Here is a 54,128-nt window from a genome sequence, read left to right as displayed (position 1 = left end):
CACCACCATGACCGGCGACGACGTGGCGCTGAACATCTGGGTGCGCCCAGGGGATGAAGGCCGCTGCGCCTATGCGATGGACAGCCTGATCCGCTCGATGCGCTGGGACGAGGAGGTGTATCGCCGGCCCTATGACCTGTCGGTGTTCAACATCGTCGCGGTGGACGATTTCAACATGGGCGCGATGGAGAACAAGGGGCTGAACATCTTCAACTCCAAATACGTGCTGGCCCTGCCGGAAACCGCGACGGACGACGATTTCGCGCGGATCGAGGCGATCATCGCGCACGAGTATTTCCACAACTGGACCGGCAACCGTATCACCTGCCGCGACTGGTTCCAGCTGTGCCTGAAGGAAGGGCTGACCGTCTTCCGCGATCAGCAGTTCAGCGCCGACATGCGAAGTGCTCCCGTGAAGCGGATCGAGGATGTGCTGACCCTGCGCGCCCGCCAGTTCCGCGAGGATGCGGGTCCGCTGGCCCATCCCGTGCGCCCGGCCGCGTATGAGGAGATCAACAACTTCTACACCGCCACGGTGTACGAGAAGGGGGCCGAGGTCATCGGCATGCTGAAGCGTCTGGTGGGGGATGAGGGGTATGCCAAGGCGCTGAACCTTTATTTCGACCGGCATGACGGGCAGGCCTGCACGATCGAGGATTGGCTGACGGTGTTCCAAGACGCCACGGGCCGCGACCTGTCGCAGTTCAAGCGCTGGTACACGGAGGCCGGAACCCCGCATGTGGTGGCCGAGGAGGCGTGGGACGGCCACACCTTCACCCTGACCTTCCGCCAGACGGGCGCCGGGGGGCCGAAGGTGATCCCCCTCGCCACGGGCCTGCTGGGGCAGGACGGAACGGAGGTGCGGGCCACGGAGGTGCTGCAACTGACCCAGCCGGAGCAGAGCTTCCGCTTTGAAGGGCTGACGGAACGCCCCGTTGCGTCGATCCTGCGCGGCTTCTCGGCCCCCGTGGTGCTGGAAAAGGCCACGAGCGCCGAGGAGCGGGCCTTCCTGCTGGCCCATGACACCGACCCCTTCAACCGATGGGAAGCGGGACGGGCGCTCGCCAAGGACGGCCTGACGCGGATGGCGACGGAAGGCGGCGCGCCGCCCGCCCTGTGGCTGGACGCGCTGGGGGCGCTGGCCGCGGACGAAAGCCTCGACCCCGCCTTCCGCGCGCTGGCCCTGCGCCTGCCGGGGGAGGAGGACATCGCCCAGACCCTTGCCCGTTCCGGCGTGACGCCCGACCCGGAGGCGATCCACGCGGCCCGCCGTCGCATGACGCGTGCGCTGGCCGAACGGCTGGAGTCGGATCTTCCCGCGCTGACCGCACCCGTGCCCGGACCATGGTCGCCGGATGCGGGGCAGGCGGGGCGGCGCAGTCTTCGCATGCAGGCGCTGGGCCTTCTGTCCCATCTGGACGGGGGGCAGGCGGCGCAGGGGGTGTTCGACACCGCCACCAACATGACCGAGGAGGTCGGCGCTTTGTCAGCCCTTCTGGACGTGGGCGCTGGCGCAGAGGCGCTGGAGGCGTTCCACGCGCGCTGGCAGGACGACCGTATCGTGATGGACAAGTGGTTCACGCTGCAGGTCCTGTACGCGGCCGACGCGCCGGCCGTGGCCGACCGCCTGACGCGGCACCCGCTGTTCGACCTGAAGAACCCGAATCGTTTCCGGGCCCTGTTCGGCGCGCTGTCGGCCAATCATCGCGGGTTCCACAAGGCGGACGGCTCGGGCTACCGGCTGCTGGCGGACTGGCTGATCCGGCTGGACCCGCTGAACCCGCAGACGGCCGCGCGCATGTCGCAGGCCTTTGACGGGCTGAGCCGGTACGACGTCGACCGTCAAGCCCTCATGCACGCGGAACTGGCGCGCATCCTGTCCGCGCCCGGCCTGTCGCGCGATCTGGCTGAAATGGCGGGCCGGATGGCGGGATAACAGGCGGAAATGAACCGGTGGAGGCGCGGCGCACTTGCCTTTTGGGCTGCGCCGCGCCATGTCATGATAACGCCGCCGTGTAGGTTGAAAGACGATGAGAGACCGTATTGACCCCCTGATTGCCGAGCGTGCGCCTTGGCTTTTCCGTGGGCGCCCGCACCATCGTCTGGCCTATGCGGCCCTGACCCGCATGCTGGGATACGAGCGGACCCTGACTCTGGGCGAGGAATACCGTGATCTTCCCACCCCCGAAATGATGGGGCGCCTTGCGAAGATCATCGCCAAGGACATCCAGATCACCGGGCTTGAAAACATCCCGCGCAACGGACCGGCGATGATCGTCGCAAACCATCCGACGGGGATTGCGGACGGTGTGATCCTGCATCATCTGCTGTCGCCCCTGCGGCCGGACTTGTTCTTCTATGCCAACAGCGACATCCTGCGCGTCATGCCGCAGATGATCGACCTGATCTGCCCGGTCGAATGGCGGATGGAAAAGCGGTCGCTTCAGAAGACGCGCGAAACAATGGACTACACTCGCAAGGCGATGGAGGCCGGTCGTCTGGGCGTCATCTTCCCCTCGGGGCGTCTGGCCAAGCGCACGGGCCTGAAGCTGATGGAACGTCCCTGGATGGCCTCGGCTGCGATGATCGCGCGCAAGTTCGACGTCCCGGTGATCCCGCTGAACATCCGGGCCCGCAACTCCACCCTGTTCTATCTGTTCGACCTGATCCACCCGACGCTGCGCGACATCACCCTGTTCCACGAGGTGCTGAACAAGCACCGCCAGCCCTACCGCGTGACCGTGGGTCATCCCATCGCGCCCGAGCGCATTCCGGCGAAGTCCGAGGAGGGGATCGAGATGCTGCGGGCCGAGACGCTGGCGCTGGGCGGGGAGTACGCGCCGGCGGTCAGTCTGGTTCAGATGACGAAGCTGCCCAGCTTTCGGACCGTTCCGCCCCTGACCACGCCTTGAAGGCGGTCGCCGAATAAAGAAAAGGCCTGACCGGATCGGTCAGGCCTTTTGCATTTCACAGGGCGCAGTAGGCCTGCGAACGGGTCCAGTTCGCCATTTCCACCCGCTTGGCCGAAGATCGGAAGGGTGCCCAGTCGCGGCCCATGCCGCTGCGGCCCTGCGGTCCGGCAACCATGTTGTCGCGCGCGACCTGGGTGGAGGCGATGTTGACGGCGCAAGCGAGGTTCTTGGCGCCGTTCTTCAACTCCGACGCAGTGGTGGCCTCGCAGTCATAGGCGCGGGCCGTGCGCGGGTCGATCTGCACAAGGCCGATCCATTTGCCGCCACCACCAGCGGCCGCCGGGTTCCACGTGCTTTCATGCTTGGCGAGCGCCGACAGCATGGCCGTCCAGAAGGCGCGGCGCTCGTCGACCGAGGCGGTGCGGTAGCCGGGGCACCAGGTGTCGATGTCAGCGGGGATAAGACGGCTCAGATCCGTGTCGTTGCGGCTGACGGCCGCAAGGGTCTGCTGGGTCCAGGTCTTGCCTTCGGGGCGGAAGTCCCAACGCATGGCGGGCAGGGCGGTGGCCTGCGTGGCCGAGGTCTGGGTGGTTGCACAGCCAGCGATGGGCAGCGCAAGCAACGCGCCGAAAACAAGTGTCCTGATCTTCATCGGTTCCGACATGGGTGGCACCGCACTCCGTGGGCGGCTCGGTGCTTTTGAACGAAGAGGTTCCTTCCGGCAACCGGAACGCGCATTGGTCGGCGCGATCTCGCCGAATGTGCGTGTGCGCACAGGGTTGCCGGGGGGGGAAGGAGGGCTTAAAACGACGCTCGTGCAAGAGGATGACCCATGCTTGATCTGACTTATGAGACCCCGAAACCCAAGGTGATCGCCGGTGCGCGCGACGATTGGGAGCTGGTGATCGGCATGGAGATCCACGCGCAGGTGTCGTCCAATGCGAAGCTGTTTTCGGGCGCGTCCACCGGATTCGGGGCGGAACCGAACAGCCACGTGTCCTTCGTGGACAGCGCGATGCCGGGGATGCTGCCCGTCATCAACGAATTCTGCGTGGAACAGGCGGTGCGCACCGGTCTGGGCCTGAAGGCAGGGATCAACCTGCGTTCGGCCTTCGACCGCAAGAACTACTTCTATCCGGACCTGCCGCAGGGCTACCAGATCAGCCAGCTGTATCACCCCATCGTGGGCGAGGGCGAGGTTCTGGTGGAAATGGGGCCCGGCGTCGCGCGTCTGGTGCGGATTGAGCGGATCCATCTGGAGCAGGACGCGGGCAAGTCGATCCACGACATGGACCCGGCCAACAGCTTCGTCGACTTCAACCGCACGGGCGTCGCGCTGATGGAGATCGTGAGCCGTCCCGACATCCGCGGGCCGGAAGAGGCGGCGGCCTATGTCACGAAGCTGCGCCAGATCCTGCGCTATCTGGGCACCTGCGACGGCAACATGCAGAACGGCAACCTGCGCGCCGACGTGAACGTCTCGGTCTGCCGTCCGGGCCAGTACGAGAAGTATCAGGCGACGCAGGATTTCAGCCATCTTGGCACGCGGTGCGAGATCAAGAACATGAACTCCATGCGGTTCATCCAGGCGGCCATCGACTACGAGGCACGCCGCCAGATCGCCATTCTGGAGGATGGCGGCACCGTCGTGCAGGAAACCCGCTTGTACGATCCCGACCGGAACGAGACGCGATCGATGCGGTCGAAAGAGGAGGCGCACGACTACCGCTATTTCCCCGATCCCGACCTTCTGCCGCTGGAGATCGAGCAGGCTTGGGTGGACGACGTCGCGGCGTCGATGCCGGAACTACCGGACGCGAAGAAGGCCCGCTTCATGGGCGACTTCGGGCTGACCGACTATGACGCCAACGTGCTGACCGCCGAACTGGACGCCGCGGGCTTCTTCGAGGAGGTCGCGAAGGGCCGGGATGGCAAGCAGGCCGCGAACTGGGTCATCAACGAGCTGTTCGGCCGCCTGAACAAGGAGGGGCTGGCGATCGACGCGTCCCCCGTATCCGCGGCGCAGTTGGGTGGCGTGCTGGACCTGATGGCCTCGGGCGACATCTCGGGCAAGATGGCCAAGGACCTGTTCGAGATCGTCTGGACGGAAGGCGGCGACCCAGCCGAGATCGCGGCCGCGCGCGGCATGAAGCAGGTGACCGACACCGGCGCGATCGAGCGGGCGGTGGACGACATCATCGCGGCGAACCCCGCGCAGGTGGAAAAGGCCAAGGCCAATCCGAAGCTGGCGGGCTGGTTCGTGGGGCAGGTCATCAAGGCCAGCGGCGGCAAGGCTGCGCCCGCAATGGTGAACGAGATCGTGCTGAAGAAGCTTGGCCTTTGATGCAGCCCGACCCGCTCGCCAGCTATAACGAGCGGGTCAAGCTGGTCGCGGCGTTCTACAACGCCATCGGTCTGGGGATGATCGCGGTTGGGGTTTTGCGGCCGTTGTCGGAGGGTACCGCGATCAGCGGGCTTGCAATTTCGATCTGGATCGCGGGCGGGCTGGCTTTTCATGCACTGGCGCTCTATATTCTCCGCTATATGAAGAAGGGAGTGACGCCATGACGTTCTTCGATTACGGCCTTCCGCTGATTGCGCTTGCCATGGGCGGCTGCGGTCTTCTGGTTGTCCGAGAGATGTCGCGCCGGTTCGACCGCAAGATGGCCGAAGTGGCGCAGCGGAAACATCACCCCGCCGAGTGATCCGTCTGATCCAAAGGAAAAGCCGCCCCGAAGGGCGGCTTTGGTGTTTCTTGTCTGTGGAAGAAGCCGCCCCCAAGGGCGGCTTTTCCATTCTCAATCGGTGGAGGTGCGGATGTTTTCCTGCAGGCCGGCCGGGATGTCGCGCGGCGGCGTCATCGAGGCGACGGGCTGCGGTTCGCCGTTCAGGGCGGCGTGCAGCTTGTCCATGTCCAGCTCGCCCTCCCACTTCGCGACGACCAGAGTGGCCACGGCGTTGCCGACGAAGTTGGTCAGGGCGCGGCATTCGGACATGAAGCGGTCCACGCCAAGGATCAGCGCCATGCCCGCCAGCGGAACCGTGGGAACCACGGACAGCGTGGCGGCCAGCGTGATGAAGCCCGCGCCGGTGATGCCCGCGGCGCCCTTGGACGACAGCATGGCGACCAGCAGCAGCAGGATTTCCTGACCAAGCGTCAGGTCGGTGTTCGTGGCCTGCGCGATGAACAGCGCGGCCATCGTCATGTAGATGTTCGTGCCGTCGAGGTTGAATGAATACCCGGTCGGCACGACCAGACCCACGACCGAGCGCGAGGCGCCGGCGCGTTCCATCTTCTGCAGCAGCGAGGGCAAGGCCGCTTCGGAGGACGAGGTGCCCAGAACCAGCAGCAGCTCCTCCTTGATGTACTTGATCAGCTTGAAGATCGAGAAGCCGTTGTAGCGGGCCACGGCACCCAGGATGACGATCACGAACAGCAGGGCCGTGATGTAGAAGCAGATCACCAGCGCCGCGAGGTTGATGACCGAACCGATGCCGTAGCGGCCGATGGTGAAGGCCATCGCGCCGAAGGCGCCGATCGGGGCGGCCTTCATCAGGATGCCGACCAGCTTGAAGATCGGATAGGTGAGCGAGGTCAGGAACTCGGTCACCGGGCGGCCACGTTCGCCCACCATGGCGAGCGCGACGCCGAACAGGACGGAGATGAACAGCACCTGCAGGATGTCGCCCGCCGCGAAGGCACCGACCAGCGTGGTCGGGATGATGTTCATCAGGAAGCCGGTGATCGTCGTTTCATGCGCCTTGGCGGCGTAGTCGTTCACCGCGCTTGCATCCAGCGTCGCCGGATCGATGTTCATGCCGGAGCCCGGCTGGATGATGTTCGCCACCACCAGGCCGACGATCAGCGCCAGGGTGGAGAAGGTCAGGAAGTAGATCATGGCCTTGCCGGCGACACGACCGACCTTCTTCATGTCGGTCATGCCGGCGATGCCGGTCGACACGGTCAGGAAGATCACGGGCGCGATGATCATCTTCACCAGCTTGATGAAGGCGTCGCCCAGGGGTTTCAGGCTGGCCGCGAATTGCGGATAGAAATGTCCCAGCAGAATCCCGAGGATGATCGCCACGATCACCTGGAAATACAGATGGGTGTAGAATGGTCCAGCTTTCTTGGGCGGTTCACCCGCTGTCGGTTCGTAATGCAATGGATGTCCTCCTCAAGTCCCCATTCGCGCCCTGCCGCGTACGGTCAGAGTGGTCGTAAGCGATTATACGCTTTAAGGCACTTGTGCAATTTTTCTGTGGCGCGGCGGATGCCCGCACCGGCTTCCGCCAGTGGATGTTGCGACGCTGCATCGGACCCCTTCCAAAATCGGCGGTTTTGCCGCAAAGGAGGATCATGACAGGTTTCAGCTTCGACATTCACGCCACCGACGGAAAGGCCCGCACGGGCACGATCCACACCCCGCGTGGAGAGATTCGCACGCCCGCCTTCATGCCGGTTGGCACCGCCGCCACGGTGAAGGCGATGCTGCCCGAAAACGTGCGGGCCACGGGCGCGGACATCCTTCTGGGCAACACCTATCACCTGATGCTGCGGCCCACGGCCGAACGGATCGACCGCCTTGGCGGGCTCCACCGCTTCATGAACTGGGAGCGTCCGATCCTGACCGACAGTGGCGGGTTCCAGGTGATGAGCCTGACCGCCCTGCGCAAGCTGACGGAGGAGGGGGTGCGCTTCAAGAGCCACATCGACGGCTCTTCCCACCACCTGACGCCGGAGCGGAGCATGGAGATCCAGCGCCTGCTGGGATCCGACATCGTGATGGCCTTCGACGAATGCACACCATTTCCGGCTGATGAAAAAACGGCGCGCCGGTCGATGGAATTGTCCATGCGGTGGGCGCAACGGTCGCGCGACGCCTTTGGCGATCAGCCGGGCCACGCGCTGTTCGGGATCCAGCAGGGCAGCGTCTTCCCCGACCAGCGCGCCGAAAGCGCGGAAAAGCTGCAATCCATCGGCTTTGATGGTTACGCCGTCGGCGGTCTGGCGGTAGGCGAGGGGCAGGAGATGATGTTCGACGTCCTGAACTACGCCCCAGGCATGCTGCCGGCGGACAAGCCGCGTTATCTGATGGGCGTGGGCAAGCCCGACGACATCGTGGGCGCCGTGGAACGCGGCATCGACATGATGGACTGCGTGCTGCCGTCGCGTTCCGGGCGCACGGGGCAGGCCTTCACGCGGCGCGGCGTCATCAACATCAAGAACGCCCGCCACATGGACGATCCCCGCCCGTTGGATGAGGAGTGCACCTGTCCCGCCTGCCGCAACTATTCCCGTGGCTACCTGCATCACGTGATGCGCGCGGGGGAGATCATCAGCTCCATGCTCATGACCTGGCACAACCTGCACTACTATCAGGAACTGATGCAGGGCCTGCGCGACGCGATCGCCGAACAGCGCCTTCCGGCCTTTGTGGCCGACTTCCACGCCCGCCGTGCCGAAGGCGACATCGATCCCCTTTGACGGCTGCGTGAACCGCGTGCCATGTTCCGTCTTGGTTCCAGCGGAATGGTTGACTTGGATGGGTCGCACCACCAGATAGGGAACTCAGCCGGGGAAGGCCGAGCGTTGCCGATGCACGGGACCAGAGCCTTCCTGCGAAAGGACCGAAGATGAACGAGACACTTGCTCCAAGTTACCCCGTGTTGCCGCTGCGTGACATCGTGGTCTTCCCGCACATGATCGTTCCGTTGTTCGTGGGCCGCGAGAAGTCGGTGCGCGCATTGGAAGAGGTCATGTCCGAGGATCGCCAGATCCTGCTGTCGTCGCAGATGGACCCGTCGGTGGACGATCCGGGCACCGACGGCATCTACCGCACGGGCGTTCTGGCCAATGTGCTGCAACTTCTGAAACTGCCGGACGGCACCGTGAAGGTGCTGGTCGAAGGCAAGTCGCGCGTGCGCATCACGGATTTCGTCTCGAATGACCGCTTCTTCGAGGCACATGCCGAGACGCAGGACGAGGTCGCGGGCAACGAGGAAACGGTCGACGCCATGCTGCGCGCCGTGGCCGACGAATTCGAACGCTACGCCAAGATCAAGAAGAACATCCCCGAAGAGGCGCTGTCGGCCGTGTCGGAATCGACCGATCCCGCCCGTCTGGCCGACCTTGTGGCCGGGCACCTTGGCGTGGACGTGGCGCAGAAGCAGAAGCTCTTGGAAACGCTGGACGTGGGTCAGCGCCTTGAAGGCGTCTACGGCCACATGCAGGGCGAGATGAGCGTTCTTCAGGTCGAGAAGCGCATCAAAAGCCGCGTCAAGAACCAGATGGAGAAGACGCAGCGCGAATATTATCTGAATGAGCAGATGAAGGCCATTCAGAAGGAGCTGGGCGACGGCGAGGACGGCCAGAACGAGGTGTCCGAACTGGAAGCCCGGATCGCGGCCACCAAGCTGTCGAAGGAAGCCCGCGAGAAGGCCGACGCCGAGATCAAGAAGCTGAAGTCGATGTCCCCGATGAGCGCCGAGGCGACCGTCGTGCGCAACTACCTCGACTGGCTCTTGGGCGTGCCGTGGGGCGTGAAGTCCAAGGTGAAGAAGGATCTGGGCAAGGCGCAGGCCATCCTGGACGCCGATCACCACGGGCTGGAAAAGGTCAAGGAACGCATCACCGAGTATCTGGCGGTACAGGCGCGTGCGACGAAGCTGAAGGGGCCGATCCTGTGCCTCGTCGGCCCTCCGGGCGTGGGCAAGACCTCGCTCGGCAAGTCGGTCGCGAAGGCGACGGGGCGCGAGTTCATCCGCATCAGCCTTGGCGGCGTGCGCGATGAATCCGAGATACGGGGCCACCGCCGGACCTATATCGGCTCCATGCCCGGCAAGATCATCCAGGCGCTGAAGAAGGCCAAGACCACCAACCCGCTCATCCTGCTGGATGAGATCGACAAGATGGGGCAGGACTTCCGCGGCGATCCCGCTTCGGCCATGCTGGAGGTGCTGGATCCGGAACAGAACGGCACGTTCACCGACCACTATCTTGAGGTGGAATACGACCTGTCGAACGTGATGTTCCTGACCACGGCGAACTCCTACAACATGCCGGGGCCGCTTCTGGACCGGATGGAGATCATCCCGCTGTCGGGCTATACCGAGGACGAGAAGCGCGAGATCGCGAAGACCCACCTCGTGCCGAAGCAGATCGAGAACCACGCCCTGAAGGCGGGCGAATTCGCGGTCACGGATGGCGCGCTGACCGAGGTGATCCAGTCCTACACCCGCGAGGCGGGGGTGCGGAACCTGGAGCGTGAACTCGCGAAGCTGGCCCGCAAGGCGGTGACGGAAATCGTGAAGGGCAAGGCCACGTCCGTCGAGGTGACGGAAGCCAACGTGGCCGAGTTCCTGGGCGTCCCGCGTTATCGCCACGGTCTGGCCGAGAAGGAGGATCAGGTCGGTGTCGTGACCGGTCTGGCCTACACCTCGGTCGGGGGGGAACTGCTGCAGATCGAGGCGCTGCGCCTGCCGGGCAAGGGCCGGATGAAGACGACCGGCAAGCTGGGCGACGTGATGAAGGAGTCCATCGACGCGGCGTCCAGCTACGTCCGGTCCATCGCGCCGGAACTGGGCGTGAAGCCCCCGCGGTTCGAGACGATGGACATCCACGTCCACGTTCCCGAAGGGGCCACCCCGAAGGACGGGCCGAGCGCCGGTCTGGCGATGGTGACGTCGATCGTGTCGGTGCTGACGGGAATCCCCGTGAAGAAGGACATCGCCATGACCGGCGAGGTCACGCTTCGCGGCAACGCGCTCCCCATCGGCGGGTTGAAGGAGAAGCTTCTTGCGGCGCTGCGGGGCGGCATCAAGACGGTGCTGATCCCGGTCGAGAACGAGAAGGACCTGGCCGAGATCCCGGACAACGTGAAGCAGGGGCTGAAGATCATCCCCGTGACCCATGTCCGTGAGGTTCTGCGCGAGGCGCTGGTGCGGATGCCGGAGCCGGTGGAATGGGACGAAGCGGCCGAGGAGGCCGCTGCGGCCCGCCGGATGGCCGAGCAGCCGGTGCATCAGCAAACGGCCCACTGATCCCAGAGACGCGCCTTCGGGCGCGTCTTTTTCTTTCCAAGGCCTGAAAAAGCGGTATCGTTCGGACTGATTGTCACGTTTGGGATGAACAGCATGGCCACCAAGACGACCGCACGCGCGACCCGCGCCCCGAAGGCGAAAGCGCCCGAGGCCGAAGCCAAGCCGGAAGCCGAACTGAAGGAAGCCGCCGAGGTCACGAAGCTGCCCGACCTCGTGGACATGGTCGTGGAGGCCACGGGAAAGAACCGCAAGGAAGCGCGCCCGATCATCGACGCCTTCCTGGCGGCGATGACGGCCAAGATCACCGCCGGCGACGATCTGGTCCTGCCGCCGCTGGGGCGCCTGAAGGTGATCAAGCGCAACGAGGAAAACGGCGTCGTCACGCTGAAACTGCGCCCGCAGAACACGGATGCAAAAAGCGCAAAAAAGGCTCTTGCAGAGGACGACGAGTAGGGCTAAACCCCCGGCATCGGGCGATTAGCTCAGTGGTAGAGCGCTTCGTTCACATCGAAGATGTCGGGGGTTCAAATCCCTCATCGCCCACCATCCCGATACATTGCGGGCCGTTAGCTCAGTTGGTAGAGCGTTTCGTTTACACCGAAAATGTCGGCGGTTCGAGCCCGTCACGGCCCACCATGACGGCGACGTCAGGGAACCAAATCCTTCCGCAGGCGCTGTGATGCGCAATGTCCAGGGAAGGTCACAGCATGAAACAGAATGACGAGACGGGCAAGAAGGGCGTACGCGGGCCGATGCGCATCGTCTTTGCCATCATCATCGTGGGCATCATCGCGATCGTCGCGACCTCCTTCTTCGCGGACCGTGGTCCCCAAGCGGATGACACCACGGGTCCGGCCACCCAGACCAACTGATCCAAACCTTTACGGCATCTGAAGGCCCCGACCGGGGCCTTCCGCTTTCGGTCATCTTCCTGCGCGAAGTTGGACGCCCGGCGAAAGCCAGTGTCAGCAAGAAGGATGGAAGATGGCCAACAGATTTGCAGGGGCCGAAAAGGGCGTCACCGCAGCGGCGTTCGGCGCGGTGGCGGTCACGCCGTCGGACAGCGCCGACTTGGCGGAGGATGTCCGCGCCCTGACGATCGGCACGGCAGGGACAGTCCGGTATGTCAGCTCCGACGGCGTCACCTATGCCACCGCCGAACTGCCGATCGGAACCTATCCGATGTTCGCCCGCCGCATCCTTGCGACGGGCACCACGGCCGGCAAGATCACCGGCTGGATCTAGGCCTCAGACGCGGATCGGATCCGCCTTGGCCAGCTTGTCGAACGCCATCAGTCGTTCGACAAGCGCCTGCATCTCGTCCAGCCGGATCATGTTCGGGCCGTCTGACGGGGCGCTGTCCGGGTCTTCGTGCGTTTCGATGAAGACGCCCGCGATGCCGAGGCTGACGGCCGCCCGCGCCATGACCGGCGCGAATTCACGCTGCCCACCCGACGCGCCGCCAAGACCCCCCGGCTGCTGCACCGAATGCGTCGCGTCCATGATGACCGGGTAGCCGGTCTTCGCCATCGTCGGCAGGCCGCGCATGTCCGCCACCAGCGTGTTGTAGCCGAAGGAGGTGCCGCGCTCCGTCAGAAGAATGCGGTCATTGCCGGTGGAGGACACCTTTTCGGCCACATTGGCCATGTCCCACGGCGCAAGGAACTGGCCCTTCTTGATGTTGACCACGGCGCCCGTTTCGCCCGCCGCGACCAAGAGGTCCGTCTGGCGGCACAGGAAGGCGGGGATCTGGATGACGTCCACCACGGTCGCCGCCTCGCGCGCCTGCGCGATGTCGTGGATGTCGGTCAGCACTGGCAGGCCGCTGGAGCGAATCTTTTCAAGCACGGACAGCCCGGCCTCCAACCCCAGCCCGCGGCGCCCGTTCAGCGAGGTGCGGTTGGCCTTGTCGTAGCTCGCCTTGAAGACGTATTGCGCGCCCGCGGCGGCGCAGATCTCGGCCATGCGGCCGGCGATCATCTCGGCATGGTCCAGGCTCTCCAGCTGGCAGGGGCCCGCGATCAGACACAAAGGAAGATCGTTGCCAACGCGAAGGCCAGCGATATCGACGGTTTTCATCTTGGGTCCTTTTACGAGGAGACCTGTTCGCGCAGGATGGCGACGGTCATCGAGATCATCAGGTAGATTCCGAGGAACACCAGCAGGGAGACCAGCGTGTTCTCGAAAGCGCGGGGATAGACGGGCGCGTCCGGTGCGACCGGGTTCACGTTGCGCGACAGATACCGCGTCTGGCGGGCGGCTTCCACCCGTGCCGTTTCCATCGCGCGCAGCGATTCGCCGAGGATCATCTGCCGCATCTCCACGTCGCCCTGGGCCAGGGCCAGCTGCGCCTGCAGGCGGGCGATGGATTCGTCGCCGCCGCTGGAGGCCGTGAGGCGACCCCGCAGTTCCGTCACCTGATCCTCCAGCCGCTGGATGCGGTCGCGCACCGGCTGCATCCGGGCCTCGTTCGGACGGGCGTTCGACTGCATCTGCTGCAGGGAAAGCTTCTCCTCCAGCAGCTGGGAATTCAGCGTCGACAGCTGCGAGGTGATGAGCGACACCTCCACGTCCGAGGAGATCATGCGGAACTGCTCCTGCAGCTCCACCATCTTCTGCTGCGACTCCAGCATTGCCTTCTCGGCGTTTTCATAACCCTGCTGCGCGCCCTGCATCTGATCTTCCCGCATCCGCTGGGTCAGCTGGTCCACCTGCTCTTCGGCATAGCCGATCAGGGCTTCGGAAAACGCGACGGCGGTCTGCGGGTCCTCGGCGATGACCTCCATCCGCTCGATCCCGTCGGTCGGATCGAACGAGATCTTCACGTTGCGTTTGTAGACGGAATACACATCCTCCATCGTCGCGCTTTCGGGAATGCGCTGGATGGGGTCGATGTCGGAGGAGGCGAAATGCGCCCGGAAGCCTAGATCGTCGTTCAGCCGTTCCATCGCCTCACGCGATTGCAGGTAGCCCTGCACCGCAATGGAATCCTGGATGATCTGCAGCGGAGAGGTCGACAGCATGCTGCTGCTGGCCTGCGTCGGGTTCTGTGATGACTGGATCACGAATTCCGACTTGGTCGAATACATCGGCGTCGCGATCGCGTAGAAGTAGTAGCCCGCGATGAAGGTCGGCAGCAGCACGAAGAAGGCCAGCCGCAGCCCCAGAAGCATCAGCTTGCGCTGGCGACGCCGCGCGATGTCCTGCTGGATCTGCCGCAGCTCGCGCAGATGGCTGTCTTGGGCCCGCTGCTCGGTCGAGGGAAGCTGGATCGGCTGCATCTTTTGCGGCAGGTTCGGCGTAGGGCCTTCCGCCTGCCGGGAGGACACCACCAGATCCATTAGCGACGCGCGCTGGAACGGGTCGATCCCGGAACGGCGCAGCAGGATGACGGCCATGTGGTCCGAAGACGCCTGAATGTTGTGCTTGGCCGCGATCCGGCGGGCCAGGCGCAGCTGGCGGCCCGTCAGGTTCTCACCCTCCACGGCCGCGATCTCGTCCGCGGTGATGCGCTGGTCCGACGGCGGCTGGCTGGGTGTGGCACGGTTGATGCCGGGCCCGAGGCCGTCATCGGGTTCCTCGAACAGATCCTCGGGGCGCAGCTGCGAGGCCGGATGCTGGGTTGCCGCATCCGACGGGCGGGTGCGGTAGCGCTTAGCCGTGAGCTTGGTAGTCATAAAGGCGCTTCGCCTCCTCGAGAGATTCGAACATGTAGAGCTGGCCGTTGCGCAGCACGGCCGCGGTCTTGCAGAACTTCTCCAGCGTCTTGGGCTGGTGGGACACGATGACCATCGTGCCGTTCGCCAGCCGCTGCTGAAGGATCATACCCGCCTTCCGGTTGAATTGCACATCCGTCGTGGTCGGCATCCCTTCGTCGATCAGGTAGATGTCGAATTCCAGCGACAGCATGAGCGAGAAGGTGAACCGCGACCGCATCCCGGCCGAATAGGTGGACACGGGCTGGTCGAAATATTCGTTGATGTCGGTCAGCCAGCGGCAGAAGCTTTCCACGTAATCGGGATCAAGGCCGTAAAGCCTTGCCACGTAGCGGGCGTTCTCGTTCGCGGAATGCTTCGGGTTGATGCCGCCCATGAAGCCCAGGGGAAAGGACACGCGCGAACTGCGCCGCACCTCGCCCTCGTCGGGTTTTTCAAGGCCGGCCATCATGTTGATCAGGGTCGTCTTGCCGGTGCCGTTCGGGGCGAGGATGCCCAGCGAATTCCCGATCTCCACCCGGAAGGAGGCGTTGTCGAGGATCACCTTGCGCTGCTGTCCGGTCCAGAAGGACTTGCTGACATTGTTGAATTCGATCATCCGAGTTTCCTGTCCCGCGGATCGGGGCGCCCCCGTCCAACCTCTACGACAGGCTGGCCCACATGACAATCATCGCGGAACATCGTTAAGAATCCTGCCCGCGCGGGGCTGGCGTTCCGCGTGAAATCGTAGGATGGCTGGTCCAGCCCCGCCGTCCCGGAGAACGCGATGACCCCCCTTGATCATGCCTATGCGAACATGGCCGCCAATGACGCCGACGATGCCGCGCGCCTGACATATTACGAACGTCTGGCCGAGGCCGAACTGGTCTGCCTGACAGAAGGGGAGGCACGGGAAGGCGCCGTCACGCCGAAGCTGTTCCCCCTGGACGATGGCCCCTACGTGCTGGCCTTCGACAGCGACGACAAGCTGTCGGCCTTCACCGGCGTCACCAACACCTACGCGGCGCTGCCGGGGCGGGTGATCGCGCGGCAACTGGCCGGGCAGGGGGTGGGGCTGGCCGTCAACCTGGGTGCCGACAGCGCGATGCTGCTTCCGCCCGAGGCGGTGGACTGGCTGGCCGGCACGCTGGACCACGCCCCTGAGCGGGCCGAAGCGGTGCCGACGGCGTTTCTTCCGCCGCAAGTGCCGCAGCGCCTTCTGGACGCCCTGGGGCAGAAGCTGGCCCATGCGGGCGGTCTGGCCAGCCACGCGCTGCTGGCGGGCGTGTCCTATTCCGACGGCCGGCACGGGCATCTTCTGGCCTTCATCGGCGCGCGGGAAGAGGCGGAGGAGGCGCTGGCCCGTTCCGCGGCCGAGGCACTCACATTCTCGGGCATCGACGCGGGGGAGATGGACGTGGTGTGCCTGCCCGATGGTCCCGCTGCACGCCGCATGGCCGAGATTGGGATGCGGCTGGACATGCCGGCACCGCAGGCGCAGGAACGTCCCGCCGCGCAGGCCCCGGGCACCGATCCGACACGTCCGCCGCGCCTACGGTGATGGGGTAGCAGAATACCGTTTTCGCAAGCCATTGTTTTTATTATATCAAATTAATGGCCTTGTGCTTGACGCTGTGGCGGCAATGATGGATATACCCTCATCAATCCGCGGGGCCCTGCCTCGCCCCACTTCGATTAGGGTTCAGTGATGAAAACCTTTACCGCTACTCCGGCGGACATCGAGAAGAAGTGGATCCTGATCGACGCCGAAGGCATCGTTCTGGGCCGCCTCGCCACGATCGTCGCCAGCATCCTGCGCGGCAAGCATAAGCCGACGTTCACCCCCCACATGGACATGGGTGACAACGTCATCGTCATCAACGCTGACAAGGTGCAGATGACGGGCAACAAGCGCGCCGACAAGCGTTACTACTGGCACACCGGCCACCCGGGCGGGATCAAGTTCCGCACCGCAGCCCAAGTGCTGGACGGCGCCCACCCCGAGCGTGTGGTGACCAAGGCCGTCGAGCGCATGATCACCCGCAACAGCCTCGGCCGTCAGCAGATGACGAACCTGCGCGTCTACGCCAGCGCCGAACATCCGCACGAAGCTCAGCAGCCGACCGTTCTCGACGTTGCGTCGCTGAACCCGAAAAACACGCGGAGCGCCTGATCATGGCTGACATCAAATCCCTCGACGACCTGAAGTCGGCCGTGTCGGAGTCCGCTCCGGAAGCCGTGGCGACCATCACCCGTGAGCCGGTGCGCGACGCACAGGGCCGCGCCTATGCCACCGGCAAGCGCAAGGACGCGGTCGCCCGCGTCTGGATCAAGCCGGGTTCGGGCAAGGTCACGGTCAACGGCAAGGAAATGGCGGCCTACTTCGCCCGTCCCGTGCTGCAGATGATCCTGCGCCAGCCGTTCACGATCGCGAACCGCGAAGGCCAGTTCGACGTGGTGGCCACGGTCGCCGGCGGCGGTCTGTCGGGTCAGGCCGGTGCGGTGAAGCACGGCGTGTCCAAGGCCCTGCAGCTCTACGATCCCTCGCTGCGTGGTGCGCTGAAAGCCGCAGGCTTCCTGACGCGCGACAGCCGCGTCGTGGAACGGAAGAAATACGGCAAGGCCAAAGCCCGCCGCAGCTTCCAGTTCTCCAAGCGCTGATCCGCTTCATTGTCGATCAAAAGGCCCGCCTTATGGCGGGCCTTTTTCTATTGCGCTTCCATCAGGCCCAGATCTTCGCGCAGCACGCGGCCCAAGGCGCGGCGCCCCAGGAAGCTGTCGATCTGGCGCGCCTTGATGGTGGTGGGGCGCAGGCAGGGATGGCCGTGCCGATCCTCTCCGATGATGTATTCCCGTTCGGCGCCATACAGGCGCGCCCGGCTGGCCGTGACGGCGACCACGGTGATCTTCAGCGATTTGTAAGTCAGATCCTCGGCCCATTCGGGATTTTCCGCATGCGCCCGCTGGATCAGCGTCGTGAAGCGGCCGATGTCCTTTTCCTCGCCGCTCGCCAGCGGGCCGAGGTTGGTGGCACCACGGGCGTCCGTCTCGGGGCTTTCGTCGTCGCTGTGGCGTTCGTTGCGTTCGGGGATCACGGCGTGCAGGCGCTGTCCGTCCGTGGTGCGGGCGTCCAGCACGATGTCCAGAAGGAACACCGGCTCCAACCCCAGGTTCGTCACGAAGCAGTGGGAGCTCAGCCCCCGCCCGGCGCCCGAGGTGATGAGGATCGACGGGCAGTGCTGCCGCCGATAGCTCATCAGGAAGACGTTCAGGTAGACGATCCAGATCACCGCCGTTACGCCGGCCAGAAGGGCCGAGATCAGCGGCGCGTATTCAAGAAGCAAGGGTAACAAATCAGTCCCATTCCTTCGTGCCGCGTCCCGGCTCCTTCAGAAGCGGCTCCACCGGGCTGTCCTTGATCTTCTGGCGTTCCTCTTCGGACCGGGCGGCGCGGGCGCGTTCGTCCCGGATCTTCTCGGCTTCATCGTGGGGATCGGCTTCGCGGGTCATCGGAATCTCCTTTGCACGTGGTGAACCGTTCGGGCGCGTAGGGGTTCCCCCGGAACCGGGGCCGCGACCGGCGTGTTTCGGCCGGGAAGGAGAACACCATGACATCCATCGACTGCGACGTGGCCGTGATCGGCGCGGGAACCGCCGGGCTTGCGGCAGAACGCCATGCCCGCAAGAACGGGGCGCGCACCGTGCTGATTGACCCCGCTTTTCGCGGCACGACCTGCGCCGCCGTGGGCTGCATGCCGTCGAAGCTTCTGATCGCGGCGGCCAGCGCGGCCCACGCCGTCCGTCAGGCGCCGGAGTTCGGGGTGAACGCCAAGGCCACGGTGGATGGCAAGGCGGTCATGGCCCGCGTGCGTGCCCTGCGGGACCATTTCGTGGCCGGGGTGAAGGACAGCTATGACGAGGTTCCGCAGAAGCTGAAGGGCCGGGCGCGCTTCACCTCCGCCACCACGCTGAAGCTGGACAGCGGGGAAGAGGTGACGGCCAAGGCGATCGTCATCGCGACGGGGGCCGCCCCCTCGGTGCCGAAGGAATACGAGGTCATCTCCGACCTCGTGCTGACGAACGAGACGGTGTTTGAGCTTGAGGACCTTCCGAAACGTCTGGGTGTGATCGGTGCAGGCTCGCTCGGGGCCGAACTGGCGCAAGCTTTCGCACGCTTGGGCGTCGAGGTGACGCTGCTGGATTCCGGCACCGGTGTTGCGGGCCTGAAGGGAGAGGAGGCCGCCTGCATGGCCGATTTCCTGCGCGAGGACATGGCTGTGCATCTGGAGGCGGAGGTGAAGGTGGCCCGCGACGGCGCCGCCGCGCGGCTGGACTGGGACGGCGGCTCCGTGACGGTGGACCGGATCCTCGTGGCCGCCGGCCGACCGCCCGCGCTGAAAGGGCTGGGGCTGGAGGCGGCGGGGATCGAACTGGACGACCACGGCACGCCCGTCTTCGACAAGGGCACGCTGCGCTGCGGATCCTCCACGATCTTCATCGCGGGCGACGCCAATCACGACCGTCCCGTCCTGCACGAAGCGACGGCCGAGGGCAGCATCGCCGGCCGCAACGCGGCGAACCTGTCGGACATCCGGTCGGCGCAGCGCAAGGTGCCGATGGCCATCGCCTTCACCCATCCCAACGTCGCCACCGTCGGCCATGTGCCGGAGAGGACGGAGACCGTCACCGGCCAGGCCGATTACGCTGACCAAGGCCGCGCCCGGGTGGAGGCGCGCAACCGCGGCTTCGTCCGGCTGGAAGGGGACGCCGAGGGGCGGATCCTGTCGGCCACCCTGTGCATGCCCGACGGCGAACATGTGGCCCACTATTTCGCGCTCGCCATCAGTCAGGGCATGACGGCGGCCGAGATGCTGGACCAGCCCATCTATCACCCGACAGTGGAGGAGGGCCTGCGCAAGGCCCTGTCGCAGATCTGCCAGAACTGCAACCTTCCAGTGCCGTGGGACCGGCGCAGCGGGCCGCAGCCCGGCGATATCTGATCCGGGGCGGTGCCATCTTGGCAACCTGATGCGCTGCCTTTAGGATCGAACCGTCCCGGCGTGTGCTGCGTGCGTCGGATCGGCATCCCTGAACGGAGACTGACACAACCTTTCGTTCAAAGGGACGCAGATCCATGACCAACTCCCGGCCCGGAAAGGGCAATCTTAGCTTCCGCACCTTCCTGCAAAGCGAATCGTCGGGCGGCATCATCCTGATGGTGACGGCCGTTCTGGCGATCCTCGTCGCGAATTCGCCGTTGCACCTCGTCTATTCGACGGTGCTGCATGCACATATCGGGCCGCTGAGCCTGCAGCACTGGATCAACGACGCCCTGATGGCGGTGTTCTTCCTGATGGTCGGGCTGGAGATCAAGCGCGAGATGACGGATGGACAGCTGTCCACCTGGCCGCGCCGCATCCTGCCCGGGGTGGCCGCGCTGTTCGGCATGGCGGTGCCGGCGCTGATCTACATCTTCATCAACCGCGATCATCCGGAGGTCCTGCGCGGCTGGGCCATCCCTTCCGCCACCGACATCGCCTTCGCGCTTGGCGTGCTGTCGCTTCTGGGCCCGCGGGTGCCCGTCTCGCTCAAGATCTTCCTCGCGGCGCTGGCCATCATCGACGATCTGGGGGCGGTGGTGGTCATCGCGGTGTTCTACACCTCGGGCCTGTCGATCCCGGACCTGATCGCGGCGGCCTTTGTCATTGGGGCGCTTCTGGTCCTGAACCGGGGCGGGGTGCGCAGCCTGTGGCCCTATCTGCTCCTGGGCGTCGTCCTGTGGGTTTTCGTGTTCCGTTCAGGCGTGCACGCGACGCTGGCTGGCGTGATCCTGGCGCTGTGCGTCCCGATCCAGCGGACCCCCGGCCTGCCCGAAGCGAAGGGCGACGTGTCGCCCCTGCACCGTCTGGAACAGGCGCTGCACAACCCGGTGGCCTTCTTCATCGTGCCGATCTTCGGCTTCGCGAACGCCGGCGTGTCGCTGATCGGGGTGGATCCCGCCGTCTTCGTCGCGCCGGCCACGCTGGGCGTGGCGGCCGGGCTGTTCGCGGGCAAGATGATCGGCGTCTTCGGGGCGGTGTTCGTTCTGGTGAAGACCAACATCGTGGATCTTCCGGCCGACGCCACATGGCGGCAGGTCTTCGGCGTGTCGATCCTGTGCGGCATCGGGTTCACCATGAGCCTGTTCATCGGACTTCTGGCCTTCGATGATCCCATCGTTCAGGAGGAAGTGAAGATCGGCATCCTGATGGGATCGCTCCTGTCGGGGCTGGTCGGATACGCCATCCTTGCCACCGCGCCGATGCTGCCGCGCCGCAAGGCGGCTTGACGCCGCCCGGTGCAGGGACCACGTTTCAGGCATCCGAAGACGTGCGGCCACGGCGCCGCCCTCCGAAAGAGTGATGCATGACCTATCCTGACACGCAGCTGTTCATCGATGGCACCTGGCGCGCCGCCTGCGACGGTGCCACGATCCCCGTGGTCGATCCCGCAACCGAGGAGGTGATCGGCCACGTCGCCCACGCCCGCACGGCGGATCTGGACGACGCGCTGGCCGCCACGCTGCGCGGGTTCGACGTGTGGCGCAAGACGTCGCCCTTCGACCGGTCGAAGCTGATGCGCCGCGCGGCCGAGATCCTGCGCGAACGCGCCGACACCATCGCCCCCATGATGACGCGCGAACAGGGCAAGCCGCTGGCGCAGGCCCGCATGGAAGTGATGGGCGCCGCCGACACGATCGACTGGTTCGCCGAGGAAGCGCGCCGCACCTACGGCCAGATCATCCCGGCCCGCACGGTGGGTGTCCAGCAACTGGCCGTCCGTCATCCCGTCGGTCCCGTGGCCGCCTTCACGCCGTGGAACTTCCCCATCAACCAGGTGGTGCGCAAGCTGTGCGCCGCGCTGGCCGCCGGATGCTCGTTCATCGTAAAGGCGCCCGAGGAAACGCCGGCCTCGCCCGCCGAGCTGATCCGGGCCTTTGCCGATGCGGGCGTCCCGAACGGGGTGCTCGGCCTCGTCTACGGCGTCCCGGCCGAGATTTCGGAATACCTGATCAAGCACCCGGTGATCCGCAAGATCAGCTTCACAGGCTCTACCCCCGTGGGCAAGCTGCTGGCGGGCATGGCGGGCCAGCACATGAAGCGCGCGACGATGGAACTGGGCGGGCACGCGCCGGTGATCGTGGCGGGCGACGCCGACTGGGAAAAGGCCGCCGCGCAGATGGCCGCCAGCAAGACGCGCAACGCGGGGCAGGTCTGCGTGTCGCCCACGCGGTTCCTGGTGGATCAGAAGATCTCGGACAAGTTCCTCGACGCGTTCTCCTCGGGTCTGCAGAAGATCAAGGTGGGCAACGGCTTTGACGAAGGCGTGGAGATGGGCCCGCTGGCCAACGAACGCCGCATCCCCATGATGGAGGAGCTGATCGGCGACGCGGTGGAGAAGGGGGCGACCCTGGTCACCGGCGGTCACCGCATCGGCAACAAGGGCTGGTTCTTCGAACCTACGGTTCTGGCCGACGTGCCGCTGAACGCCCGCATCATGAACGAGGAGCCCTTCGGCCCCGTCGCCATCGTGAACCGCATGGCCTCGCTGGATGACATGATCGCCGAGGCGAACCGGCTGGAATTCGGGCTTGCCGCCTATGCCTATGCCCGCAGCCACGAAGCGGTGGAGCGGATCGGGCGCGAGGTGGAATCGGGCATGATCTCGATCAACCACGTGGGTCTGGCGCTGCCGGAAACGCCGTTCGGCGGGATCAAGGACAGTGGCTACGGCACCGAGGGCGGGTCCGAGGCCGTGATGGCCTATCTGGACACGCGGTTCGTAACTGCCGCGCATTGAAAGAAAGAAGGCCGGTCTTTCGACCGGCCTTCCTCGTCTTAGCGTGCCTGCACTTCGCGAGACTCTTGGCTGATGGCGGTGCCAGCGGCCGAGAGGTCGTTACCTGCACCTTCGACCGTGTTGCATGCGGCCAAAGCGGCCAGAGCGAGGATCGGCAGAAGCGTCAGTTTACGCATTGGAAAGTCCCTTTCGGATGTTGCCCGTGCAAACGTTGCGTGCTTCGGAAATGTTCCCGCCGTTGGCGGGTTTATGATCGGACGACCCGGTCGCCCTCCCGCAGCAGTCGTCCATCTTCGGCCAGCGCGATCACATGCGCCTCCACGTTCAGGCGGGCAGCCCGGGCAAGGCCGGGCCCCAGCCGGCGGTAAAGCTGCGCGACAAGATCGTCCAGCGTCAGCCCGCCACTGTCCAGCAGCGACAGGATCGACGCTTCGCGCGCCTGCCGGCTGGCCTTCAGCGCCTCCAGCCGCCGGGCCGGCTCCTCGATCGGGTCGCCATGCGCGGAAAGGAAGCGCCGCCATGGCCGCGCGGCCATCTTGTCGAGGGAGTCCATGTAGGCTCTCAGGTTGCCGCGCGGCGGAATGATGGCGGAGGTGGCCCAGCCCATCACGTGATCCCCCGTCAGGCACAGATCGCCGGTGGCGAAGCACAGATGGTCATCGGTGTGCCCCGGTGTGTGGATCACCTCCACCGCCCATGTGTCACCCTCCACGCGGTCCCCGTCTTGCAGCGCCACGTCCGGCACAAGGGCCGAGGTCGGCGCATGAAAGGCCAGCAGCGGCGCGCCCGTTGCTTCCTTCAGCTTCGGCACCAGCGCCGAGTGGTCGTGGTGATCATGGCTCATCAGGATATGGGTGATCGTTTCGCCGCGCGTTGCGTCCAGGATGGCCTGAAGATGGGTGGGATCATCGGGGCCGGGGTCCATAACGGCCACCTCGCCGCGGCCAAGGATGTAGGTGTTCGTGCCACGAAAGGTCATGGGCGAAGGGTTGGGTGCCAGAAGGCATCGGAGGCCGGGTTCCATCATGCGCCGCAACATATCGCATCGCACGGCGGGATAAAGTCTTGCCGTGGCAGCGGGTGGGGATAAGCTTCGGTCATGGCCAAGTTCCGTCCCCCCTTGCCGCGAAGCCTGTCGGGCCGCGCCGCCCTGATCCTGATCGTGCCTATCCTGACGATCCAGCTCGTCTTCTCGCTTCAGTTCATCCAGCGCCATTACGAAGGCGTGACCCAGCAGATGGCCCGGGGGCTGGAGATTGAGCTGAGCTATCTTCTGGACAGCTATGCCGCCGATCCCGAGGAAGCGCAGCGCGTGGCCAAGGCGCTGCATATCCGGCTTCTGGCCCCGGCGGTTTGGGACTTTCACGAGGACCACAGGGACTTCTGGGACGTGTCGGGCCGGGCGCTGATCGCCACGCTGCGGGACGGGTTGCCGCTGACGGCCGTGAACCTTCAGCACGACAATGGCGAGGTTCGGCTGCTGCTCGACACCCCGCGCGGCCCTGTGAATGTGGAGGTGGACCGGCGTCGAATCTCCGCCTCCAACCCGCATCAGCTGCTGGTGCTGATGATCATGACCTCGATCCTGATGACGGTGATCGCCTTTCTGTTCCTGTCGAACCAGCTGCGCCCCATCGCCCGGCTGGCCCAGGTGGCGGAGGCGTTCGGCAAGGGCCGCACCGTGCCCTATCGCCCCCGCGGCGCGCTGGAGGTGCGGGCCGCGGGCAACGCGTTCCTAGAAATGCGCCACCGGATCGAGCGGTTCATCGAGCAGCGCACCCTGATGCTGTCGGGCATCAGCCACGACCTGCGCACGCCACTGACGCGGATGAAGCTGGAACTCGCCATGATGGACGAGGACGAGACCGCCGACCTGCGCCGCGACGTGCAGGAGATGGAGCGGCTGGTGGACGAATTCCTCGCCTTCACGCGCGGCGACGCGACCGAAGAGGTGGTGCATGCCGACGCGGCCGAACTGGCCCGTCAGGTCGTGACCAATGCCGAACGGATGGGCCAGAACGTGCTGCAGGGGCCGATGGACGTGCACGCCACGGTGCCCCTGCGTCCGCAGGCGGTGAAGCGGGCGCTGGAAAACCTCGTGGGCAATGCGGTGCGTTATGGCACCGTGGCGCGGGTCAGCCTGATCGGCAGTCCGCACCACATCCGGCTGGTGGTGGAGGATGACGGCCCCGGCATCCCGAAGGAGATGCGCGATCAGGCGTTGACGCCCTTTGCCCGTCTGGGGGCCGAACGCGACCCCAACCAAGGCGGCGGCGTGGGCCTAGGCCTGTCCATCGCGGCCGACATCGCGCGCAGCCATGGGGGCCAGCTCCGGCTTTTGGAAAGCGCCGATCTGGGCGGGTTGCGGGCCGAGATCGTGCTGGCGCGCTGACCCGCGCGCCCTTGCAGGTGCCGTCCGGCATGACTAAGACTCGGGGGAAGATTGCGGAACAGCGGTTCCGACGCATGCGAAGGGCAGGGCAGATGAAAGATCCGATCGACACTTACATGAACACGCTCGTCCCGATGGTGGTCGAACAGACGAGCCGCGGCGAACGCGCCTACGACATCTTCTCGCGCATGCTGAAGGAGCGGATCATCTTCCTGTCCGGCCCCGTCCATGACGGCATGTCCAGCCTGATCTGCGCGCAGCTCCTGTTCCTCGAGGCGGAAAACCCCTCGAAAGAGATCAGCATGTACATCAACAGCCCCGGCGGCGTGGTGACGTCCGGTCTGTCGATCTATGACACGATGCAGTACATCAAGCCGAAGGTGTCGACGCTGGTGATCGGGCAGGCGGCCTCCATGGGTTCGCTCCTGCTGACGGCGGGCGAGAAGGGGATGCGGTTCTCGCTCCCGAACAGCCGCGTCATGGTGCACCAGCCCTCGGGCGGGTATCAGGGTCAGGCGACCGACATCATGATCCACGCGCGCGAGACCGAGAAGCTGAAGCGCCGCCTGAACGAGATCTATGTCCGCCACACCGGCAACGATTACGAGACGGTGGAAGCCGCGCTGGAGCGCGATAACTTCATGTCGGCCGAGGATGCGAAGGCTTGGGGCCTGATCGACGAGATCGTCGAAAGCCGCGGCAAGGCCGAACCGGCGGCCTGACGCCGCCCGTTTTGCGATTGTGGAGGCCGGGTGACTGGCCTACATTGGACCCTTAATGTTCCGGTCCCGCATGGGGCCGGGGGCTTCCCCAGAGGACGACATGGCGAACACGACCGGCGGCGACAGCAAGAACACCCTCTACTGCTCGTTCTGCGGAAAGAGCCAGCACGAGGTTCGCAAGCTTATTGCAGGGCCGACCGTATTCATCTGCGATGAGTGCGTGGAACTTTGCATGGACATCATCCGCGAGGAGACGAAGACCTCCGGCCTGAAGACGGCGGGGGGCGTTCCGGCGCCCGCGGAAATCTGCAAGGTCCTGGACGATTACGTGATCGGGCAGGTGCACGCCAAGCGCGTGTTGTCGGTCGCGGTGCACAACCACTACAAGCGTCTGAACCATTCGTCGAAGACGGATATCGAGCTTTCGAAGTCAAACATCCTGCTGATCGGACCGACGGGCTGCGGCAAGACGCTGCTGGCCCAGACGCTGGCCCGCATCCTGGACGTGCCTTTCACGATGGCCGACGCGACCACGCTGACCGAGGCCGGCTATGTGGGCGAGGATGTGGAGAACATCATCCTCAAGCTTCTGCAGGCGTCGGAATACAACGTGGAACGCGCACAGCGCGGCATCGTCTATATCGATGAGGTCGACAAGATCACGCGGAAGTCCGACAATCCGTCGATCACTCGTGACGTGTCGGGCGAAGGCGTGCAGCAGGCGCTTCTGAAGATCATGGAAGGCACCGTCGCGTCGGTCCCGCCGCAGGGCGGCCGCAAGCATCCGCAGCAGGAATTCCTGCAGGTGGACACCACGAACATCCTGTTCATCTGCGGTGGGGCCTTTGCCGGGCTGGACCGGATCATCGCGCAGCGCGGCAAGGGGTCGGGCATCGGCTTTGGCGCCGACGTCAAGGATCCGGACGCCCGCGGCGTGGGGGAACTGTTCTCGGAGCTGGAGCCGGAAGATCTGCTGAAGTTCGGCCTGATCCCGGAATTCGTCGGCCGTCTGCCGGTTCTGGCCACGCTGACCGATCTGGACGAGGCGGCGCTGGTCACCATTTTGACCGAGCCGAAGAACGCCCTCGTGAAGCAGTACCAGCGTCTGTTCGACATCGAGGACACGCGCCTGACCTTCACCGACGACGCGCTGACCGCGATCGCCAAGCGCGCGATCAAGCGCAAGACGGGTGCCCGCGGCCTGCGGTCCATCATGGAAGACATCCTGCTGGACACCATGTTCGAACTCCCGGGCCTGGAAGGCGTGGAAGAGGTCGTGGTGAACGAGGATGCGGTGACCAAGGGCACCAAGCCCCTGATCGTGCACAGCGACAAGAAAGAGCCGGCTTCGGCGGGCTGACCGACGCAGGGCGGGGATGGAACTGGATTCCATCCCCGTCTTTTGTCATAGATGCGGCAACAAGGGCGGAGGTTTGGCATGTTGAAGACACTGATGCGGGCATTGACCTGGTGGAACGGCCAGACGCTGAACACGCAGTTCTGGACGTGGCGCAACGGCCAGAAGGTCGGCGAAGACGATCAGGGCAACGTGTTCTACCAGACCCGGGACAGCAAGCGCCGCTGGGTCATCTACAACGGTGAGGCCGAGGCCAGCCGCATCGACACGAACTGGCATGGCTGGCTGCACCACACCTGGAACGACCCGCCGACGACCCGTCCGCTGATTCACAAGACATGGGAAAAGCCGCGCCAGGAAAACCTGACGGGAACCCCGGCGGCCTATGCGCCCGCCGGGTCGCTGCGCCGGGTGGAGCCCGTGCAGCGCAAAGATTACGAAGCTTGGCAACCGGAATAATGGCTCAGAACACAACAGAAGTGGTGGTTGGCGGTGCGGTTCTGGCCGTGGCGGCGGCGTTCGTCCTGTATGCAGGGCAGGTGGCGGGGCTCGGCGGCCATTCGGGCAGTTATACGCTTCATGGCAGCTTCCGCACGGCGGACGGCATCGGCGTGGGCACGGATGTGCGTCTGGCCGGCGTCAAGGTCGGCACCGTCACGGATATCAGCCTGAACCCTCAGACCTTCTTCGCAGACGCGACGATCAGCGTGCCGCAGAACATCCAGGTGCCGGTGGATTCCTCGCTCCTCATCTCCTCCGAAGGGCTTCTGGGCGGGAACTTCGTGGAGATCCAACCCGGTGGCGCGCTTGAGAATGTGGAGCCGGGTGGCGAGATAGAGGACACTCAAGGCTCCGTCAGCCTGATCTCGCTTCTGCTGGCCTTTGTCGGCGGCAAGGGCGGCAATGACGACGCCGCGGCGACGGATCCGGTCACGCCATGAGACGGCTGTGTCTGGTGTTGGCCTTGCTGGCGACCCCGGTCGCCGCGCAGGACGTGGAACGCGCGGTCAGCCAGGCCGGCGGCACCGTGCGCTGGCTGGACAAGGTTACCGGCGCCACGACCGACCTTTCGATGTCGCGCGGGCAGACGGTGACGCAGGGCTTCCTGACCATCCAGATGGACGATTGCCGCGTTCCGGCGGCCGATCCGTCCTCGGACGCTTACGCCCATCTGACGATCATGGACACACGGGTGGCGACGCCTGTATTTTCCGGCTGGATGATCGCGTCCAGCCCTGCCTTGTCGGCGCTGGATCATCCGCGCTACGACGTCTGGGTTCTGGACTGCGACGGCTGAACGATGTCTTGCGCGGTGGGTGCGTAACCCACAGGTAGGAATTCTGCCGGCTGCCGCAGGGCCGCGCGCAGAAGGGTCTGGTACCGGGCGCGCCCGATCTCCTGCCCGCCCAGACTGGCCAGATGCGGCGTCAGGAACTGGGTGTCGAACAGCCGGAAGCCCCCCGCGTTCAGGCGATGCACCAGCCAGGCCAGCGCCACCTTTGATCCGTTCGTGCGGTGGGAGAACATGCTTTCCCCGAAGAACGCCGCGCCTAAGGTGACACCATAGGTGCCGCCGATCAGGCGGCCGTCGCTCCACACCTCCACCGAATGGGCGTGGCCCGCGTTGTGCAGGTCGCGATAAAGCCCCTCGATCCGGTGGCTGATCCACGTCTCGTCCCGCGCGGCGCAGGCCCGGACAGTGGCGGAAAAGTCCCGGTCCACATGCACCTCATACTCCGCCTTCAGCAGGTGCCGGCACAGGGAGGTCGAGATGTGGAAGCCGTCAAGCGGAATCATGCCGCGCCGCTGCGGCTCGATCCAGCGCAGGTCCGGATCGTCCCGACTGTCCGCCATGGGGAAGATCCCCATGGCGTAGGCCCGCAAAAGCAGATCGGGCGTCAGCACCTTACTTGCCGTAGGTGGCCTCCAGCCATCTTTCCAGCCAGTGGATGTTGTAGTCGCCCGCCTGGATGTCGGGGTTTTCCAGAAGTGCGTGGAACAGCGGAACCGTTGTGTCCACCCCGTCCACGATCAGCTCGCCCAACGCGCGGTTCAGGCGGGCCAGCGCCTCGTCCCGGTCGCGGCCATGCACGATCAGCTTGCCGATCAGGCTGTCGTAATAGGGCGGGATCGAATAGCCGCTGTAAAGCGCCGAATCCATGCGCACGCCCAGCCCGCCGGGGGCGTGATAGACGTTCACGCGGCCTGGGCAGGGCGAGAAGTTCGGCAACTTCTCGGCGTTGATCCGCACCTCGATGGCATGGCCGTTGATCACCAGGTCATCCTGCGTGAAGGACAGCGGCAGGCCGGAGGCGACGCGGATCTGCTCGCGCACCAGATCGACGCCATAAATGGCCTCGGTCACGGGATGTTCCACCTGCAGACGGGTGTTCATCTCGATGAAATAGAACTCGCCATCCTCGTACAGGAACTCGATCGTGCCGGCGCCGATGTAGTTGATCTTGGCCACGGCCTCGGCGCAGATCTTGCCGATGCGCGCGCGCAATTCGGCCGAAAGGGCGGGACCGGGGGCTTCCTCGAACACCTTCTGGTGACGCCGCTGAAGCGAGCAATCGCGTTCGCCCAGATGGACAGCGTTGCCCTTGCCGTCCCCGAAGACCTGAATCTCGATATGACGCGGCTTTTGAAGGTATTTCTCGATATACACTTCGTCATTGCCGAAGGCGACCTTCGCTTCGGACCGGGCCGTGCGGAAGGCGATCTCCAACTCGGACGGGTTGCGGGCGACCTTCATGCCGCGCCCGCCACCGCCGGCGGTGGCCTTGATGATGACCGGGAAGCCGATCTTTTCCGCCACACCGATAGCCGTTTCATAGTCCGGCACGCCACCGTCCGATCCCGGCACAACGGGAATGCCCAGCGCCTTGGCGGTTTCCTTGGCGGTGATCTTGTCGCCCATGATGCGGATATGTTCCGCCGTCGGGCCGATGAAGGTGATCCCGTGATCGGCCAGCGCCTGCGCAAAACCTTCATTTTCCGACAGGAAGCCATAGCCCGGATGCACCGCATCCGCGCCCGAAATCTCGCAGGCGGAGATGATGGCCGCCTTCTTCAGGTAGCTTTCCGAAGACGACGCCGGCCCGATGCAGACGGATTCGTCGGCCATGCGGACATGCATCGCGTCGCTGTCGGCCGTGGAGTGCACGGCGACCGAGGTGATGCCCATCTCGCGGCAGGCCCGGATAACGCGCAGCGCGATCTCGCCGCGGTTGGCGATCAGGATCTTGGAAAACATCCGCCCCTCACTCGATGATCAGCAGGGGGGCGCCGAATTCGACAGGGGTGCCATCGGCCACCAGAACGCGCTTCACCGTGCCCGACTTCGTGGCGGGGATATGGTTCATGGTCTTCATCGCCTCGATGATGAGGACGGTCTGGCCTTCGGACACGGTGGCCCCCACGGTCACGAAGGGTGCCGCCCCCGGTTCGGCGGCCAGATAAGCGGTGCCGACCATGGGCGAGGTGACGGCGCCCGGATGCTGGGCAGGATCTTCCACGGCGGCCACGGCCACGGGGGCGGCGGACGGCGCCGCAACGGCCACGGGGGCCGGGGCGGCCGCGGCCACCGACGTCGTGACCACGTTCACCTGCTTGACCACCCGCACCTCAAGGCTGTCGTCATCGCCATATTCGCGCTTCACCGACAGTTCGGTCAGCTCATTGGCGTTCAGCAGTTCAGCCAGCGCCTTGATGAAATCGACGTCCTGTTCGGGGGATTGCTTGCTCATGCCGTCCTCGGGGTGCTTTGGCCGTTCGGCCTTTGTTGGGTGAAGGCGCCCGCCGGGCGCGCGATTGCAGGGGTTATACGCGACACGAACCCCAAGGGAAAGCGCCCAAATCCCGCGCTTGCGGCGGGGGCGGCGGCGTTCTAGTTCAGGGGCATCGCAACCGGAGGCGCGGCGTTTGGACAGCCTGATCGACACCATCATCGCCTTCGTGGAGGCGCATGGCCGCTGGGTCTTCTGGATCGCGCTGTTCTTTGCCTTGGCCGAAACGATGCCGATCGTGTCGATCCTCATCCCCTCCACCGCCATCCTTGTGGGCGTGGGGGCACTGGTCGCGACGGGCGGCGTCGACTTCGGGCCGATCTGGGCGGGCGCGTCGATTGGGGCGCTTCTCGGCTCCAGCTTCAGCTGGTGGCTCGGCCGGCGCTACGGCCACTGGGTGCTGAACCAATGGCCGATGTCGAAGGACCCGCAGATGGCCGAACGGGGCCGTTCGGCCTTCGCCCGCTGGGGCGGCGCCGCGCTGCTGATCGGCCATTTCTTCGGGCCGCTGCGCGCGATCGTCTTCCTGATGGCGGGCCTGTCGCGGATGCCCTTCCGCCGCTTCATCGGGTGGAACATCCTGGGCGCGCTGGCCTGGGCCTTCCTTGTCCCCAAATCCGGAGAGATCGGGGGCAACGTCCTCGGCTGGCTCTGGAACCTGTTCACCGCGTCCCCTTCGGAAGGTGCACGATGACCGACGCGACCCATCACCATCCGCCGATGTCGGGCCGCGCGCTCGTGCTGGGGTCCATCGGCGTGGTCTATGGCGACATCGGCACCAGCCCGATCTACGCGCTGCGGGAATCGCTGCACGCCGCCGGCGGCGCCTCCGCCACGCGGGCCGAGGTTCTGGGCATCATCTCGCTTCTTCTGTGGACGATCATGCTGATCGTGTCGTTGAAATACGTGCTGCTGGTCATGCGCGCCGACAACAAGGGCGAGGGCGGAACGCTGTCGCTGGTCGCGCTGGTCATGCGCGCGCTGGCGCGGCGGCCGAACTGGCTGCTGGCGCTCGGCGTCGTCGGCATCTCGCTCTTCTTCGGGGATGCGATGATCACGCCCGCCATGTCCGTCTTGTCCGCCGTGGAGGGGATGCGCCTGATTTCGCCGGATCTTGCGCGCTATGTGCTGCCCATCACGCTGGCGATCATCGTCGGGCTGTTTCTGGTGCAGAACAAGGGCACGGGAAAGGTGTCCATCTTCTTCGGGCCGATCATGCTGGTGTGGTTCGTCACCATGGCGGTGACGGGGCTGCTGCACATCGGCGACGACCCTGGCATCCTGCACGCCTTCAACCCCCTGCACGCGGTGGGCTATGTGGCGGCCAACGGCACGGGCGCGCTGGCGGTCATGGGCCTTGTGTTCCTCGCCGTCACGGGGGGTGAGGCGCTGTACGCCGACATGGGCCATTTCGGCCGCCGCCCGATCCGCATCGCCTGGACGGCCATCGTGCTGCCCGCGCTGGCGCTGTCCTATCTGGGACAGGGCGCGGCCGTGCTGGCCCATCCTGAAATGGCGGAGAATCCGTTCTTCCTGATGGCGCCGCCCTGGGCCCTGGTGCCGCTGGTGATCCTTGCCACTTTCGCCACCGTGATCGCGAGCCAGGCTGTGATCTCGGGCGCGTTTTCGATGGTGCAGCAGGCGGTGCAGACGGGGCTTCTGCCGCGGCTGGACATCCTGCACACGTCCGAAACGCAGGCGGGGCAGATCTACGTCCCGCGCATCAACTTCATCCTGGCCGTCGGGGTGATCGTGCTGGTGCTGGTGTTCCAAAGCTCCTCGGATCTTGCCAGCGCCTACGGGATCGCCGTGTCGGGGGACATGGTCATCACCTCCCTCCTTGCCATCATCCTGTTCCGCAAGGGCTGGCGCTGGCCGCTTCTGGGCGTGATCGCGCTGATGGTGCCCATCCTGCTGATCGAGGTGCTGTTCCTGATGGCGAACGCCGCGAAGCTCGCCGATGGCGGCTACATCCCCGTCCTGATCTCGGCCGTGCTGTGCGTCCTGATGTGGACATGGGTGCGCTGCACCCGCCATGTCGTGGAAAAGGCGCGGGTGGGGCAGCTGAAGCTGACCTCGCTGATCGAAATGCTGGACAAGTCCCATCCCCTGACGGCGCCGGGGACGGCCGTGTTCCTGACGTCCGAAAGCGAGGCCGCACCCCCGGCGCTTCTCCACAACCTCAAGCACAACCACGTCCTGCACGCGCAGAACTTCATCGTGACGGTCAGTGTGGCCGACGCGCCCTATGTCACCGACGACGCGCGTATTGCGCTGGAACCGATCGACGGGCGCTTTTCGCGCATCCGCATGTCCTTTGGCTACATGGAAACGCCCAACGTGCCCAAGGCCCTGATGCTGGTGCGGCGCGAGGGCAAGAGCTTCGACATCATGAGCACGTCGTTCTTCGTGAACCGCCGCAGTTTCCGCACCGGCACCAGCCACGCACTGCCCTCCTGGCAGAAGCGGCTCTACATCTCCATGACGCGCTCGGCCTCGGACGCGACGGACTTCTACCGGCTGCCGTCGAACCGGACGATCATGCTGGGACAGCAGATGACCCTTTAACCGAACGGACGGTCGCCTATATCGGGCGGGAAAGGGGATTCCCATGCAACACTATTCCATGCTCGACCTGTCGCCCGTGCCCGAGGGGCAGACCCCGGCCGAGGCGCTGGCCCAGACCGTCGATCTGGCGCAGGCCGCCGAGGCTGCGGGCTATCACCGTTTCTGGCTGGCCGAGCATCACAACATGCCGGGCATCGCCTCGGCCGCGACGGCGGTGGTGATCGGGCAGGTGGCGGCGCACACGTCGCGCATCCGCGTGGGCGCGGGCGGGATCATGCTGCCGAACCACGCCCCCCTGGTGATCGCTGAACAGTTCGGCACGCTGGCGACGCTGTTCCCCGGCCGGGTGGATCTGGGACTGGGCCGCGCGCCTGGCACCGACATGGGCACCGCCCGCGCCCTGCGCCGCAACCTGCAGGCGGGCGATACTTTCCCGCAGGACGTGGTCGAACTGATCGAGTATTTCGACGAAGCGCCCCTGAACGCCCAGATCCGCGCCATCCCGGGCGAGGGGACGCAGGTGCCGGTCTGGATCCTCGGCTCCAGCCTGTTCGGGGCGCAGCTGGCGGCGTATCTGGGTCTGCCCTACGCCTTCGCGTCGCATTTCGCCCCTCAGGCGCTGGAGGACGCGATCGCCACGTATCGCGAAACGTTCCGCGCGTCGCGCTTCCTCGACAAGCCGCACTTCATGCTGGCCGCCAACGTCTTCGCCGCCGACACGGACGAGGAGGGGGCGTATCTGCGCACCTCGCAGCAGCAGGCCTTTGCCAATCTGCGTCTGGGGCGCCCCGGCCGCCTGCCGCGCCCGGTGAGGAACATCGAGGAGATCGTGCCCGCGCCCTATCTCGCCTCCTCGAACGAGGCGCTGGCCGTGTCGGCCACCGGATCGCCCGAAACGGTCAGGAAGCAGTTGGGCATCCTCGTGGACCGCTACCGGCCCGACGAGGTGATGGTGACCGGCATGATCCACGACCATGTCGCCCGCAAGCGCAGCTTTGCCATCGCGGCGGACGCGCTGCGCGATCTGGTCGGGATCGCGCAGGCCGCCTGATCAGTGCTTGCGCAGATACTGGATCTGGCGGGGGTGGATCTGCCCCAGCCAAGTTTCGGTCAGCGGCTCCCCGTTCGGGCTGACGAGGTTGGCCCGGATGTCCAGCGTGTCGGCGTCCGACGCTACGTCGAAGGTCAGCCGGAACGTGTCGTTCTTGCCGACCACGGCCACGACCCCCGGCTCGATCGCCTGCACGCCGTTGGAGATTTCCACGTTGAAGTCCACGTCGTCGCGCGTCAGGCCCTTCAGCACGTCGCCCGTGAATTCCACATGCATCTTCACCTGGTTGTCGGGGCGCGGGTTGCCGGGATAGCCGCCTTCGCCGATCCGCGTGGCCGAGGTGCGAGCCACGTTTTCCGGGATCGGCGCGTCCTTGGCCCAGTGCAGACGATAGTTGAAGTCTATCTCCTGTCCCGGCTTCGGCGCTTCGGCCGGGGTCCAGAAGGCGCCGATGTTGTCATAGACCTCGTCATTCGTCGGCAGTTCTACCAGCGTGACGGCGCCCTTGCCCCAGTCCGAGGTCGGCTCCACCCAGACGGAAGGGCGCTTGTCGTAGAAGATGCCGTCGTCCTGATAGTTCTCGAAGTTGCGGTCGCGTTGCAGCAGCCCGAACCCGCGCGGGTTCTCGTCCGAGAAGGTGGAGGTCACGACCCGGTCGGGGTTGTTCAGCGGACGCCAGATCTCCTCGCCGTTGCCGGTCACCATCATCAACCCGTCGGTGTCGTGCACCTCGGGCCGCCAATCCGACGACGCGAAGCGGTTGGTTTCCGAGAACCAGAACATCGAGGTCAGCGGCGCCACGCCCAGACGTTCCACCCCGTTGCGGAAGAAGAGGCGGCTCTGCACCTCGGCCACCTGACCCAGACCGTTGCGGTTCGTCAGGGTGATCCGGTAAGCGCCGGCGACGCTGGGGCTGTCCAGCAGGGCGTTGATGATCAGGTCCTGCGACGGATCGGTGGGCGTTTCCAGATAGAACTCGGTGAAGCGCGGGAATTCCTCGGTCTGGGCGGTCCCGGTGTTCAGGGCAAGGCCACGGGCCGACAGGCCGTACTGGCGCGCAAAGCCGTCCGTGCGGAAATAGGATGCGCCGAGGAACGAGATCCAGTCCGTCTTCAGGTCCGGCCGCATCACGCGGAAGCCCGCAAAGCCCGTATCATCGCCCAGCTGCATCGCGGGGCTGTCCTCGGGCATGGTGAAGTAGTTGCGGTGATACAGGATCTGCCGGGCCTGTCCGTCCGCCACCTCGAAGATCTTCACGGGCTGCTGGAAATACTTGCCCAGGTGGAAGAACTGCACCGGGGCGTCGCCGATCTTCACCGTTTCTTCGTTCTTGAAGCGGATGCGCCAGTGGGCGTTGAAGTCGATCTGGCTCAGGATGTCGGAATGCACAGGCTCCACCGGCTGGAAGGGCCGGGTGGACAGGTCGCGCGCCCGGGCGGCCAGCTGGTCGAAGCTGAAGGGCTGCGCCTCGCCGAACCGGTGCAGGGCCGCATCCTCGACGGGGGCTGTGGGGGCGGTGGTCTGCGCCTGCGCCGCCGGCGCGATCAGCGACAGAGAAAGGGCGGTGGCGGCCAGGATCCGGAACGTCGAGTGCGGCAAGTGAAACCTCGGGGCGGAATTGCGTTGCGGCGGATGTTGCCCCCTTTTCCGTCGCTTGCAAGCGCTGTTGTGCCGCAGCCGCGGGTCTTCGCCGGTGCCTAACGTTTCGTTAGGGAATATCGTGGCATCCTGCGCCGAACCGAAGGAGGGGCCCCGTGACGATCATCCGCCAGAAGCTTTCGCGTCCGGCCCCGCAGGAAGACGGCGCCGTGCGTGCGTGGCGGCAGGCGCTGCCCCGCGCCCTGCTGGAAGCGGTGGGTCTGGACGTCGTGGTGACGGCGGCCACGGTGGAGCCGGTGGGACCGGCGGACCTTCCGGCGCTGGTTCCTGATCACGCGCTGATCCTGTCGTTGCATGACGAAGGGGGCGCGCGCGGGGCGATCCTGTTGTCGGCGGAACTGACGGCCTGCATCGTGGGGATGCAGATGACGGGCCGCATCCCGACGGATACGGCCGCCCGGCGCCCCACGCGCATCGACGCCACGCTGTGCAGCGGCGCGATGGACGCAGCACTTGAGGCGCTTGGGGCCGGGGTGACGGCCGATGCGGATCGTTGGGCCGCGGGCTTTCGCAGCGACACCTTCCTGCCGGATGTCGAGGCGCTGATCCTGGCCCTGTCCGCCGACGATCTGCGGGTGATGCACAGCAAGGTGGTTCTGGCGGGGGCGGCCAGCGGCGGCCGCGCGGCCAGCCTGTGGCTGATCCTGCCCGCCCGTGCGGCCATGCCCGAGGCGCAGGCCGAGGATACGGCCTTTCGCGCCGACCTCGCCGAACAGGTGCTGGGGTCTGAAACGCTTCTGCACGCGGTGCTATGTCAGTTCACGGCGCCCTTGTCCGCCGTGATGCAGCTGCGGGTGGGGGAAACGATCCCCTTGCCCCGCGCCTCGCTGGAGGAGGTGCGTCTGGAGACGGCCGCCGGTCAGGGGGTCGGGCAGGGGCGGCTAGGACAGAATCGGGGAATGCGCGCCCTCCGCCTGATGACGGAGGAGCGACCCCGGTCGGCCGAGGTCGTGCCCCTGCGCGGGGTGGCTTAGGCCATGCGCTCCAGCGTGGGGCGCAGGTGATTCAGGTCGTATCCGTGCTGCGCCGGCAGACCCACGAGGTCGTCGATCGGCATCTGCCCCGCATGAACCAGCGCCCACAGGATTGAACTGCGGTTGCCCGAGGCGCAGTAGGCCAGAACCGGGCCTTCCGCTTCGTCGATGGCGGCACGCTGGGCGTCCAGCATCTCGTGCGTCAGTTGGCCGGGAATGACGGGGTTGGCGACAAAGCGCAGGCCCTCGGCCTCCACCGCCGCGCGCATGGCATCGGTGTGCAGGTGGAGGGGGATTTCTCCATCCGGACGGTTGTCGATGACCGTGGTGAAGCCCGCCGCGCGCAGGGCCGCCACATCCTCGGGTGCAATCTGCGGAGAGACGGCGTAGCTGTCGGTGATCTTGCGGATGTCCATGCGGGGTCCTTCCTGAAACCGGCCCTGAAATTCGGAGGAACGTTACCGCCCCAACCCGCCCCCCGCAATGGTCAGGACAGGATCACCCCCGCCACCACCATCATCAGCCCCAGCGCCGAGATGCCGAGCGAGGCCGTGTTCAGCAGCGTCAGCTTGCGGAACCGCTCCTGCAAGGCCGCGCCCTCCAAGCCTTCGTTGCGCGCCCGCAGCGCCAGCTGGATGCAGCGCGCCAGCCCCACGATCCCGCCCAGGCACAACACCGCGCCGATCCAGACCAGCCATTCCATCGCAACCCCTTCCATTCCATCGGCCGAGGGGGTAACCCCGTCACCGGCAACTGGCAAGCGCGCAGCGTGCGCGGCCTTGCCGTTCGCGGCGGCCCATCCGGGGCCGCGTCCACGACATCACCCACAGCATCCGGGCCGAGAAGACATGAGCGATCCCCTCGATTCCTACAATGTCACCGCAGACGAACTGCGCCAGTTCATCGAGCGCTTCGAGCAGCTTGAATCCGAAAAGAAGGACGTGAACGAACAGCAGAAAGAGCTGATGGCCGAAGCCAAGGGCCGGGGCTACGACACCAAGGTGATGAAGAAGGTCATCGCCCTGCGCCGCCGCAAGCCCGACGAGATCGCCGAGGAAGAGGCGATCATGGACATGTACAAGGCTGCGCTCGGCATGCAGTGACCGTCAGGGGGTAAGGAACGTCACCCCCGGCGTGCGCCGGATGCGCTCGATGTCGGCCTCGTAGCGGGCCGTCATCTCGTCCACCAGATCCTGGGTCCAGCCCGGCATCTCGAACTCGGCCTCGACCGCCTCGGGGCGCACGAATTCTGACAGCAAGTTGCCGATCATGTCGCGCCGGCGCTCCACGTCCGGCACCGGCGATTCCGCCATGATGGTCTGGAGGCGGCGCAGGCCTTCATCCTCCATCACGTGGTGCAGGATGTCATCCCACCCTGTCAGCGCGGTCCCGTCCTCGATCCCCGCCACGGCGGCCAGAACCTCGGGCCAGATCAGGGGCGTGTCCTCGTCGCACCAGACGGTCAGCGCGGCTTCGGGCGCAAGCGAGCGCAGGTCGTTCACCACCTCGGACCAGTGCAGGTCCAGCGGATCGACATCGCCGATCACCTCCGACACCGGAGAGTTGCGCTTGCGCGAGCACAGGTCCGGCAGAAACGTCGCCGGGTTCCGAATCGCCATGTAGATGTGGGTGTCGTGCGACGGGAACGTGTTCTGCAACCCGCGCACCCGTTCCCCGGCCTTGGAATACAGCCGCCCGCGCACGGCCCAGGTCGGATAGGCCAGAAAGCTGTCCCAGGACAGGACGATGCGGTCGGCGGCCTGTTCGTCCATGATCTGCTCGATCATGAGGGTTTCGGTGTCGCCGCTGGCGATCTGTCCCTGAAGGGTGCTGGCCGCGTCGCGCAGCAGGTTGCGGTAGATGTCGGGATCGGGCACCGCGATTCCCTCGGCCGCAAGGGCCTCGGCGTTGGCCTGCAAGCAACGCAGCAACCGTCCGTCATCCGTGCAATGAACGCCCACATGGAATGCGATCTGCATCTGTGTCCTTCCAACAGCTTTCGCCTTGGTATAGCGCCCGAAATCCGGCGCGTGAACCATCTACCGAAAGGGTTGCCAGCCGCCGCCGCGCAGGCTACAGACGGCACGGCGCCTCTATAGCTCAGCTGGTAGAGCGGCTGATTTGTAATCAGCGGGTCGGCGGTTCGAGTCCGTCTGGGGGCACCATTTTCCTGCAGAGCGGCGTGTTGGCGCCCGTGAAGACCGCCTCCTGCCCGAAACAATGGGTGGAAGGCAGTGCCATCAGCAGCCAAGACTTCGGGCCAAGAGGAACGTCCCAAACGCAGGCTGCTGATCGACCGCACTGCCGCACCATCCGGTCAGGATCGCAGGAACGTCAGCAGATCCCCGATCAGCCGCTCCTTGTCGCTGGCGAACAGGCCGTGCGGGGCGCCCTCGTACTCGATCAGGGTGGATCCGGCGATGCCGCGCGCCGCGGCGCGTCCGGCGGCGTCGATCGGCACCGTCTCGTCCGCCGTGCCGTGGATGATCAGGGTGGGCACCCGGAAATGGGGCAGGTCAGGGCGGAAGTCGGTCGTGGCAAAGGCCGTCGCGCAGTCCAATGTCGCCTTCAGGCTCGCCTTCATCGCCGTGTCGCGGGACCATTCCACCATCTCGGCGCTGACACCCGACCGCAGGCCAGCCCCCTGCAGAAGGGTGGTGCCGTAGAAGGTCTTGAAGAACGATGCGAAGAAATGCGCGCGGTCCTTCTTCATCCCTTCGGCCATGCCGTCGAACACGGATTGCGGAGTGCCGTCCGGATTGTCGTCGGTCTTCAGCATGTAGGGCACAACCGACGCGATCAGCGCCGCCTGCCGCACGTTCCGGCCGCCGTGGCGCGACATGTAGCGGGCCACCTCGCCACCGCCCATGGAAAAGCCGACAAGGGCCGCGTCCTGCGCGCCGACGGCCTCCATCACGTCGGCCAGATCGTCGGCCAGCGTGTCGTAGGTGTAGCCGTCCCACGGCTGATCGGACCGGCCAAAGCCGCGGCGGTCATAGGCGATGGCGCGGAAGCCCGCCTCCGCCAGGGGCAGGGCCACGTCGTCCCAGCTGTCCGACGACAGCGGCCAGCCGTGCAGCAGGAGGACCGGGCGCCCCGTCCCCCAATCCTTATAGTAGAGGTTGGTGCCGTCGCGCGTCTCGATGAAGGGCATGGCCGTCTCCTGAAAATGAATGTCGGCGGTAACCCGGTCCGGTGCCGCGCGTTCCGCAGGATCACGCGGATGCTACTTCGACGTGTCGCGATCCGGCAGCTTGCGGGTCGACACCCACACGATCGGCACCACCGAAAGCAGGATCCCCGACACCAGAAGGCCGATCGAGGCCAGCCCGGCCGGGGTCACCTCCAGCTCCAGGTCGGCGCGCAGGTGACGGGTGCGCAGGTGAAGGGCGGCGCGGTTCGTGTCGCGAAGGGACGGGCGGGGCATGGGACATCTCCGATGGGCTTGCGTTCCTGAACCCCGCGGCGGCGGATTCGGTTTCCCGGCGCGGCAGGCGTTTCAGGGTTGGCGCAGCCGGGCCCAAGCGCTAGCGTCCGCCCTACGAAGCAATGGGAGGAGCCTGTCATGGTCGTTGCCGGTGAGCCGAGTTTCCGCGAGTCCGTCGATCTGATGTTCAACCGTGCCGTCCGGCACATGGACCTGTCGCCGGGGCTGGAGCAGAAGATCCGTGTCTGCAATTCCACCTACACGGTGCGGTTCGGCGTGCGGCTGCGCGGCAAGATCGAAACGTTCACGGGCTACCGCTCCGTCCACTCGGAACATATGGAGCCCGTGAAGGGCGGCATCCGTTTTGCGCTGAACGTCAACCAGGACGAGGTCGAGGCGCTGGCCGCGCTGATGACCTACAAGTGCGCGCTGGTGGAAACGCCCTTCGGCGGGTCCAAGGGCGGCCTGTGCATCGACCCCCGCCAGTATGACGAGCGGGAGCTGGAGCTGATCACCCGCCGTTTCGCCTATGAGCTGATCAAGCGCGACCTGATCAACCCCGCCCAGAACGTGCCCGCCCCCGACATGGGCACGAGCGAGCGCGAGATGGCCTGGATCGCCGACCAGTACGCCCGGATGAACACGACCGACATCAACGCCAAAGCCTGCGTGACCGGCAAGCCCCTGAACGCCGGCGGCATCCAGGGCCGGGTAGAGGCGACGGGCCGCGGCATCCAGTTCGCGCTGCGCGAGTTCTTCCGTCACCCCGAAGATGCGGCAAGGGCCGGCCTGTCGGGCAAGCTGGACGGCAAGCGCGTGGTCGTGCAGGGCCTGGGCAACGTGGGCTATCACGCCGCGAAGTTCCTGTCCGAGGAGGACGGCGCCAAGATCACCGCCATCATCGAACGTGACGGCGCCCTTGTCGGCGACGCGCTGGACGTGGAGGATGTGCGCCAGTGGATCGTCAAGACCGGATCGGTCCGCGACTATCCGGGCGCGCAGTTCGTGGAGGATGGCGCGAAGCTGCTGGAATCGGAATGCGACATCCTGATCCCGGCGGCCATGGAAGGCGCCATCCACCGGGGCAACGCCGAACGCATCCAGGCCCCCCTGATCATCGAGGCCGCGAACGGCCCCGTGACATTTGGCGCAGACGAGATCCTGCGCAAGAAAGGCACGCTGATCATCCCCGACATGTACGCCAACGCCGGTGGCGTGACGGTGTCCTATTTCGAATGGGTGAAGAACCTGTCGCACATCCGCTTCGGCCGGATGCAGCGCCGGGCCGAGGAGGCGCGCCACGAGCTTCTGGTGAACGAGCTGGAACGCCTGTCGGCCGACAAGGGCCTTGGCTGGACGCTGTCGCCCGACTTCAAGAAGCGCTACCTGCACGGCGCCGGAGAGCTGGAGCTGGTGCGTTCGGGCCTCGATGACACGATGCGGACGGCCTATCAGGCCATGCGCGAGGTGTGGCACGGGCGTGACGATGTCGAGGATCTGCGCGTGGCGGCCTATATCGTGTCCATCAGCCGCGTGGCCGCGACCTACCAGTCCAAGGGCCTCTGATGGTGTGGGCGCCGGGGCCTTCCGGCGCGCGCACCCTATGGACACGGGGCGGCGTTGACCCGATATAGACGGCATGTCCCTTCCGAACGGTTTCCTTGACGAATTGCGCACCCGGATCTCGCTGTCCCAGGTCGTGGGGCGCAAGGTCACCTGGGACGTGCGCAAGTCGAACCAGGGCAAGGGCGACTGGTGGGCGCCATGCCCGTTCCACCAGGAAAAGTCGGCCTCGTTCCACGTGGATGACCGCAAGGGCTTCTATTACTGCTTCGGCTGCCACGCGAAGGGCGACGCGCTGACCTTCGTGAAGGAGACGGAGAACGTGTCCTTCATGGAGGCGGTGGAGATCCTCGCCCGCGAGGCCGGTCTGCCGATGCCCGCCCGGGACCCGCGTGCGGCCGAAAAGACCGACCACCGCGCGCAACTGGCGCAGGTCGTGGAGGAGGCGGTCAAGCATTACCGCCTGATGCTGAAATCGGGGCAGGGCGTCGCCGCCCGCGACTACCTTTCCGGCCGCAGGCTGAGCGTCGAGGCGCAGGAGCGGTGGGAGATCGGCTTTGCGCCCGATCACCGGCAGGGGCTGTTCCAAGCGCTGACGGCCAAGGGCATTTCGGCCGATCTGCTGGTGGCCTCCGGCGTCTGTGCCCGGCCTGACGACGGCGGCGCGCCCTACGACCGGTTCCGCGGGCGCATCATCTTTCCAATCCGAGATGCGCGGGGCCGGGCGATCAGCCTTGGTGGCCGCGCCATGGACCCGAACGCGCGCGCCAAATACCTGAACGGCCCGGAAACCGACCTGTTCGACAAGGGCCGCAACCTTTACAACCACGGCCCCGCGCGCGAGGCGGCGGGCAAGGGCCGTCTGCTGATCGTGGCCGAAGGCTACATGGACACGATCGCGCTGTCTGAAGCGGGTTTCACCGCCACCGTGGCCCCCTTGGGCACCGCGATCACTGAAGACCAGCTGCGCCTGATGTGGCGTATCGCGGACGAACCCGTGATCGCGCTGGACGGCGACGCGGCGGGCATCCGGGCCGCGTTACGCGTGGTCGATCTGGCGCTACCGCTGCTGGAGGCGGGGAAGGGCCTGCGCTTCGCCGTCCTGCCTTCCGGCCTTGATCCGGACGACCTGATCCGCACCCAGGGGGCGCCCGGTTTCCAGAAGGTGCTGGACGGGGCCGAACCCATGGCCGGCCTTCTGTGGCGGCGCGAGACGGAAGGGAAGGTCTTCGACAGCCCCGAACGCCGCGCCGGGCTGGACAAGGTTCTGGGCGCGGCCATCGCCCGCATCGCAGACCCGTCGATCCGCCACCATTACACCGAGGAGATGAAGCGCCTGAAGTGGCAGCTGTTCGGCGCGCGCAGCCGCCAGACGCCCTTCGTGCCGGGCAAGCGCCCGCAGGCGCCCGCCGTGCCAACCAGTTCCACCCGCCAGTCGCTTCTGGCGATGGTGGAGGATGAGGCCATGGCCTTGGACCTGCGCACGGCCGTCCTGCTGGCCGGGTTCGCCACGCATCCCTCCCTGATCCCGGCCTTCGAGACGGCGATCGAGCGCATGGTCGTCCGCCAGCCGGAACACCGGCGGTTGCAGGAAGCGCTGCTGGCCCACGACTTGGGGTCGGTGGAGGCGGACCTTGAAACCCTGCTGGCGCTGCCCCATGTTCGCATCTCTCCGCCGGTGCGCAACCCGGAGGACATCGATCTTGCCCGGATGTGCCTTGCCGAGGAATTCGCGAAACTGGACGCCGCCCATGGGGTGGAGATCGAGATCCGCGAGGCCATGGAGGATATGGAAGGGTTGGCCGACGAAGGGCTGACCTGGCGCTTGCAACAGGCCGCGGAGGCCCGAAACAACGCCGGACGAACGCGGCTTGACGACGCGGGTGACCTGGGCGAAGACCGCTCGGCCCTGTCGCGTCATCTTCAGGATTTGATCGACGGGCAGATCTGGGTCAAGAAAAAGGGCTGAGGCGCTTACATCCCTTGTGATTCGCGCTATTGATTCGAGAACGGCCGTGGCGATTCGCGCCGCTGCGGCACATCCGCTAGGAGCTATCATGGCAATCAAAGACACCGACGACGGCAAGCACGAGGATCAGGAACAGGATTCCTCGCTGGACATGAGCCAGGCCGCCGTCAAACGGATGATCGCCGAGGCGCGCGAACGGGGCTACATCACCTACGAACAGCTGAACACCGTCATTCCCCAGGATCAGGTCTCCTCTGACCAGATCGAGGACATGATGGCGATGCTGTCCGAGATGGGGATCGAGGTCCGCGAGGAGGGTGAGGCCGAGGCCGAGGAGGAGGGTGGCGCCGTGGTCGCGGCCGCCTCCACCTCGCGCGATGTGGCCGTGGCGGGAACCCAGTCCGAAACGCTGGAACGCACCGATGACCCGGTGCGGATGTACCTGCGCGAGATGGGGTCGGTCGAACTGCTGAGCCGCGAGGGCGAGATCGCCATCGCCAAGCGGATCGAGGCCGGCCGGAACACGATGATCGCGGGCCTGTGCGAAAGCCCGCTGACCTTCCAGGCCATCACCATCTGGCGCGACGAACTTCTGTCCGAAGACATCCTTCTGCGCGACGTCATCGACCTTGAGGCCACCTTCGGGTCGGCCATGGACGCCGATGGCGAGATGGAGGATATCGGTCTGGACGGCGTCGAGGTGTCGGGCGAGGCGCGCCGCCAGCCTGCCAGCAACGAGCCGGAACTGGACGCCGACGGCAACCCGATCCGCAGCGACGACGAGGACGAGGATGACGACGCCTCCGCCATGTCGATCGCGGCCATGGAGGCGTCGGTTCGCGAAGAGGCGCTGAGCATCTTCGAGGCCATCGCCCAGAACTACGACACCCTGTCGGGGATGCAGGACGACCGCATGCGCTCCACTATGGTGGGGGAGATGTTCGCCAAGGAATCCGCCTATCAGAAGCTGCGGACTGAGATGGTGGTGCTGGTCAACAGCCTGCACCTGAACAACAACCGGATCGAGGCGCTGATCGACCAGCTTTACGGCATCAACCGCCGCGTCATGTCCATCAACTCGGGCATGGTGAAGCTGGCCGACGCCTCGCGCATCAACCGGCGCGAGTTCATCGACGAATATCAGGGCTACGAGCTGGACCCGACCTGGATGGACCGCATGGCCGCCAAGGACGGGCGCGGCTGGCAGACCCTGATGGAGAAGAGCCGCGACAAGGTCGAGGAACTGCGCGCCGAGATGGCGCAGGTCGGCCAGTATGTGGGCGTCGACATCTCCGAATTCCGCCGCATCGTGCAGCAGGTCCAGAAGGGCGAGAAAGAGGCCCGGCAGGCCAAGAAGGAGATGGTGGAGGCCAACCTCCGGCTCGTGATCTCCATCGCGAAGAAATACACGAACCGCGGTTTGCAGTTCCTGGACCTGATCCAAGAAGGCAACATCGGCCTGATGAAGGCTGTGGACAAGTTCGAGTATCGTCGCGGCTACAAGTTCTCCACCTATGCCACGTGGTGGATCCGTCAGGCGATCACCCGGTCCATCGCGGACCAGGCGCGGACCATCCGCATCCCGGTCCACATGATCGAAACGATCAACAAGCTGGTCCGCACCGGCCGCCAGATGCTGCACGAGATCGGCCGCGAACCCACGCCCGAGGAACTGGCCGAGAAGCTGCAGATGCCGCTCGACAAGGTTCGCAAGGTCATGAAGATCGCGAAGGAACCGATCTCCCTCGAAACCCCGATCGGGGACGAGGAGGACAGTCAGCTTGGCGACTTCATCGAGGACAAGAACGCGATCCTGCCGCTGGACTCCGCCATTCAGGAGAACCTGAAGGAAACCACGACCCGAGTTCTGGCCAGCCTGACACCGCGTGAGGAGCGGGTTCTGCGGATGCGTTTCGGCATCGGCATGAACACCGACCACACGCTGGAAGAGGTGGGCCAGCAGTTCAGCGTCACCCGTGAACGCATCCGTCAGATCGAAGCCAAGGCCCTGCGCAAGCTGAAACATCCCAGCCGCTCGCGCAAATTGCGGAGTTTCCTGGACCAATGATGAAATACATCGCATTGGCCGCCATCGTGGCGGCGGCCCCCGCCCACGCCTACATCACCGATGAAAGCTACTATGTGTCCGGTGACGCGCAGCAGTTCCACGTCCGCTACGAGCCGGGTTCGGCGGCACGCAACTACTGGTGTGCTGCGGGGCAGTTCATCGACGATTATCTGGGCATGCTGCCCACGACGCCGATCTACCGCCTGTCGCCCCCGCCGCTGAAGCGCGGCGAGGGGATGACCTTCTCGACCTCGCCTGAAGGGGCCGTGGCGGAAACGGGTGTCGCGGTCTTCCCGGCCACGAATCACTTTTCGGCCGGTTCGGCGGCCGCGCTGTGCGAACCGCGGATCCCGCGTCACCGCTGATGCAGACGACCTTCACAATCCCCACCCATGGCCAAGGTCTTTATGAGATCACACCCCGGGTGGCGGATTGGGTGACGGGCGACGGTCTTCTGACGCTATTCCTCCGCCACACCTCCGCCTCCCTCCTGATTCTAGAGAATGCGGATCCGGAGGTGCAGACGGACCTACGCGCCTTCTTCGCGCGGTTGGTGCCGCCGTCCGACCATCCCTCCATGCAGTATCTGACCCACACCTATGAAGGTCCGGACGACATGCCCGCTCATATCAAGGCGGCGCTTCTTCCGGTCAGCGTGTCAATCCCGGTGTCGGCCGGGCGATTGGCGCTTGGGCGGTGGCAGGGGATCTACCTCTTCGAACATCGCGACGCGCCCCACCGGCGCGAGGTGGTTGCGCATCTGTTGGGTTAATGCGACACTCCCACGCAACATGCGGTAGAGGCGGGGGTTTGGAATGCGTTGTCCGTTCTGCGGCAATATCGACACGCAAGTGAAGGACAGCCGTCCGGCCGAAGATCACGTCTCCATCCGCCGTCGCCGGTTCTGCCCGGGCTGCGGGGGCCGCTTCACGACCTATGAACGCGTACAGCTGCGCGATCTGGTGGTCATCAAAAGCTCTGGCAAGCGCGAGGATTTCGACCGCAGCAAGCTGGAGCGTTCGATCCGCATCGCCATGCAGAAACGGCCGGCCGATCCGGAACGTCTGGACCAGATGATCTCGGGCATCGTGAGGCGGCTGGAAAGCCTGGGCGACACCGACATCCCTTCGAAGGTGATTGGAGAGATCGTGATGGAAAGCCTCGCCCGGATTGACACGGTCGGCTATGTGCGTTTCGCCAGCGTCTACAAGAACTTCCACTCGGCCGATGATTTTGACAAGTTCGTGGCCGAACTGCGCCCCATGGCTGTGCGGGAGGAATGATCCACAGCGTCCACATGGCCCATGCCCTGAACCTTGCGCAGCGGGGCCTGGGGAATGTCTGGCCGAACCCCGCCGTGGGCTGCGTAATCGTGAAGGACGGGCGCATCCTTGGCCGTGGCTGGACCCAGCCCGGCGGCCGCCCCCATGCCGAGGCGCGCGCGCTGGCGCAGGCGGGCGAGGGTGCGCGCGGCGCCACGGCCTATGTCACGCTGGAACCCTGCGCCCATCACGGCAAGACGCCGCCTTGTGCCGAGGCGCTGATCCGTGCCGGCGTCAACCACGTAGTCACAGCCCTGACCGATCCCGATCCGCGGGTGGCCGGGGGCGGCCACGCCATGCTGCGCGCCGCTGGCATCACGGTGACCGAAGGCGTGATGGAGGCAGAGGCGCGCCGTCTTAACGAAGGCTTCCTGCGCCGCGTCGAACAGGGTCTGCCGCATCTCACGCTGAAACTGGCGACCACGCTGGACGGTCGCATTGCCACATCCTCGGGCGAAAGCCGCTGGATCACGGGGGCCGGGGCGCGCCGCGCGGTTCATGCGATGCGCGCGCAGCACGATGCTGTCATGGTCGGGGTGGGCACGGCGCTGGCCGATGATCCAGACCTGACGGTGCGAGATCTGGGCGCGGTGCGTCAGCCGCTGCGGATCGTGCTGGACGGCAGCCTGCGCCTTTCCCCTGACAGCCGTCTGGGCCGCTCTGCGCGGCAGGTGCCGGTCTGCATGATCCACCGCAATGCAAGCGATGCGGCGCAGCAGGCGTGGCGTGACGTGGGCGCGATCGTGCTGCAGGCCGACACGCTGGAAGGCGCGCTGCGCGAACTCGCCCGGCAGGGCCTGACGCGGATCTTCAGCGAGGGTGGGGCCACGGTGGCCGCCAGCCTTCTGACCGCGGGGCTGGTGGGGGAGGTCGTGACCTTCACGGCCGGTTCCGCGATCGGCGGTGACGGGGTGCCGGCGCTTGGCCCGCTGCACCTGTCGGCCCTTGCCGACGCCCCCCGCTTCTGGCTGGAGGAGCATCGCCGCATCGGCGGCGACACCCTTTCGCGGTGGCGCGCCTGATCACCAGTGGCCGGTGTTCTCCATCGATGCCCAGGGCTCGGCCGGCTCCAAGCGGTCCCCCTTCTGGAGCAGTTCGATGGAAATATTGTCGGGGCTGCGGACAAAGGCCATGTGCCCGTCGCGCGGCGGACGGTTGATCGTCACGCCATTTGCCTGAAGGTGGGCGCACAGGTCGTAGATGTTGTCGCACTCATACGCCAGATGGCCGAAGTGGCGGCTGTCCGAAGGCAGGCCGTCGTCGCCGTCCCAGTTGTAGGTCAGTTCGACGGGGCATTCCGGCTGGCCGGGGGCCGCCATGAAGACGAGGCTGAAACGGCCCTTGTCGTTCTCGATGCGGCGCGTCTCTTCCAGCCCCAGCAGGCGGAAGAAGGCCATCGAAGCCTCTAGGTCCTTTACGCGGACCATCGTATGCAGGTATTTCATCGCGTTCTCCTTTCGCGGGGAAGCTAACACGACAGGCGGGCAGGGCAAACGCATGGAACAACAGTATCTCGACCTCATGCGGCAGGTTCTGGACCACGGGGACGAACGCATCGACCGGACGGGCGTGGGCACGCGGTCGCTGTTCGGGGCCATGCTGCGCTTCGACCTGTCGGGCGGGCAGGTGCCGATTCTGACGACAAAGCGCGTCTACTGGAAGCTGGCCGTGAAGGAGATGCTGTGGTTCCTGACCGGCGGCACCAACATCCGCCCGCTTCTGGAACAGAACGTCCGCATCTGGACCGACTGGCCGCTGGCCGCCTATCGCCGCGCCACGGGCGACACCATCGACCAGCGCGCGTTTGAGGATCGGATCGTCGCCGACGCCGATTTCGCCGCGCACTGGGGTGAGCTTGGCCCCGTCTATGGCAAGCAGTGGCGGCGCTGGACCGGCCCCGACGGGCAGGTGCACGACCAGATCGCGACCCTTCTGGACACCCTGAAGACCAACCCCGCCAGCCGCCGAATGCTGTTCCACGCCTGGAACGTGGCCGAGGTGGGGCAGATGGCCCTGCCGCCCTGCCACATGGTCTATCAGTACCATGTCACTTCGGACGGGCGGTTGAACGGGCTGCTGTATCAACGCTCCTGCGACCTGCTGCTGGGGCTGCCCTTCAACCTGACAGGTGCCGCCGCGTTGCAGTTGATGCTGGCCCAACAGGCGGGCCTGCGGCCGGGCGAACTGGTCTGGACGGGCGGCGACGTGCACCTTTATTCGAACCACCTCAACCAGGCGCGGACGCAGATGGCCCGCGACCCGCGCCCGCTGCCCGTCATGACCCTGCGGAATGCCGGAAGCCTCGACGCCTACCGGATCGAGGATTTCGAGCTGTCGGACTACGACCCCCATCCCCCCATAACCGCCGAGGTGGCCGTCTGATGCTGACCCTGATCGCCGCCCGCGCCCGCAACGGCGCCATCGGAAAGAACAATTCAATCCCGTGGGACGCGCCCGAGGACATGAAGTTCTTCATGCGCGAAACCTTGGGCGGGGCCATCATCATGGGCCGCCGGACATGGGAAAGCCTGCCCAGCGCGCCGTTGCCGCGCCGGATGAACATCGTCGTCACCTCGCGCGCCTTGGAAGGCGACGTGGTGACGGCAACGCTGAAGGAGGCACCCGATCTGGCGCGGGCGGCGGGCCACGCGCGGATTTACGGCGTCGGCGGCCAGCGCATCTACGCGGATCTGCTGCCCCAGGCCGACCGCCTGCTGCTGACCCAGGTGGACGTGGACGTTCCGGACGCGGACGCGTTCTTTCCGGCTTTCGACTTGGCCGAGTGGCGCCGCGTCTCCACTCTTACCCTGCGGACCGAAGGGCCCGCCTGCACCCTGAACGAATACCTGCGCCGTTAAGGCGCAGGGGTCAGGTGGGTGATGCCCACTGCCGCCGCCCGGGCCAGCGCCGGATCCAGCGACATCGGGATATACTCCCCCCGCCGCCACAGCCCGCCCTGATCGTCATAGAAGCGCGACAGGGGATGCCCCGACTGCCCGGTGGAGGTGATGAAGACCGAACTGTCAGGATCGGCGAAGTCGTAGACGCCGCGATACCCCGCGCCATGCACGTTCTGGAACGGATCCCGCCCGTACCCCTTCGTCACGCCCCGGTTCAGCGTGTCGTCCCCGCCCGAGGTGGACTGGCGGATGTTCACCAGATAGCGCAGCATCGGCAGCGACCCCAGCACCGGATCGTCATGCGTGGCCTGATGCGCGTCGCCCCAGCGCCAGCTTTCCAGGTTCTTGCCGTATTTTTCCGACAGCCAGATCAGGGCGGCGTCCAGCGACTCCTTCACGATCTCGGAGCAGGTCTCGACGGGGGCGGATTGCACCACGTCGCACCAGACGCCCGCGCCATCGGTGTTGCGGAACACGCGGTCCAGGAACACCGGGTCGGCCCGCGCGAATTCATCCGCCATCGGCCCAAGCTCGTCGCGGATCAGGCGGTCCTGCACGGCCACCAGCCACGCCTCGGCGATCAGCGGCTCGGGCATGTGCTCGTTCATCTCGCCGTTCCAGTTGGCGAGCATCTCCAGCGCGCGCTGGCGCAGGCGTTCGGGCGTGCCGTCGGGGGCCGGCTCTCCGGTGAACCAGAGGTCGGCGCCCATGAGGGGCAGGATCTCGCGCATGGTGGGGCTGACGGTGTCCTGCTGGGCCTCGATGAAGCTTTCGCGGGTGTGCACCTCGCGCGCGTCCATCAGGGTCAGCCAGCGTCGGATGCGCTGCGTGTCGCCCCAGTCGAAGCTGACATGATTCGGGAAGGGGCGGTCCACCGTCTTGTTGTTCGTGTTACCAAGGATGCCCGAAGGGGGCGCCACGTCGCGTGGATTGTCCTCGTAGGGGGCGGTGCCGGCCCAGCGGTTCAGCGGGTCCCAGCCCGGGGTGGGCATGCGCGCCTGCGCCTGCATCGCCGCGTTGCGCAAGGGCACGGCGCCCACGGTCTGCATCGCGATGCCATCGCGGTCGGCCAGCATCAGGTTCTGCGCCGGGGCCACGAACCGGCGGCCCGCCTCGATCGCGTCGGCCACGGTGGCGGACATCATCAGGTGCAACGCCGCCGTCATGGAGGTGTCGGCCCCCGACAGCCCGGTCCAGGACAGCGACATCACGTGCCCCGGCGGGGTGATCGTCCCCACATCCCATTGCGAGGCGGGGAGGACTGGGCCGTTGTCCGTCCAGCGCAGGGTCACCGTTTCGGGCGCCGCATCCTTGATCTGGATGATGGAGCGTTCCGTGCGGAACGGCTTCCACCCATCGGGCGTGCGGTACTCGTCTGTCTGGTCGGGGTTCACCTGTTCCAGATGCAGGTCCTGATCGTCCACGTAAGCGGTGGTCAGACCCCAGCCCAAGCCGTCCGACCGGCCCGACAGGATCAGCGGCAGGCCGGGGATGGTGCCCCCGATCACGCCGCCTGACCGCAGCTGCAACCTCGCCAGATACCAGATGGTGGGCGCGCTGAAGGGCAGGTGCGGGTCGTTGGCCAGCAGCGACCCGCCCGCGGTCGAACGGGCCGGGGACGCCGCCCATGCGTTCGACGCGCCCGCGAAGGCCCGCGCCTTGAAAGGCGACAGCGGATCGTCGGCCACCCGGATCGGGTCGTAGTCGGGGCCCACGTCGGGGACGAGGTCGGAATACCGCGGCAGTGCCATGACCGCCTGTCCCGGATCGTCGGGCAGGATGTCGTGCAGGCGGTCGTCCGGCAGGATCAGCGACATGCGCGCGCGCAGCACCTCCTCGGACGCCTTGGAGGTCATCTGCAACGCCAGCAGCTTCAGGATCGCGATGCTGTCCGCCGGCTGCCAGGCCGCGATCTCGTTCGAGAAGAGGAAGAACTGCGGCGCCCCGCGCCCGCGCGCCTTTTCGTTGACCTGCCGGATCCAGTCGTTGACCCCTTGGGCATACGCCCGCAGCGCGCGCTGCGTCACGTCGTCCTGCGCCGACACCGACTGTTGGGCAAGGCCGTAGAGATCCAGCCGCCGCATCATCGCGTCGGTGGCCACGGTGCGGCTCCCGAAGATCTCGGACAGGCGGCCTTGGGCGGTGCGCCGCATCAGCGTCATCTGCCACAGCCGGTCCTGCGCATGGGCAAAGCCCAGGGCGCGGAACACGTCCTCGTCCGTCTGGCCGAAGATGTGCGGCACGTCGTTGGAGTTGCGGACGATCTCCACAGGGGCGCTCAGCCCCTCCAGCGTGAAATCCTCGGAATAGTCGGGTAGGGAGCGGGACAGGAACCAGTATCCCACGGCCAGTGCCGCCAATCCCAGAATGACAAGGCCCGTGAAGATACGGAAAAGCCAGCGGAACGTGCGGATCATCGAACTCTCGCGAATGGAGGAGGCTGCTTGGTAGTCCATCCGCCGTCGCGTCGCAACCGACGCGTCCGCACGGGCGAGAGAAGGTGATCGGCCGTGCGCGCGGTCTTAGGGGATGATGCGGGTGTACTTGGTGCCGGCCACGGTGGCCCCGGCGATCAGGCCGGACTGGCCATAGACCAGCGCCACCACGGGCGTGATCTCGGTCGTGTCCTTGCCAAGGCTCGCGCCCTGATCCGGCACGGCATAGCGCACATCCGCGCCCGCCACCCAGCCCGAGGAGGTGCGGAACTGCGCCAGCGCGTCCGGCGTCATGAAGAACAGCGCATGGGCGTATTGCTGCGCCCCGATCTGGAACCCCACCGAGGCCTTGGCCGCCGAATAATAATCCACCGTCGCCCCGTTGATCCGCAGCGCCCCGCGCCCGTAGGCGCCACCGACGCCGAAGCCCGCTTCGGTGATCAGCGGCATGAACAGGACGCCCGCCGAACGGTCCGCCAGATCACGGGTGCCGGGATACTGCTGGTAAAGGTAGTCCCGCGCCACGTCGACCCGCGCGTCGATGGTGGAACCTCCGGTGCTGTTCACACCGTTGGCACAGGCCGCCAGACCCATGGTGGCGCCCAGTCCGACCAGCATCGCACGACGATCCATATCCTGTCCTCTCTCGTAACCCTTTGCGGGAATTGGCCGGAGCCTAGCCCATCGGACCGGTCCTGTCACCGCCGGTCAAAAACGCTTGGCCAGTTTCCGCGCGACTTCGGGCGCGAAGTAGGTCAGGATCCCGTCGCAGCCCGCCCGCTTGAACGCGAGAAGGCTTTCCAGCATCACCGCGTCGCCATCCAGCCAGCCGTTCTGGGCGGCGGCCTTCAGCATCGCGTATTCCCCCGACACCTGATAGGCGTAGGTCGGTACCCCGAACTCCTCCTTCACGCGGCGGCAGATGTCGAGATAGGGCATCCCCGGCTTCACCATCACGCTGTCCGCGCCTTCGGTCAGGTCGCGATGCACCAGGCGCAATGCCTCGTCGCTGTTGGCGGGGTTCATCTGGTAGGTCTTCTTGTCGCCCTTCAGCGTGGCGTTCGCCCCCACCGCATCCCGGAACGGGCCGTAGAAGGCCGACGCGTACTTGGCCGAGTAGGACATGATCGCGGTCGTCTTGTGGCCCGCCGCCTCCAGCGCCAGACGCATCACGCCGATGCGCCCGTCCATCATGTCCGACGGCCCGAGGATGTCGGCCCCGCTTTCGGCCTGCGCCAGCGCCATCTTCACGAGCGCCTCCACGGATTCGTCGTTCAGGACGACGCCGTCGCGCATCAGCCCGTCCTGACCATGCGCGCTGTAGGGGTCCAGCGCCACGTCGGTCATGACCGCGATGTGCGGCACCTCGGCCTTGATGGCGCGGATGGCGCGGTTGGTCAGGTTGTCGGGATTCCAGGCCTCCTCGCACGTCTCGCTCCGCAGG

General features: G+C 65.9%; 58 protein-coding genes and 3 tRNA genes (2 of these 61 only partly in view). 39 read left to right on the top strand and 22 right to left on the bottom strand.

Annotated elements, in window-relative coordinates; all coding sequences use genetic code 11:
* On the top strand, positions 1–1,936 hold the 3' portion of the coding sequence (gene pepN, locus PIJ50_RS07450; protein ID WP_271974058.1) for an aminopeptidase N. 551 nt of this gene lie to the left of the window's left edge; the window shows 1,936 of its 2,487 coding nt (coding positions 552–2,487); its start codon lies off the left edge, out of view; its stop codon occupies positions 1,934–1,936.
* Positions 1,937–2,030: 94 nt separating this feature from the next.
* Positions 2,031–2,912: a lysophospholipid acyltransferase family protein gene (locus PIJ50_RS07445; protein WP_271974056.1), complete on the top strand. Its 882-nt coding sequence runs from the start codon at positions 2,031–2,033 to the stop codon at positions 2,910–2,912.
* A 55-nt stretch (positions 2,913–2,967) separates the two neighbouring features.
* On the opposite strand, the gene PIJ50_RS07440 is transcribed toward PIJ50_RS07445, so the two are convergent.
* Positions 2,968–3,564 (bottom strand): lytic transglycosylase domain-containing protein, encoded by a 597-nt coding sequence (locus PIJ50_RS07440; protein WP_271974054.1) that lies wholly within the window; start codon positions 3,562–3,564, stop codon positions 2,968–2,970.
* Positions 3,565–3,744: 180 nt separating this feature from the next.
* Here PIJ50_RS07440 and gatB point away from each other — a divergent pair, with 180 nt between their 5' ends.
* From gatB to PIJ50_RS07425, 3 genes are read left to right on the top strand one after another with little or no spacing between them, the layout of a single operon-like run.
* Complete coding sequence (gene gatB / locus PIJ50_RS07435) at positions 3,745–5,256, top strand: Asp-tRNA(Asn)/Glu-tRNA(Gln) amidotransferase subunit GatB (RefSeq protein ID WP_271974053.1); 1,512 nt, start codon at positions 3,745–3,747, stop codon at positions 5,254–5,256.
* Positions 5,256–5,480, top strand: coding sequence for a hypothetical protein (locus PIJ50_RS07430; RefSeq protein WP_271974052.1), 225 nt, complete (start codon positions 5,256–5,258; stop codon positions 5,478–5,480). Before gatB ends, PIJ50_RS07430 begins: the two co-directional genes overlap by 1 nt.
* On the top strand, positions 5,477–5,617 hold the full coding sequence (locus PIJ50_RS07425) for a hypothetical protein (protein ID WP_271974051.1): 141 nt from the start codon (positions 5,477–5,479) through the stop codon (positions 5,615–5,617). The genes PIJ50_RS07430 and PIJ50_RS07425 overlap by 4 nt, the downstream gene beginning before the upstream one ends.
* Before the next feature lie 93 nt (positions 5,618–5,710).
* Here PIJ50_RS07425 and PIJ50_RS07420 read toward each other — a convergent pair whose 3' ends face one another.
* Positions 5,711–7,078, bottom strand: a complete 1,368-nt coding sequence (locus tag PIJ50_RS07420) for a dicarboxylate/amino acid:cation symporter (RefSeq protein WP_271974050.1) — start codon at positions 7,076–7,078, stop codon at positions 5,711–5,713.
* 191 nt (positions 7,079–7,269) lie between these two features.
* Here PIJ50_RS07420 and tgt point away from each other — a divergent pair, with 191 nt between their 5' ends.
* The 7 genes from tgt (at position 7,270) to PIJ50_RS07385 (ending at position 12,200) form a co-directional block, all read left to right on the top strand.
* Entirely contained in the window at positions 7,270–8,400 is a 1,131-nt protein-coding gene (gene tgt, locus PIJ50_RS07415) for a tRNA guanosine(34) transglycosylase Tgt (RefSeq protein WP_271974190.1), read from the top strand.
* A 149-nt stretch (positions 8,401–8,549) separates the two neighbouring features.
* The gene (lon, locus tag PIJ50_RS07410) at positions 8,550–10,955 is read left to right on the top strand and encodes an endopeptidase La (protein WP_271974048.1); all 2,406 of its coding nucleotides are present in this window, start codon (positions 8,550–8,552) and stop codon (positions 10,953–10,955) included.
* 93 nt (positions 10,956–11,048) lie between these two features.
* Entirely contained in the window at positions 11,049–11,408 is a 360-nt protein-coding gene (locus PIJ50_RS07405) for an HU family DNA-binding protein (RefSeq protein WP_271974046.1), read from the top strand.
* A gap of 18 nt (positions 11,409–11,426) precedes the next feature.
* Positions 11,427–11,501, top strand: a tRNA-Val gene (locus PIJ50_RS07400).
* Between the two features lie 14 nt (positions 11,502–11,515).
* Positions 11,516–11,591 (top strand) — tRNA-Val (locus tag PIJ50_RS07395).
* A 71-nt stretch (positions 11,592–11,662) separates the two neighbouring features.
* Positions 11,663–11,827, top strand: a complete 165-nt coding sequence (locus tag PIJ50_RS07390) for a hypothetical protein (protein ID WP_271974044.1) — start codon at positions 11,663–11,665, stop codon at positions 11,825–11,827.
* Positions 11,828–11,939: 112 nt separating this feature from the next.
* A complete protein-coding gene (locus tag PIJ50_RS07385; RefSeq protein ID WP_271974042.1) occupies positions 11,940–12,200 on the top strand; it encodes a spike base protein, RCAP_Rcc01079 family in 261 nt (86 codons plus the stop codon).
* Positions 12,201–12,203: 3 nt separating this feature from the next.
* Here PIJ50_RS07385 and kdsA read toward each other — a convergent pair whose 3' ends face one another.
* Genes kdsA through PIJ50_RS07370 form a run of 3 tightly spaced genes read right to left on the bottom strand, consistent with a single transcriptional unit; the run spans position 12,204 to position 15,269 of the window.
* Positions 12,204–13,034: a 3-deoxy-8-phosphooctulonate synthase gene (gene kdsA / locus PIJ50_RS07380; protein ID WP_271974040.1), complete on the bottom strand. Its 831-nt coding sequence runs from the start codon at positions 13,032–13,034 to the stop codon at positions 12,204–12,206.
* 11 nt (positions 13,035–13,045) lie between these two features.
* Positions 13,046–14,632, bottom strand: a complete 1,587-nt coding sequence (locus PIJ50_RS07375) for a KpsE/RkpR family capsule polysaccharide export protein (protein ID WP_271974038.1) — start codon at positions 14,630–14,632, stop codon at positions 13,046–13,048.
* On the bottom strand, positions 14,610–15,269 hold the full coding sequence (locus PIJ50_RS07370; protein ID WP_271974036.1) for an ABC transporter ATP-binding protein: 660 nt from the start codon (positions 15,267–15,269) through the stop codon (positions 14,610–14,612). Before PIJ50_RS07370 ends, PIJ50_RS07375 begins: the two co-directional genes overlap by 23 nt.
* A gap of 168 nt (positions 15,270–15,437) precedes the next feature.
* On the opposite strand from PIJ50_RS07370, the gene PIJ50_RS07365 reads away from it, so the two are divergent.
* The 3 genes from PIJ50_RS07365 (at position 15,438) to rpsI (ending at position 17,311) form a co-directional block, all read left to right on the top strand.
* Positions 15,438–16,211 carry an SseB family protein gene (locus PIJ50_RS07365; RefSeq protein ID WP_271974035.1) on the top strand — a complete coding sequence of 258 codons (774 nt, stop codon included), beginning with the start codon at positions 15,438–15,440 and terminating at the stop codon, positions 16,209–16,211.
* Positions 16,212–16,358: 147 nt separating this feature from the next.
* Positions 16,359–16,823 carry a 50S ribosomal protein L13 gene (gene rplM / locus PIJ50_RS07360; RefSeq protein WP_271974033.1) on the top strand — a complete coding sequence of 155 codons (465 nt, stop codon included), beginning with the start codon at positions 16,359–16,361 and terminating at the stop codon, positions 16,821–16,823.
* 2 nt (positions 16,824–16,825) lie between these two features.
* A complete protein-coding gene (gene rpsI / locus PIJ50_RS07355; protein WP_271974031.1) occupies positions 16,826–17,311 on the top strand; it encodes a 30S ribosomal protein S9 in 486 nt (161 codons plus the stop codon).
* Positions 17,312–17,358: 47 nt separating this feature from the next.
* Here rpsI and PIJ50_RS07350 read toward each other — a convergent pair whose 3' ends face one another.
* Positions 17,359–17,994: a hypothetical protein gene (locus tag PIJ50_RS07350; RefSeq protein ID WP_271974030.1), complete on the bottom strand. Its 636-nt coding sequence runs from the start codon at positions 17,992–17,994 to the stop codon at positions 17,359–17,361.
* 10 nt (positions 17,995–18,004) lie between these two features.
* Positions 18,005–18,160 (bottom strand): hypothetical protein, encoded by a 156-nt coding sequence (locus tag PIJ50_RS07345; protein ID WP_271974028.1) that lies wholly within the window; start codon positions 18,158–18,160, stop codon positions 18,005–18,007.
* A 98-nt stretch (positions 18,161–18,258) separates the two neighbouring features.
* Here PIJ50_RS07345 and PIJ50_RS07340 point away from each other — a divergent pair, with 98 nt between their 5' ends.
* The 3 genes from PIJ50_RS07340 (at position 18,259) to PIJ50_RS07330 (ending at position 22,489) form a co-directional block, all read left to right on the top strand.
* Entirely contained in the window at positions 18,259–19,650 is a 1,392-nt protein-coding gene (locus PIJ50_RS07340; RefSeq protein WP_271974026.1) for a dihydrolipoyl dehydrogenase, read from the top strand.
* 134 nt (positions 19,651–19,784) lie between these two features.
* The gene (gene nhaA / locus PIJ50_RS07335; protein ID WP_271974024.1) at positions 19,785–20,978 is read left to right on the top strand and encodes a Na+/H+ antiporter NhaA; all 1,194 of its coding nucleotides are present in this window, start codon (positions 19,785–19,787) and stop codon (positions 20,976–20,978) included.
* Between the two features lie 77 nt (positions 20,979–21,055).
* Positions 21,056–22,489 carry an NAD-dependent succinate-semialdehyde dehydrogenase gene (locus PIJ50_RS07330; protein ID WP_271974023.1) on the top strand — a complete coding sequence of 478 codons (1,434 nt, stop codon included), beginning with the start codon at positions 21,056–21,058 and terminating at the stop codon, positions 22,487–22,489.
* A 38-nt stretch (positions 22,490–22,527) separates the two neighbouring features.
* Here the strand turns inward: PIJ50_RS07330 and PIJ50_RS07325 are convergent, their stop codons facing one another.
* Both PIJ50_RS07325 and PIJ50_RS07320 read right to left on the bottom strand, forming a co-directional pair.
* Complete coding sequence (locus PIJ50_RS07325; RefSeq protein ID WP_271974021.1) at positions 22,528–22,665, bottom strand: lipoprotein; 138 nt, start codon at positions 22,663–22,665, stop codon at positions 22,528–22,530.
* 71 nt (positions 22,666–22,736) lie between these two features.
* A complete protein-coding gene (locus tag PIJ50_RS07320; RefSeq protein ID WP_271974019.1) occupies positions 22,737–23,468 on the bottom strand; it encodes an MBL fold metallo-hydrolase in 732 nt (243 codons plus the stop codon).
* Positions 23,469–23,588: 120 nt separating this feature from the next.
* Between PIJ50_RS07320 and PIJ50_RS07315 the strand changes: the two genes are divergently transcribed.
* The 6 genes from PIJ50_RS07315 to PIJ50_RS07290 all read left to right on the top strand — a co-directional run bounded on the left by PIJ50_RS07315 (position 23,589) and on the right by PIJ50_RS07290 (position 28,257).
* On the top strand, positions 23,589–24,881 hold the full coding sequence (locus PIJ50_RS07315; RefSeq protein WP_271974017.1) for an ATP-binding protein: 1,293 nt from the start codon (positions 23,589–23,591) through the stop codon (positions 24,879–24,881).
* Positions 24,882–24,973: 92 nt separating this feature from the next.
* Positions 24,974–25,603, top strand: a complete 630-nt coding sequence (locus tag PIJ50_RS07310) for an ATP-dependent Clp protease proteolytic subunit (RefSeq protein WP_271974016.1) — start codon at positions 24,974–24,976, stop codon at positions 25,601–25,603.
* Positions 25,604–25,703: 100 nt separating this feature from the next.
* Entirely contained in the window at positions 25,704–26,963 is a 1,260-nt protein-coding gene (clpX, locus tag PIJ50_RS07305) for an ATP-dependent Clp protease ATP-binding subunit ClpX (protein ID WP_271974014.1), read from the top strand.
* Between the two features lie 78 nt (positions 26,964–27,041).
* Positions 27,042–27,419 carry an NADH:ubiquinone oxidoreductase subunit NDUFA12 gene (locus PIJ50_RS07300; protein WP_442900714.1) on the top strand — a complete coding sequence of 126 codons (378 nt, stop codon included), beginning with the start codon at positions 27,042–27,044 and terminating at the stop codon, positions 27,417–27,419.
* Positions 27,419–27,901, top strand: coding sequence for an outer membrane lipid asymmetry maintenance protein MlaD (gene mlaD, locus PIJ50_RS07295; protein WP_271974012.1), 483 nt, complete (start codon positions 27,419–27,421; stop codon positions 27,899–27,901). Before PIJ50_RS07300 ends, mlaD begins: the two co-directional genes overlap by 1 nt.
* Positions 27,898–28,257: a DUF2155 domain-containing protein gene (locus PIJ50_RS07290; protein WP_271974010.1), complete on the top strand. Its 360-nt coding sequence runs from the start codon at positions 27,898–27,900 to the stop codon at positions 28,255–28,257. The genes mlaD and PIJ50_RS07290 overlap by 4 nt, the downstream gene beginning before the upstream one ends.
* Here PIJ50_RS07290 and aat read toward each other — a convergent pair.
* The 3 genes from aat to accB are packed head-to-tail and all read right to left on the bottom strand — an operon-like array spanning position 28,224 to position 30,709.
* Positions 28,224–28,865, bottom strand: coding sequence for a leucyl/phenylalanyl-tRNA--protein transferase (gene aat / locus PIJ50_RS07285; RefSeq protein WP_271974009.1), 642 nt, complete (start codon positions 28,863–28,865; stop codon positions 28,224–28,226). The two genes, PIJ50_RS07290 and aat, sit on opposite strands and share 34 nt — an antisense overlap.
* A gap of 1 nt (position 28,866) precedes the next feature.
* Entirely contained in the window at positions 28,867–30,216 is a 1,350-nt protein-coding gene (gene accC / locus PIJ50_RS07280) for an acetyl-CoA carboxylase biotin carboxylase subunit (RefSeq protein WP_271974008.1), read from the bottom strand.
* Between the two features lie 7 nt (positions 30,217–30,223).
* On the bottom strand, positions 30,224–30,709 hold the full coding sequence (gene accB, locus PIJ50_RS07275; RefSeq protein WP_271974006.1) for an acetyl-CoA carboxylase biotin carboxyl carrier protein: 486 nt from the start codon (positions 30,707–30,709) through the stop codon (positions 30,224–30,226).
* A 175-nt stretch (positions 30,710–30,884) separates the two neighbouring features.
* On the opposite strand from accB, the gene PIJ50_RS07270 reads away from it, so the two are divergent.
* The 3 genes from PIJ50_RS07270 to PIJ50_RS07260 are packed head-to-tail and all read left to right on the top strand — an operon-like array spanning position 30,885 to position 34,367.
* The gene (locus PIJ50_RS07270) at positions 30,885–31,442 is read left to right on the top strand and encodes a DedA family protein (RefSeq protein WP_271974004.1); all 558 of its coding nucleotides are present in this window, start codon (positions 30,885–30,887) and stop codon (positions 31,440–31,442) included.
* A complete protein-coding gene (locus tag PIJ50_RS07265; protein ID WP_271974002.1) occupies positions 31,439–33,316 on the top strand; it encodes a potassium transporter Kup in 1,878 nt (625 codons plus the stop codon). The genes PIJ50_RS07270 and PIJ50_RS07265 overlap by 4 nt, the downstream gene beginning before the upstream one ends.
* Before the next feature lie 43 nt (positions 33,317–33,359).
* A complete protein-coding gene (locus PIJ50_RS07260) occupies positions 33,360–34,367 on the top strand; it encodes an LLM class flavin-dependent oxidoreductase (protein WP_271974000.1) in 1,008 nt (335 codons plus the stop codon).
* Here PIJ50_RS07260 and PIJ50_RS07255 read toward each other — a convergent pair whose 3' ends face one another.
* Entirely contained in the window at positions 34,368–35,966 is a 1,599-nt protein-coding gene (locus tag PIJ50_RS07255; protein ID WP_271973998.1) for an OpgD/OpgG family glucan biosynthesis protein, read from the bottom strand.
* A gap of 155 nt (positions 35,967–36,121) precedes the next feature.
* Between PIJ50_RS07255 and PIJ50_RS07250 the strand changes: the two genes are divergently transcribed.
* Positions 36,122–37,000, top strand: coding sequence for a FliM/FliN family flagellar motor switch protein (locus PIJ50_RS07250; RefSeq protein WP_271973996.1), 879 nt, complete (start codon positions 36,122–36,124; stop codon positions 36,998–37,000).
* On the opposite strand, the gene PIJ50_RS07245 is transcribed toward PIJ50_RS07250, so the two are convergent.
* Together PIJ50_RS07245 and PIJ50_RS07240 are read right to left on the bottom strand one after the other, a co-directional pair.
* Entirely contained in the window at positions 36,997–37,416 is a 420-nt protein-coding gene (locus PIJ50_RS07245) for a protein tyrosine phosphatase family protein (protein ID WP_271973994.1), read from the bottom strand. The genes PIJ50_RS07250 and PIJ50_RS07245 overlap by 4 nt on opposite strands.
* 71 nt (positions 37,417–37,487) lie before the next feature.
* Positions 37,488–37,703 carry a hypothetical protein gene (locus PIJ50_RS07240; RefSeq protein WP_271973992.1) on the bottom strand — a complete coding sequence of 72 codons (216 nt, stop codon included), beginning with the start codon at positions 37,701–37,703 and terminating at the stop codon, positions 37,488–37,490.
* 145 nt (positions 37,704–37,848) lie between these two features.
* On the opposite strand from PIJ50_RS07240, the gene PIJ50_RS07235 reads away from it, so the two are divergent.
* Positions 37,849–38,103, top strand: a complete 255-nt coding sequence (locus PIJ50_RS07235; protein ID WP_244737191.1) for a DUF2312 domain-containing protein — start codon at positions 37,849–37,851, stop codon at positions 38,101–38,103.
* Positions 38,104–38,106: 3 nt separating this feature from the next.
* On the opposite strand, the gene PIJ50_RS07230 is transcribed toward PIJ50_RS07235, so the two are convergent.
* Complete coding sequence (locus PIJ50_RS07230; protein WP_271973989.1) at positions 38,107–38,979, bottom strand: hypothetical protein; 873 nt, start codon at positions 38,977–38,979, stop codon at positions 38,107–38,109.
* A gap of 110 nt (positions 38,980–39,089) precedes the next feature.
* Between PIJ50_RS07230 and PIJ50_RS07225 the strand changes: the two genes are divergently transcribed.
* A tRNA-Thr gene (locus tag PIJ50_RS07225) sits at positions 39,090–39,165 on the top strand.
* A 152-nt stretch (positions 39,166–39,317) separates the two neighbouring features.
* On the opposite strand, the gene PIJ50_RS07220 is transcribed toward PIJ50_RS07225, so the two are convergent.
* A complete protein-coding gene (locus PIJ50_RS07220; RefSeq protein WP_271973987.1) occupies positions 39,318–40,154 on the bottom strand; it encodes an alpha/beta fold hydrolase in 837 nt (278 codons plus the stop codon).
* 72 nt (positions 40,155–40,226) lie between these two features.
* Complete coding sequence (locus tag PIJ50_RS07215; protein ID WP_271973985.1) at positions 40,227–40,427, bottom strand: hypothetical protein; 201 nt, start codon at positions 40,425–40,427, stop codon at positions 40,227–40,229.
* Positions 40,428–40,565: 138 nt separating this feature from the next.
* On the opposite strand from PIJ50_RS07215, the gene PIJ50_RS07210 reads away from it, so the two are divergent.
* The 7 genes from PIJ50_RS07210 to ribD all read left to right on the top strand — a co-directional run bounded on the left by PIJ50_RS07210 (position 40,566) and on the right by ribD (position 48,371).
* Positions 40,566–41,993 (top strand): Glu/Leu/Phe/Val family dehydrogenase, encoded by a 1,428-nt coding sequence (locus tag PIJ50_RS07210; RefSeq protein ID WP_271973983.1) that lies wholly within the window; start codon positions 40,566–40,568, stop codon positions 41,991–41,993.
* A gap of 73 nt (positions 41,994–42,066) precedes the next feature.
* Positions 42,067–43,959, top strand: coding sequence for a DNA primase (gene dnaG / locus PIJ50_RS07205; protein ID WP_271973981.1), 1,893 nt, complete (start codon positions 42,067–42,069; stop codon positions 43,957–43,959).
* Between the two features lie 88 nt (positions 43,960–44,047).
* Positions 44,048–46,027, top strand: coding sequence for an RNA polymerase sigma factor RpoD (gene rpoD / locus PIJ50_RS07200; RefSeq protein ID WP_271973979.1), 1,980 nt, complete (start codon positions 44,048–44,050; stop codon positions 46,025–46,027).
* Positions 46,024–46,392, top strand: coding sequence for a hypothetical protein (locus tag PIJ50_RS07195; RefSeq protein ID WP_271973977.1), 369 nt, complete (start codon positions 46,024–46,026; stop codon positions 46,390–46,392). Before rpoD ends, PIJ50_RS07195 begins: the two co-directional genes overlap by 4 nt.
* Positions 46,392–46,799, top strand: a complete 408-nt coding sequence (locus PIJ50_RS07190; RefSeq protein ID WP_271973975.1) for a secondary thiamine-phosphate synthase enzyme YjbQ — start codon at positions 46,392–46,394, stop codon at positions 46,797–46,799. The genes PIJ50_RS07195 and PIJ50_RS07190 overlap by 1 nt, the downstream gene beginning before the upstream one ends.
* 43 nt (positions 46,800–46,842) lie before the next feature.
* Complete coding sequence (gene nrdR, locus PIJ50_RS07185; protein WP_271973974.1) at positions 46,843–47,310, top strand: transcriptional regulator NrdR; 468 nt, start codon at positions 46,843–46,845, stop codon at positions 47,308–47,310.
* Between the two features lie 14 nt (positions 47,311–47,324).
* Positions 47,325–48,371, top strand: a complete 1,047-nt coding sequence (gene ribD / locus PIJ50_RS07180; RefSeq protein ID WP_271974187.1) for a bifunctional diaminohydroxyphosphoribosylaminopyrimidine deaminase/5-amino-6-(5-phosphoribosylamino)uracil reductase RibD — start codon at positions 47,325–47,327, stop codon at positions 48,369–48,371.
* On the opposite strand, the gene PIJ50_RS07175 is transcribed toward ribD, so the two are convergent.
* Positions 48,372–48,794, bottom strand: a complete 423-nt coding sequence (locus tag PIJ50_RS07175) for a VOC family protein (protein ID WP_271973972.1) — start codon at positions 48,792–48,794, stop codon at positions 48,372–48,374.
* Between the two features lie 52 nt (positions 48,795–48,846).
* Between PIJ50_RS07175 and PIJ50_RS07170 the strand changes: the two genes are divergently transcribed.
* Both PIJ50_RS07170 and PIJ50_RS07165 read left to right on the top strand, forming a co-directional pair.
* A complete protein-coding gene (locus PIJ50_RS07170) occupies positions 48,847–49,731 on the top strand; it encodes a thymidylate synthase (RefSeq protein WP_271973971.1) in 885 nt (294 codons plus the stop codon).
* Positions 49,731–50,207, top strand: a complete 477-nt coding sequence (locus PIJ50_RS07165; protein WP_271973969.1) for a dihydrofolate reductase — start codon at positions 49,731–49,733, stop codon at positions 50,205–50,207. The genes PIJ50_RS07170 and PIJ50_RS07165 overlap by 1 nt, the downstream gene beginning before the upstream one ends.
* Here PIJ50_RS07165 and PIJ50_RS07160 read toward each other — a convergent pair.
* The 3 genes from PIJ50_RS07160 to hemB all read right to left on the bottom strand — a co-directional run.
* Positions 50,204–52,666 (bottom strand): penicillin acylase family protein, encoded by a 2,463-nt coding sequence (locus tag PIJ50_RS07160; RefSeq protein ID WP_271973967.1) that lies wholly within the window; start codon positions 52,664–52,666, stop codon positions 50,204–50,206. The two genes, PIJ50_RS07165 and PIJ50_RS07160, sit on opposite strands and share 4 nt — an antisense overlap.
* Positions 52,667–52,771: 105 nt before the next feature.
* Positions 52,772–53,317 (bottom strand): lipid-binding SYLF domain-containing protein, encoded by a 546-nt coding sequence (locus PIJ50_RS07155; RefSeq protein WP_271973966.1) that lies wholly within the window; start codon positions 53,315–53,317, stop codon positions 52,772–52,774.
* Between the two features lie 75 nt (positions 53,318–53,392).
* On the bottom strand, positions 53,393–54,128 hold the 3' portion of the coding sequence (hemB, locus tag PIJ50_RS07150; RefSeq protein WP_271973964.1) for a porphobilinogen synthase. It continues 269 nt past the right edge of the window; only the last 736 of its 1,005 coding nucleotides appear in the window; its start codon lies beyond the right edge, outside the window — the gene reads right to left on this strand; the stop codon is at positions 53,393–53,395.

The sequence above is a fragment of the Falsirhodobacter sp. 20TX0035 genome (assembly GCF_028307215.1).
GTDB lineage: Bacteria > Pseudomonadota > Alphaproteobacteria > Rhodobacterales > Rhodobacteraceae > Falsirhodobacter.
This window is presented reverse-complemented; position numbering and strand designations above follow the sequence as displayed.

Bases quoted from the DNA above. Each gene is read 5' to 3' on its own strand.
- PIJ50_RS07325 (WP_271974021.1), bottom strand. From the start codon at position 22,665: ATGCGTAAACTGACGCTTCTGCCGATCCTCGCTCTGGCCGCTTTGGCC.
- PIJ50_RS07195 (WP_271973977.1), top strand. From the start codon at position 46,024: ATGATGAAATACATCGCATTGGCCGCCATCGTGGCGGCGGCCCCCGCC.
- rpoD (WP_271973979.1), top strand. From the start codon at position 44,048: ATGGCAATCAAAGACACCGACGACGGCAAGCACGAGGATCAGGAACAG.
- PIJ50_RS07165 (WP_271973969.1), top strand. From the start codon at position 49,731: ATGCTGACCCTGATCGCCGCCCGCGCCCGCAACGGCGCCATCGGAAAG.
- accB (WP_271974006.1), bottom strand. From the start codon at position 30,709: ATGAGCAAGCAATCCCCCGAACAGGACGTCGATTTCATCAAGGCGCTG.
- PIJ50_RS07330 (WP_271974023.1), top strand. From the start codon at position 21,056: ATGACCTATCCTGACACGCAGCTGTTCATCGATGGCACCTGGCGCGCC.
- PIJ50_RS07345 (WP_271974028.1), bottom strand. From the start codon at position 18,160: ATGACCCGCGAAGCCGATCCCCACGATGAAGCCGAGAAGATCCGGGAC.
- PIJ50_RS07155 (WP_271973966.1), bottom strand. From the start codon at position 53,317: ATGGATCGTCGTGCGATGCTGGTCGGACTGGGCGCCACCATGGGTCTG.
- PIJ50_RS07160 (WP_271973967.1), bottom strand. From the start codon at position 52,666: ATGATCCGCACGTTCCGCTGGCTTTTCCGTATCTTCACGGGCCTTGTC.
- PIJ50_RS07425 (WP_271974051.1), top strand. From the start codon at position 5,477: ATGACGTTCTTCGATTACGGCCTTCCGCTGATTGCGCTTGCCATGGGC.
- rplM (WP_271974033.1), top strand. From the start codon at position 16,359: ATGAAAACCTTTACCGCTACTCCGGCGGACATCGAGAAGAAGTGGATC.
- lon (WP_271974048.1), top strand. From the start codon at position 8,550: ATGAACGAGACACTTGCTCCAAGTTACCCCGTGTTGCCGCTGCGTGAC.
- PIJ50_RS07365 (WP_271974035.1), top strand. From the start codon at position 15,438: ATGACCCCCCTTGATCATGCCTATGCGAACATGGCCGCCAATGACGCC.
- PIJ50_RS07370 (WP_271974036.1), bottom strand. From the start codon at position 15,269: ATGATCGAATTCAACAATGTCAGCAAGTCCTTCTGGACCGGACAGCAG.
- PIJ50_RS07260 (WP_271974000.1), top strand. From the start codon at position 33,360: ATGCAACACTATTCCATGCTCGACCTGTCGCCCGTGCCCGAGGGGCAG.
- PIJ50_RS07430 (WP_271974052.1), top strand. From the start codon at position 5,256: ATGCAGCCCGACCCGCTCGCCAGCTATAACGAGCGGGTCAAGCTGGTC.
- nrdR (WP_271973974.1), top strand. From the start codon at position 46,843: ATGCGTTGTCCGTTCTGCGGCAATATCGACACGCAAGTGAAGGACAGC.
- PIJ50_RS07235 (WP_244737191.1), top strand. From the start codon at position 37,849: ATGAGCGATCCCCTCGATTCCTACAATGTCACCGCAGACGAACTGCGC.
- ribD (WP_271974187.1), top strand. From the start codon at position 47,325: ATGGCCCATGCCCTGAACCTTGCGCAGCGGGGCCTGGGGAATGTCTGG.
- PIJ50_RS07445 (WP_271974056.1), top strand. From the start codon at position 2,031: ATGAGAGACCGTATTGACCCCCTGATTGCCGAGCGTGCGCCTTGGCTT.
- PIJ50_RS07390 (WP_271974044.1), top strand. From the start codon at position 11,663: ATGAAACAGAATGACGAGACGGGCAAGAAGGGCGTACGCGGGCCGATG.
- PIJ50_RS07315 (WP_271974017.1), top strand. From the start codon at position 23,589: ATGGCCAAGTTCCGTCCCCCCTTGCCGCGAAGCCTGTCGGGCCGCGCC.
- PIJ50_RS07300 (WP_442900714.1), top strand. From the start codon at position 27,042: ATGTTGAAGACACTGATGCGGGCATTGACCTGGTGGAACGGCCAGACG.
- PIJ50_RS07440 (WP_271974054.1), bottom strand. From the start codon at position 3,564: ATGAAGATCAGGACACTTGTTTTCGGCGCGTTGCTTGCGCTGCCCATC.
- PIJ50_RS07175 (WP_271973972.1), bottom strand. From the start codon at position 48,794: ATGAAATACCTGCATACGATGGTCCGCGTAAAGGACCTAGAGGCTTCG.
- PIJ50_RS07220 (WP_271973987.1), bottom strand. From the start codon at position 40,154: ATGCCCTTCATCGAGACGCGCGACGGCACCAACCTCTACTATAAGGAT.
- nhaA (WP_271974024.1), top strand. From the start codon at position 19,785: ATGACCAACTCCCGGCCCGGAAAGGGCAATCTTAGCTTCCGCACCTTC.
- PIJ50_RS07170 (WP_271973971.1), top strand. From the start codon at position 48,847: ATGGAACAACAGTATCTCGACCTCATGCGGCAGGTTCTGGACCACGGG.
- gatB (WP_271974053.1), top strand. From the start codon at position 3,745: ATGCTTGATCTGACTTATGAGACCCCGAAACCCAAGGTGATCGCCGGT.
- rpsI (WP_271974031.1), top strand. From the start codon at position 16,826: ATGGCTGACATCAAATCCCTCGACGACCTGAAGTCGGCCGTGTCGGAG.
- PIJ50_RS07340 (WP_271974026.1), top strand. From the start codon at position 18,259: ATGACATCCATCGACTGCGACGTGGCCGTGATCGGCGCGGGAACCGCC.
- PIJ50_RS07375 (WP_271974038.1), bottom strand. From the start codon at position 14,632: ATGACTACCAAGCTCACGGCTAAGCGCTACCGCACCCGCCCGTCGGAT.
- kdsA (WP_271974040.1), bottom strand. From the start codon at position 13,034: ATGAAAACCGTCGATATCGCTGGCCTTCGCGTTGGCAACGATCTTCCT.
- PIJ50_RS07210 (WP_271973983.1), top strand. From the start codon at position 40,566: ATGGTCGTTGCCGGTGAGCCGAGTTTCCGCGAGTCCGTCGATCTGATG.
- PIJ50_RS07230 (WP_271973989.1), bottom strand. From the start codon at position 38,979: ATGCAGATCGCATTCCATGTGGGCGTTCATTGCACGGATGACGGACGG.
- PIJ50_RS07385 (WP_271974042.1), top strand. From the start codon at position 11,940: ATGGCCAACAGATTTGCAGGGGCCGAAAAGGGCGTCACCGCAGCGGCG.
- PIJ50_RS07405 (WP_271974046.1), top strand. From the start codon at position 11,049: ATGGCCACCAAGACGACCGCACGCGCGACCCGCGCCCCGAAGGCGAAA.
- PIJ50_RS07215 (WP_271973985.1), bottom strand. From the start codon at position 40,427: ATGCCCCGCCCGTCCCTTCGCGACACGAACCGCGCCGCCCTTCACCTG.
- PIJ50_RS07190 (WP_271973975.1), top strand. From the start codon at position 46,392: ATGCAGACGACCTTCACAATCCCCACCCATGGCCAAGGTCTTTATGAG.
- clpX (WP_271974014.1), top strand. From the start codon at position 25,704: ATGGCGAACACGACCGGCGGCGACAGCAAGAACACCCTCTACTGCTCG.
- PIJ50_RS07245 (WP_271973994.1), bottom strand. From the start codon at position 37,416: ATGGACATCCGCAAGATCACCGACAGCTACGCCGTCTCTCCGCAGATT.
- PIJ50_RS07265 (WP_271974002.1), top strand. From the start codon at position 31,439: ATGACCGACGCGACCCATCACCATCCGCCGATGTCGGGCCGCGCGCTC.
- dnaG (WP_271973981.1), top strand. From the start codon at position 42,067: ATGTCCCTTCCGAACGGTTTCCTTGACGAATTGCGCACCCGGATCTCG.
- PIJ50_RS07290 (WP_271974010.1), top strand. From the start codon at position 27,898: ATGAGACGGCTGTGTCTGGTGTTGGCCTTGCTGGCGACCCCGGTCGCC.
- PIJ50_RS07320 (WP_271974019.1), bottom strand. From the start codon at position 23,468: ATGACCTTTCGTGGCACGAACACCTACATCCTTGGCCGCGGCGAGGTG.
- PIJ50_RS07310 (WP_271974016.1), top strand. From the start codon at position 24,974: ATGAAAGATCCGATCGACACTTACATGAACACGCTCGTCCCGATGGTG.
- accC (WP_271974008.1), bottom strand. From the start codon at position 30,216: ATGTTTTCCAAGATCCTGATCGCCAACCGCGGCGAGATCGCGCTGCGC.
- PIJ50_RS07240 (WP_271973992.1), bottom strand. From the start codon at position 37,703: ATGGAATGGCTGGTCTGGATCGGCGCGGTGTTGTGCCTGGGCGGGATC.
- mlaD (WP_271974012.1), top strand. From the start codon at position 27,419: ATGGCTCAGAACACAACAGAAGTGGTGGTTGGCGGTGCGGTTCTGGCC.